Raw genomic sequence first — 57,671 nt, 5'->3', positions numbered from 1 at the left:
ATACCGGAGAGACAGATGAGCAAGCCCATGAACCCTGACGAGGAATACGAGTTCTACGCCCGCCCTGAAAACCAGCAACCGCAGGGACCGGGACGCCGACGGCTCACCGCCACCGTCCCCGTCCGCTTCCCGCCCGAACTGCTGGAGCAGGTACGCGCCGCCGCGGCGGCGGATGACCGCTCCGTCTCATCATGGATTCGCCGCGCTGTAGAACACGAACTGCGCCACTCGGCGCGAACTGTCACGGACCGACAAACCTACTGAAGCACTGAATGTCGGTGTCCTGTGCGATCCTTTTCGGTTCGCCCCTAAACGAGCGGAGCAATCCGTAAGCGAATGCGATGATGGCCTGATTTGGGGAGGAGGACTGGGTGACGAATTTCGACTTCGTCCGCGCCATCAACTGGCCCGGCATCCACACCGACTGCGCACGCGCGGAAAGCTATGCCACCAGTGACCCGCGCTCATCCTGCGTATACAGTCGGCGTGCGGTCGAGCACCTCGTCCGTCATCTGTATGACGTGCTGGCCCTGCCGATCCCGTACAAAGATGACCTTGCCGCGCGAATCAACGACGCCGCTTTCCGCGCGAAGACTGGCCAAGGGATTGCCCAGAAACTCAATCTGATTCGCAAACTGGGTAACACGGCAGTCCACGAGCAACGACCGATCCCGCAAAAAGCCGCACTGGACGCACTAAGAGAATTGCATCACGTCGTCGTGTGGGCGGCGTTCCACTATTCGACCAATCCCAAAGCGGTTCCGCTCAAGGCACCATTCGACCCGCGCCTGGCAGCCAAGGCGGCTCCTCTGACTCGCGAGGAGGTTGCCAAGCTCGCCGCAAAATTCAAGGCGCAGGACGAAGCGCACGCCAAAGCGCTGGCCGAGAGAGACGAACTTGCCGCCGCACAAGACGCCGAGATCGCCAAGCTGCGTGAAGAAATCAAGAAAGCCCAGGCAGCCAACCAGCAAGTCGACGACCGCGACTACTCGGAAGCCGAAACCCGCGACCGGTTCATCGACGTTCTACTCGCTGAGGCGGGTTGGCCACTTGCCGACCCAAAAGACCGCGAATTCGAAGTCACCGGGATGCCGAACAACGAGGGCATCGGCTACGTCGACTATGTCCTTTGGGGAACCGACGGTCTTCCGCTCGCGGTGGTCGAAGCGAAGCGGACAAAGAAGAGCCCCGAGGTGGGTCAGCAACAGGCCAAGGTGTACGCGGACTGCCTGGAAGCGACGACAGGCCGACGGCCAGTGATCTTCTACACCAACGGTTATGAACATTGGCTGTGGGACGACGCCGGCGGCTATCCGCCGCGGCAGGCGCAAGGCTTCTACACGCGCGACGAGCTAGAACTGATGATCCACCGCCGTCATGCCCGGCTTGCGCTCACCGATGCCCCGATTGACTCGAGCATCGTCGAACGGCACTACCAACATCGAGCTATTCGCGCGATCGACGAAGCACTCTCCCGAAAGCAGCGAGAAGCTTTGCTGGTCATGGCGACCGGCGCAGGCAAGACCCGCACGGTGATCGCGCTGGTGAAGCAGTTGATGGAAGCGAACTGGGTCAAGCGGGTCCTGTTTCTCGCGGACCGGACCGCGCTGGTCAATCAGGCCGTCAACGCATTCAAGAGGCACTACCCATCCGCCACCGCCGTGAACTTAGTGACCGAAAAGATCACGGACGGAAGGGTTTACGTCTCGACCTACCCAACGATGGTGAATCTCATCAACGAGACCGATGACGGTCTACGGAAGTTCGGCCCTGGCTATTTCGATCTGGTGGTCATCGACGAAGCGCACCGGTCGGTGTACCACAAATACCGGGCAATCTTCGAGTGGTTCGACTCGCTACTCGTGGGCCTCACCGCCACACCCAAAGATGAAGTCGACCACAACACCTACCGGCTCTTCCACCTGGAAGACGGCGTCCCCACCGACGCCTACAGCCTCGATGAAGCCGTCCTCGAAGGCTTTCTCGTTCCACCGGTCGGGGTGTCCGTCGGCACAAAGTTTCTGCGCCAGGGCATCCGCTACGACGACCTGAGCGAAGAGGAAAAGGACGAATGGGACTCGCTGGACTGGGGCGAGGACGGCGAAGTGCCCGATGCCGTGTCGTCAGAGGAGCTCAACAAATTCCTGTTCAACGAAGACACGGTCGACAAGGTCCTAGCCACTCTGATGGAAAAGGGCTACAAAGTCGCCGATGGTGATCGGCTGGGCAAGACCATTGTGTTCGCCAAGAACCAGGAACACGCCGAGTTTTTCCAGCAGCGGTTCGATGTCCAATATCCCGAACATGCAGGCCATTTCGCGCGGACCATCACGCATAGCATGAGTTATGCCCAAAACTTGATCGACGATTTCTCGATTTCCGACAAAGCCCCGCACATCGCGATCTCGGTCGACATGCTCGATACGGGTATCGATATACCCGAGGTCGTAAACCTGGTGTTCTTCAAGCTGGTTCGCTCCAAAAGTAAGTTCTGGCAGATGATAGGCCGTGGAACTCGCCTGTGTCCCAACCTCTTCGGGCCGGGACAGGACAAGAAGAACTTCTATGTCTTCGACTTTTGCGGCAATCTCGAATATTTCAGTCAGGACCTGCCCGGCTCGGAAGGCTCAATGCAGAAGTCATTGAATCAGCGGCTCTTCGAAACCCGACTGGGCCTGATTACAGCACTAGATTCAGCTGTGCCGCAAGAAGAGTCGGAACCGCCGCAAGGAAAAGGTGTTGAATCGGAGCGCGGCCTGCGCGTCGACACCGCATGGACACTGCACCGGATCGTCGTCGGCATGAACCCGGACAACTTCCTGGTGCGGCCTTACCGGCGGTGGGTCGAGCAATACACCCAGTGGCCCGCCTGGTCGTCGCTGACCACTGAAGCGGCCGGCGACATCGCCGAACATTTAGCGCCGCTGCCGTCGGCCGGCACCGACGACGATGAGGACGCCAAGCGTTTCGACCTGCTGATCCTTCGGCGGCAGCTTGCACAGCTGGATGGCGATGCAGTGTCCGCCGAGCGACTCCGCGAGCATGTCCAGGCCATTGCTACCGGGCTGCTCAACCAGACCAGAATCCCGTCCGTCGCCGAACAGCAGACGCTTCTCGACGAGGTGGCCGGGGACGAATGGTGGGTCGATGTCACTCTGCCGATGCTCGAACTTGCGCGCGTAAGACTGCGCAGTCTGCTGAAGTTTTTGGAGAAGACCCGAAAAGCCGCCGTTTACACCGACTTTGAAGACGAGCTGAGCGAAGCTGTCTTGGTGGATCTGCCGGGTGTCATGCCCGGAACCAACTGGGAACGCTTCAACGCCAAAGCCGCGGCGTACCTTAGACAACACGAGGACCACGTCGCCTTGCAACGGCTCCGCCGAAACAAACCACTCACCCCCGACGACCTGCTGGCTTTAGAGCAGATGCTTATCGAGAGCGGTGTTGGCGAACCAGCCGACATCGCCCAGGCGAAAGAGCGAGCCCATGGCCTTGGTTTACTCATCCGGTCGCTGGTGGGCCTCGACCGGCAGGCCGCGATCGAGGCCTTCGGTAGCTACCTGGATGGAACGAAGTTCACTGTCGAGCAGATCAGGTTCGTCAACCTCATCATCGAGGAACTGATCGAAAACGGGGTGGTCGACCCGGCACGTCTGTATGAGTCGCCCTACACCGACCATGCGCCCACGGGACCTGATGCACTCTTTCCGGATGCACACGTGATGGGCATTGTCGACGTCCTTCGCACCGTGAAGGCCAACGCCGCCCCAACAAGCGTCATAGCGTAGGCCGCTTGAGTCGCTCATTGCTGGACTAGCTACAACCTGGCCGCGGTAGTTTGCAGCATCGTGGCAGTCGACATCCCCATACGTCAGGTGCTGGTCGTACGATCGGTTCGATGAAAAGCTCTTCTGAGTTAGTGGCGGTCGATCTGACCGAGAGGGAACGCGAGTTCATTCAGCAAGCCTTGGAGCAGTGGGGAGGGGCAGCATCTGGCGCACCCTTTCCGTTCCAAGTGCTGGGGTTGTCAACGTGGGATGAGTTCGGTGAACTCACCCTTCGCCTTCAGCGTGCCGTGGAAAATGCTGAGCCGCTGACCAACCTGGACTGGGCGCGAATGTTGTTTCTGACTGAAATCACTTGGGCCAGCGGCCTTGTCGGGGCGGGTCTGGACTTTGCGATCGTTACCGGGTTCTGCGACACCGAGGCTATGAACCTACTGCGCGGCCTGCAGCGGCATCGCAAAATCGGCGGCTACGAGCGCGCCAAGCTGTTATTCCCAAATGGTGGGAGAACCCGTACCGCCGAGGAAATCGAGCAAATCGAACGGTGGGGGGAAGAAATGCGTCGCGAGCAGCAGGGGCGACAGACCCTCCGAGAGGGTAATCGGCTCGGACGAACAGCACATTGTCGACGTCGTGCGCTGCGTGAAAGCCAACGCCCTCCCGGCAAGCGTCACAGCCAAAGTCCCCTTTAGAGCCCCGCCGGGCGGGTCCCGATCACCCCGCTTGCCGCGAGGCGCGCGAGTTCGTCCTCAGCCAGCCCACATCTATCGCGCAATATCTCTTCATTGTGCTGGCCCAGCGTCGGCGGGGCCCGCAGCAGCCACTCGCGCTGGCCGGCAAGCAACGCGAACGGCGGTGTGGGATACAGGTTGGGACCGGTCCGCGGGTGATGCAGCGATTCGAAGAATCCGCGCTCGCGCAGTTGCGGATTGTCCGTCACCAACGACGGCGACACCACTGGGGCCGCCGGAATGCCGGCTTCGGCCAGCCGTTCCACCGTCGGCGCCAGCGACTGCTCGGCAAACCAATCCCGCAGCGCGGCGTCGATCTCGTCAGTGCGCTCCAAGCGTGCGGCGGCCGTCGCCAATCCTTCGTCGCACCAGGACGGTCGACCCATCACCTCAACCAACGCCCGCCACTGCCGGTCACAGACCACGCTGACCGCGATCCAATCGTCGTCCCCGGCGCACCGATAGATGTTCTGCAGCGCTCCGCCGTGGCCGCGGTTGCCACGCCGGCGCAGGGTCGTACCGAACACCTCGGTTTCGATCGGTTGTATCGCCGTGGTGTTCAACACCGCTTCCACCATCGGCAACTCGACCTGCTGGCCCGATCCGGTGCGTTCGGCGAAGTTCAGCGCGGCCAGCACCGAGAAGGCGGCATGCACGCCTGCCAGCGGATCACAGGCACCGCGCGGGGTCACCGGTGGCGTCTCTGGCAACCCGGTCACCCAGGTCAAGCCGCCGATCTGCTCCATGGTGGGCGCGAATCCCACTCGCTCGCGCCACGGCCCATCCAGACCAAAAGCCGGCATCCGGGCGACGACGAGTTTGGGGTTTATCTCCAGCAGTACGTCGGCGGTGAGCCCGAAGTGGTCCATCACTCGCGGGGAGAAGTTCTCGATGACGACATCGGCGTCGGCGGCCATCGCAAGGAACAACCGCCGCCCCTCGTCGGAGCCCAAATCCAGTGTGACCGAACGCTTGTTGGTGTTCATCGCATGGAACACCCAGCCGTACTCCCACCAGTCGTCGACATCGGTGCGCATGCCACCGGAGTACCGGATGCCGTCGGGGCGCTGAATCGACTCCACCTTCACGACGTCGGCGCCGAACGCCGCCAAAAGATGAGTGGCCGCCGGCCCGGCCCAGAATGCGGTCAGATCGACGACGCGAACACCGTGCAGCGGCAACCCGAGTGGTGACGATTGACCGGTGAGTTCTTGTTTTTGCCAAGATGATTCGTCACCGCCCGCACCCAAAGCGGGCGTAGCGCCCACCGGTGCGGGCGCACACTGCGACATCAGCCACGGCGGACGCGGCTGGTGAAACCCGGCCGGGTTGTCGACGAACACCCCGCGTTCGATCGCATAGTCCGTGCCCCGAATGGTGGCACCATTGCCCAGCGCGGCGATCGGCAACCGGAACAGCTGCCCCAACTCGACGATCTCCTGCACGGTCCGTTCGGCCATCCAGGGACCGATCAATTCGCGGATGAGATCGCGGTATTCCCAGCGGCCGATCTGAAAGCGCAGCTGCGGAATCTCCTCTAGCTGCGGGCATTCGACCATCGCAGCGAAGTCCAGCCACTGCTGACCGGTGACCATCGTGATGCCGACGTAGCCGTCCTTGGCAGGTACGATCGAGGGCACTTCCAGGGTGCGCCGCACCGGACCCACCTGCAGCAGCTGGGAATGCAGCCATTCACTGCTCTGCATCAAGGCCATGGCCTCGAGCATGGACAGGTCGAGGTGCTCACCCGGGCCGCCGTGCTCGACGCGACGACGCACGGCCAGCGCGCCGAACGCGGCGAAGACGCCGCCCATGTACTCCCCCAGGCTGCCGCCGATCGAAATGGGCGGGCCGGCGGGGTCGCCGCGAAAGCCGGGCGACCCGGCCCAGGCTTGAAGGGTGAACTCGGTGGCGGCGCGTTCGGCGTACGGGCCGGCCCAGCCGAAATCGGAAATCGTGACAATGACCGCCTGCCCGGCGTCGGCTGACAATCGCTGCGGGTCGATGCCAAGGGCCGCCGCCTGCGACCGACTGGCGGTGACAATCACGATGTCGGCCGCGGCGAGTTCGGCTAGATACCGTTCGGAATTCGGCGTCAGAACCAGGCTGCGCTTGCCGGCATTCAGATAGCTGAACAACGGCGACGCCGCGCCGTCCACCGGAGAGCATGTCGCCGTGTACCGCCGCAACGAATCCCCTTGCGGCGGTTCGATTTTGCGGACCTGCGCACCAGCGTCCACCAGCAGCTTCCCGCAGTAGCTGCCGGCAATGCGATCACTGATCTCGACAACCCGCAATTCGCCAAGCGGTGTCGGCCGATTCCCGGCCTCGCGACTCACGCGGCTATTTATACCATTACTGCTAAAATAGCTAAGCCAGCAAGCACGTGAGCCCTGCGAGGATCGGATGACCGCCCTGGGAATTGGACCCGACGCCCGCCGCCGACTGTCGGCGCCGAGGATTGCCGAAATCGTAGCCGACGAGCTGCGCCGCCAGATCATCGATGGCGAACTCGCCGACGGCGACCTGCTGCCCCGCCAGGAAGTACTCGTCGAGCAGTTCAACGTCAGCCTGGTCTCGCTGCGAGAAGCACTGCGGATCTTGGAGACCGAGGGGCTGGTGTCGGTGCGCCGGGGCAACCGCGGCGGAGCGGTCGTGCATGCACCGGCGAAGACCAGCGCCGCTTACATGCTGGGCCTGCTGTTGCAAAGCGAATCCGTCGCGGTCGCCGACCTCGGCATGGCATTACAAGAACTCGAACCCGCCTGCGCCGCACTTGCCGCCCAGCGACCCGACCGCGCGGACACCCTGGTGCCCGAGCTCAAACAAGTCAACGACGCCATGGCCGAAAACCTGGACGACGGGAGGCTTTTCACCGAGATCGGCCGCCAATTCCACGATCTCATCGTTCGCGGCTGCGGCAACCACACCATTATCGCCGTCGTCGGCAGCCTGGAAACGCTGTGGACCAGCCACGAACAACAGTGGGCCGACGAGAGTGCCGCACGCGGCACCTACCCGTCACTGACCAAGCGCCGCGCCGTACTCAACACCCACACCAAGCTGGCCGAGACGATCGCCGAAGGCGACGTCGACCGGGCCCGCCGCATCGCGGGCCGCCACCTCGCCGACACCCAGACCTACGTGTTGTCCGGCCGCCCCGAACAACGCATCCATGCGCTTTCCCCGCAGGCGTTGTCACGCACGCGGGATATGCGGCGCCACTAAATCCGGTGAGAACCGCACTGGTCACCGGTGGCAGCGGTGGGATCGGAAAAGCCTGCGCGGGTGAGCTGTGCGAGCGCGGCTACGAAGTGATCCTCGTGGCGCGACGCGAAGCGCCGCTGCGCGCGGCGGCCGCGGAGATCGGCGCTCGCCACATCGTGGCCGACGCATCCGATCCGACCGGATTCGCCACCGCAATAAGCGAACTCGCTACGGTCGATCTCGTCGTGCACGCGGCCGGCACACTCGGTGGAACGTATGCCCGCAAGCAGACATTTGAGCAGTGGCGCACCATCATGTCGGCCAACCTGGATTCCTGCTTCGTGGTGACGTCGGCGGTGCTGCCCAAGATGCGGGCGGGCTCGCGACTGGTGTTCATCTCGTCCTCGGCGGCCCACGAACCGATGATGGCCCGCACGGCATACTCCGCATCCAAAGCCGGCATGAACGCCTTTGCCCGGGCGCTGGCCCTTGAAGTCGACCGCGACGGCATCGCCGTTCACCTGGTGACGCCGGGGCCGGTGGAAACCGAGATGCTGCAGGACGTTCCGTTCGAGATGTATGCGATTCAGGTATCCGACATCGCCGCGGCGGTCGCCTGGCTGGACACTGTGGACTCATCGGTGGACCTGCCGGAAATCCGCTTGAGTGCGGTACAGCGCGGCCCGTACGCCCGCGCGCCCGTCGTACCCACCGAGGCTCGCCGGCGCGCTACGGCGAAGGAAACTCCTTGATGACCGACTCCCCGAATTCGGCCAGTGATTCGGGGACCGCGAAATCGGCGAACCACACGTAGAAACGCTCGACCCGCTGCGCCGCCAAACCCGCGAAATACTCGCGGAGCTCAGCGGCGTCGCCGCAAACCAGGCCCGGTCCCAGGTGACCGAATCGCCGGGTGCTGACTTCGCGGACGGCGGCGGGATCACTGCCGGACCGGATGAACCCCACCATCTGCTGGACCGAGATCCGGGCTCCTCCGGCAGCCGGCGCCAGCCGGGGCAACCTGTCGATGTGGTTCGACTGTAGGTTCCACCAATCCGCGTATTTTGCAACGAGTTCCATCATGCGGCGGCCGCTGCCGCCGAGAATCAGCGGTATCGGATGGGCCGGCTTGGGAGATTGGGCCCGCTCACCATCAGACCAGTACTGCCTGAGCAGACCCAGGTGCCGATCGAGTTGCCGTACGCGGGCCACCGGATCTTGGTCACCGACATCGAATCTGGCGAATTCGGCTGGCCACGACCCCGAGCCCAGACCGAGCTCGAATCTGCCGTCGGAGGCCGCCGCGAGAGTGACCGCTTGCTTGGCCAGCACTGCCGGGTGCCGGAACGCATCGCAGAGCACCAAGTGACCGATCTTCAACCGCTGCGTCTTGGCCGCCACCCAGGTGGCGATGCCCATTGCCTCCCAGATGTTTTCAGCCGGTTGCCCAGGCGCCTCGAGGTGATCGATGAACGCTATTCCGTCGAACCCACTGGCTTCGGCATGCCGGGCCCGTTCGGCGATATCGGCCACCGGCAACCGCACCTGCGGCAGAAACAGAAACCACTCGGCCATGCGCCCACCTATGCGTGTGTTCGACTCGATCGGACCTGGATCGCTAGTTTACTATTTTTGCTATGTTAGAGGTCTTATGGATGTCGGCCTGACTTCGGAGCAGCTGACGCTGCGCGACACCGCGCGCGACATCCTGCGCACCGAATGTCCACCGGAGGTGGTGCGCCAAGCGCTCATCGACCCCGAGCGGTGGCGCGCCCTCTGGAAGACCGTCGTCGACCACGGGTGGACTGAGCTGGCAGCACCCGACTGCGATTTCGGGCCGGGTGACCTCGCGGTGGTCCTCGAGGAATGCGGCGCGGCTCTGGCGCCCATCCCCTTGCTCAGCAGCGTCGGCCTGGCCGCAGGCCTCTTGCATGCCTGCGGCGACGTGTGCCAAGAAGTCCTCGCCGGTATCGCCGACGGCGTCGTCGCGACCCTGGCGGTGCACTCCCCCGGTCGGCGACTCCCCGGCGCCCCGATGACTCTTCAGCGCGGGCGCCTGAGCGGACGTGCGGTCGCGGTTACGAATGCGACCCGCGCCGAACTCATCGTCACGCTGGCCGCCACCGACGACGGCGTGCTGGCCGCGGTGGTGCGCAGTGGCGAAGGAGTGACCGTCCAGGCGGGCGAGTCGACCGACCCCGCACAGCCCGTCGCCGACGTCGAGATCGACGCCGAACCGGTGGCCACCGCGCCCGTCGAACTCGAATCCGCATTGACCACACCGCTGATCGCCGCAGCCGCCGATCTGGTCGGCGTGGCGAGCGGCGCGTTGCAGCGCTCCGTCGAGCACGCCAAGACGCGTCAGCAATTCGGCAAGCCGATCGGCGCATTCCAGGGAATCAAACATGCACTGGCCGACAACTACGTCAGCCTCGAACGCGCCCGCAGCCTCACCTACGCGGCGGCGGCCAATCCCACGTGGACTGCCGCCGCGATGGCCAAGGCCGCGGCCGGCGACGCCGCTACCACCTGCGCACGCACCGCTGTGCAGGTGCACGGCGCGCTCGGGCAGACCTGGGAACACGACATTCACCTTTACGTCCGGCGTGCTTGGCAGAGCGCGGCGATGCTTGGCGACAGCCGCGCCCTCTATCATCGACTGGGCCGCCGCTTTGCCGGAGGAGCGATATGACGGCACCTGCCGAGGAATTCGGCACCTGGTTGACGGAGTTTCTGCCCGACGACTACTACCAGCGATATCGCCAATACCGTTGGGACATCTCGCTGCGACGGGCCTACCAAAGGGCAGCCTTCGAAGCCGGCTGGCTACAGCCCACCTGGCCACGCGAGCATGGCGGACGGTCGCTGGGTTTGCGCGACGCTATGCAAGTTCGTCTGGAAGCAGCCATGCGTTCGGCGCCCAAGTTGCCCAACATCGCCGGTCCCAACGTCGCTGCCGCGGGGATCCGCCAGTTCGGCACCGCGGCGCAGATCGAGCGCCTCCTGGTACCGCTGTTGCGGGGCGACGAATGGTGGGCGCTGGGCATGTCCGAGCCGGAAGCGGGTTCCGATTTCGCCGGGCTGCGCACCCGCGCCAAGCGCGACGGCCCCGTGTTCCGCGTCAGCGGACACAAGATCTGGACCACCCAGGCACACGAATCACGTTGGTGCACACTATATGTGCGCACCGATCCAGACGCGCCCAAGCACCGCGGCATCTCCTGCCTCATCCTCGACCTGCACTCACCCGGGGTGCGCATCGAACCCATCCGGATGGCATCGATCTCCGACGAGACATTCTGCGAGGTCTTCCTCGACGAGGTGGAGATCCCCGTGGACAACCTGTTGGGTCCACTCAACGGCGGCTGGAACGTCGCCTTGTCGTCGCTACACCACGAGCGCCAAATGATTTGGATCATGAACTGGGTGGAGATCAAGCGGGGGCTCGATTCGCTGCACGAGAACGTCGACGAAACCATTTGCGGTGAGCTCGGCCGCTTGCTCAGCGACGCCGAAGCGTTGCGGGCCACCGGCTACCGTGCCCTGAGCAACGAACTCGCCGGGCGGCCCAGTCCGGAAGCCGACATCATGAAGCTGCTCGGATCGGTTACCCTGCAACGTGTTTGGGAGCTTAGGGCGGCTGCGGCCGGCCCGAAATCCAGTGCGGACCCGGACCTGCTCTTCGAACGCCAGGACGCGCTGGCCGCCACCATCTACGGCGGCACCTCCGAAGTCCAGCGCAACATCATCGCCGAGCGGGTGCTCGGGCTGCCAAAGGGATGACGACGATGGATTACGGCCTCGGCGACGACGCAGCTGAACTGCGAACACACCTGCGGCAGTTGATATCCGACCACATTCCCGCCGGCTTCCTGGGTGCCTGCACGAGCGATCCGCGAGACCTTGCCGCCACCGAGTCCTTCTGTAAGCTGCTGGCCGCCGAGGATCTGCTGGCTCTGGCCTGGCCGAAAGAACATGGCGGCGGCGGAGGTTCGGTCTGGCAGCAGACGGTACTGCGCGAAGAGATGTGGGCTCATCACGAGCCGCGTGGCCCGCAGTACATGGGGATCAACTGGGTCGGGCCGGCCCTGATGCGCTACGGGACGGCCGAGCAGAAGGCCCGGCACCTGTCGGCCATCGCCTCCGGTGAAGTGATCTGGTGCCAGGGATTCTCCGAACCAGAAGCAGGCACCGACCTCGCTTCGTTACGCACCCGCGCAGTGCCGGAGGGTCCAGATGGCCAGGCGTGGCGCATCACCGGCCAGAAGGTGTGGACGTCCTACGCACAGATGGCGTCCTGGTGTGTGCTCGCGGCATGCACTCACCCGGACGCGCCAAAGCCCAAGCGGCTCACCCTTTTTCTCATCCCCATGGACCGGCCCGGGTTCACCGTCCGGCCGATCCCGTCAATGCTTGGACCACATCACCTCAACGAGATGTTCCTGGACGGGGTGCAGGCCTTTCCCAGCGACGTGCTAGGTGAGCCCGGCGACGGCTGGCGGGTGATGCGCGAAGCGCTGGCTTTCGAGCGCGTCGGTATCGCGCGTTACGCACGCTGTGAATCGCTACTGGACCGGATGCGCAGCCAGCTCGGCGACGACTGGGACCGGCTACCGGAAACGCTTCGCGCCCGTTGGGTGCGAGCGCTCGTCGACTTACGGGTGGCCAGACTGCTGGCCTATCGTGCCGTGTCGCTGCAGGACGATCCGTCGGCCGGCACGGCCGCCAGCGCGGCCCGCATCGCGACCACCACTTGTGATCAGCAGGTGGCCGAGCTGCTCTTCGACGTGCTCGGTCCGACGGCGCTGGACAGCGGTTCGTCGGCCGCGCTGCATGGGGCGATCGAAGACCACTGGCGTTACGCCCAGGCCGCCACCGTGGCGTCGGGCACCATCGAAGTGCAGCGAATGCTGGTGGCACGCGACGTCTTGGGAGAACAACGACGGTGAATACCGCACTACCGCAAGATATTACCGACTTCGCCGCCGTCGCGGCCAAGCGGTTGGGCCGGCTGGGCGGTCCGCAGGCGGCGCTGCGGGCCGAAACCGACAGCGCCATCCGGGATTCGGCGCGCGAAGCGCTGCGCGAGGTGGGTGCCTTCGAGCTCGACGTCCGCTTCCGCGGGGACGACACCCTGGCCGCGGCGGTGCTCTGTCAGGCCGCCGGCGCGACGGCTCTGCCCTATCCGCTGGTCGAGGAGCTGCTGGCCATCGACGGAGCCCGACTGGCGTTGGTGAACCCCGACGCGCCGCGCATCGACCACGGCGACCTGTCCGGCAGTTGGATCGCCGCAGACCTCGACGGCAACCGCTACCAGCCGCGGCTGACATCGCGAACCAACGCCAAATTGGGGCCATTCTTGGTGCCGGCAACGTTGGGCGCACCCGACGGAACCGTGCCGGCCGCCGACGTTAATCTTCATCTCGTGCTGGGATCATGGCGGATTCTGGGAGCGGTTCAGCAGTTGCTGCAAATCGTGACCGCGCACGTGCGCGCCAGGATTCAGTTCGGCAAGCCGCTCGCCGATTTCCAAACCGTCAGGTTCGCCGTCGCCGATGCTTCCGTCGCCGTGCGCGGACTGCACGAACTCGCCAAGTACACCCTGTGCCGGCCGGAAACGGTGCCATTGCAGATTCGCTCCGCGGACGCACTTGTGTTGCGGCTCAAGGCCGCCGATACGGCGCGCCAGGTGCTACGCACCTCGCATCAGTTGCTCGGCGCGCTCGGTTTCTGCGACGAGTCCGACGTCAGCGTCCTCGACCGCCACACCCAACCGCTGATCCGGTTGCCGCTGGGCAGCGAAGCACTGGCGTTGCGCCTGATACCCGACGTCGCCGACGGTTCGCTGGAGACGCTGTTCTCGTGAGCACCCAACCCATCACATCCGGGGCAACCCCGAATCCACTCGAGGACGGAATCCCGTTCGGAACCAAACTCCAGCAACTCGCTGAAGAAAAGCGGAACGACCCGGCCGTTACCGTTATCGGGCTGGACGGCACCGCGCAGACACTGACCTTCGGCGACCTCGACGCACACGCCAACCAGTGGGGCCGAGCCCTGGCCGCGTGCGGCGCTCAAGCGGGTTCCCTTGTCGCGCTTGCCATACCGAATTCACAGCATCTCGTGCTGGCCACGCTCGGTTGCTGGAAGATCGGCGCTGTGCCCATTCCGATGCATTGGGATCTGCCCGAATGGGAGCGCGAGCGGGTGCGCGCGGTGATCGACCCCGCCGTGGTGGTCGACGAACAGAGCCGCTGGGAACTAGACGCCCGCGCCGCCGCCGAGTCCGAAAGCGCACTACCCGAAGCTATTTCGCCGACCGCCAACGGCATCTGCAGCAGCGGATCAACCGGTGTGCCCAAGGTGATTCTCAATCTGGCGCCATCGCTGTGGATACCCCAGCAGGGCGAGCCATTCCTGTCGAACTGGACACCGATCGCCCAGCCCCAAACCATCATGGTGCCTGCACCGATGTATCACACCAACGGCTTCGCCACCTTCCTCATGCTATTGGGCGGCGACCATCTTGTCATACTCGAAAAGTTCGACGCCACACTGGTTTTAGACGTGGTCGAACGCTTCCGCATCACCAACTTCACTGCCACACCGACCATGCTGGCGCGAATCGCCGCCCGCCCCGACGTTCGTCAGCGGGACCTATCCAGCATTGTCTTCATCTTGCAAGGTGCGGCCGTGATGCCGCCATCGCTGCTGCACACCTGGTTCGAGTTGCTCAGCCCGGAGCAGATCGTGACCGCCTACGGGATGACCGAGAACCTCGGCCTCACCGCATTGCGCGGCGACGAGTGGCTGACTCATCCGGGCAGCGTGGGCCGCGGCTTCCGGGACACCGAGATCCGGATTCTGGACGCCGAAAAAAGGCCGCTCGGTCCCGGCGAACACGGCGACGTCTACCTGCGTGCGCCGATGAGCGCGGGATACCGCTATCTAGGGGGCGCGCCGCCACTTCCCTGCACCGAGGACGGGTTTCGCTCAGCGGGCGACATCGGCCACCTGGACGAGGACGGCTACCTCTATATCGTCGACCGCCGCGCCGACATGATCATCACCGGCGGCGCCAATGTCTTTCCGGCAGAAGTGGAGTCGGCGCTGGCCGGGCATCCAGGTATAGCCGACGTCGTGGTCATCGGTCTGTCCGATCCGCACTGGGGCCGACGGGTGCACGCGGTGGTGCAACCCGCCGAAACGCTGACCGAACAACAGGTGATCGACTACGCCAAGAGCCGACTGGCCCCCTACAAGGTGCCCAAGACCGTCGAGTTCGTCGACGCCATACCGCGCACCGCGGCCACCAAAGTGAACCGCTCTGCGATGATCGCCGCGCGGGGCGGGTGATCGCGTCAGAGTCACTCTCTCGACCGCAGCCACAATAGTGCTTCACCGGCCACATCTTGCAGAGCCGTCAATAAGGGCAGATCGGTACAAAACGCCCGACATTTTCGACAAGATGCCCATCTGCACGCAGATTCACTTCGGCTACGGTTTTGCTCACGATGAGGATAAGTCCAACTGCACTTCGCAATCGACACGGAGGTTCCCAAGAATGACCGAATCAACACCCCGCCGCGATGTTGTCAACTCGACTTGCGTGGGTGACACCACTACGGCAGGCCGGCTCATCATCACTACCTACTCAACCGAAATGCTTGCTGCGGACGGTGCATTCGGGTGTGGATTGTGCAATATGTAGCAATGACGGCAGAGCCTAATGACCGCCTTGGTGCTTAGCGAACGACTCAAGAAGGCATTGGCGTTCGACGCACCGTATGTCATCGACCGGCTGATTAAAGATCGCGTCGCGGACACTCCTGCCTTGGCCGGAGAGTTGTTCAGTGAAGTGAAAAAGTTCTTCGTGTTATGCGAGATCACTGACGACGTGAGCCTTCCAATGTACTCGGCAATGGTCGACCAAGCCTGGCACACCTTTATCCTGTTCACCGCCGAATACACCGCCTATAGCCACCATTACTTCGGCAGATACCTCAACCACGTACCCGCCGGTGGCAACGTCGTCGATAGGCGCCGGGTGGGCACGTTCAGCGAATTCCGGGAACGCTACGAGGCGTTGCATGGCACGCCAATGCCGCGCATCTGGTACGACAGCAATAGCATCAGCCCGGCGCGACGGGTAATCAACGCCCAAGCGGGGCAACTGACTGTCAACCGCATGGGCCGCACCGTCGAACTCGTCGATAGCGCCGGCTCAGTGGTCTTGTCTACCAACGGCATTGCCCGACCCGCCTTGCACTTCGTAGCGCAGACCAGCGATTTCTACGTGCGCGAGTTACCCGGAAACCTCACCGACGACGAGAAGATCGGACTCGCCCAGGCCCTTACCCAATCGCGCGTCCTGCGCGTCGCCCCCTAACCGGTGTAGCTCCGCGATATCTTCGCAACGCGCGGTAACCTCATTCTCAAAGCGTGCTGACGACGCCCCGAAAGAGGAGACCGCCCATGGCAGGCACCTGCGATGAAGCCGAAGTGACGCGCGCCGACCGCTTCATCAAAACAGCGGTGGAAATACTGGGCGAAACGGGACGTACCGATTTCACGGTGCAAGAGGTTGTCGCGCGCTCGAAAACCTCCCTGCGCGCGTTCTATCAACACTTCACCAGCAAGGACGAATTGCTGCTGGCGCTGTTCGACCGGACCATGGCCCGAACGGCAAAAATGTGGCGCGCCGAAACCCGCGGACTCGACAGCACAGCCGCACTCAAACTTGTCATCGACCGCATCAGCGCGCAGCCGGAATCCACCACACAGGACAGCCTCAATCGGGCACTGAGCCTTTACAACCAGCACCTCGCCGAGACCCGGCCCCGCGAATACGCCAGAGTGCTCTCGCCGCTGCATCAGTTGATCCGCGACATCGTCGGCCAAGGCATCACAGAGGGCGTCTTCCGCCCCGGACTCGACGTCGGGGCCGCGGCAGCCATCGTCATGCAGACCGTGATCGGTGCGCTCCGATTACATTGGCTGGGAACGGAATTGACCGGTAGTCCGATCGACTCCGGCCAGCTGTATGACTTTTGCAGCCGAGCCCTGGGCATTCGCGATTCCGACGACGAGCCGGTCCCGCCGTCACTGTCCGAGCTCTTCGGCCAACTCGGCATGCGGCCGGGCATCCATGACGGCGAGTTCGCGATGACGATGCCGGTCAGCCCGCAGGTGGTCAACACTTCCGGCGCGCTGCAGGGCGGCTTGATCGCCACGCTCATCGACGTGGCCGGGGGCCAATTCGGGTTGGAATATCTGCAGCCCGGCACCACCATGACGACCGCCGATCTGTTCGTCCGCTACTTGCGGCCAATCCGGCAGGGCTCGGCGCTCGCGATACCGCGGATGCTGCGGGCGGGCCGGCGGGCGATGGTAATGCAGGTCGACATTTACGGTGACGGTGGCGAGGAACTCGCCGCGACGGCAACGGTGAACTTCGCAATCATCAATGGAACGACGCCGACGGCGGGGCTCCGCGCCGACCGATAAAGTGGTAACGTCATTACCGCACTCAGAGATCAACACTTCTGCAGGAGATCGCCATGCCGTCTCGCGAGCTTCCCTTTCCGGTGTTCGACGCCGACAACCACATGTACGAGCCGCAGGAAGCGCTGACCAAGTATCTGCCCGAGAAGCGCAAGAACGTCATCGACTACGTGCAGGTGCGCGGTCGCACCAAGATCGTGGTGCGCGGCCACATCAGCGAATACATCCCCAACCCGACCTTCGAAAAGGTCGCCAGGCCCGGGGCCCAGGAGGACTACTTCCGCCACGGCGCACAGGGCAAGACCTACCGCGAGATCCTGGGCGAGCCGATGAAGGCCATCCCCGCGTTCCGCGAACCGGGTGCGCGCCTCGAGGTCATGGACGAGCTCGGTATCGACTACGCCCTGATGTTCCCGACCCTGGCCAGCCTCGTCGAGGAGCGGATGAAAGACGACCCGGAGATGACCCACGACGTCATCCACGCGCTCAACCAGTGGATGCACGAGCAGTGGTCGTTCAACTACAAGGACCGCATCTTCGCCACTCCGGTCATCACGTTGCCCATCGTCGAGCGCGCGCTGGAAGAGCTGGAGTGGTGCCTGGAGCGGGGCGCCCGCACCGTGCTGGTCCGCCCGGCACCGGTACCGGGCTACAAAGGCAGCCGGTCGTTCGGCCTTGAGGAGTTCGACCCGTTCTGGCAGGCCTGCATCAACGCCGAGTTGCCGGTCTCGATGCATGCCTCGGACAGTGGCTACTCGGAGTTCGCAAACGTGTGGGAGCCCGGTGACGAGTTCCTGCCGTTCAAGCCGACCGCCTTCCGCAGCTTCGCGATGGGCCACCGGCCGATCCTGGACGCGATGGGTGCGCTGGTGTGCCATGGCGCGTTGTCGCGCAACCCCGAGCTGCGGATCCTGTCGATCGAAAACGGCGCCGACTGGGTGCCGGATCTGTTCAAGGGACTCAAGGGCGTCTACAAGAAGATGCCCCAGTCGTTCAGCGAAGATCCGGTCGAGGCGTTCAAACGCTGCGTCTACATCACCCCGTTCTGGGAGGACCGGTTCACCGAGATCGTCAAGATGGTCGGCACCGACCGGGTCCTGTTCGGCTCCGACTGGCCGCATCCCGAAGGTCTCAAAGACCCCATCTCCTTCGTCGACGAGCTGACCGACTTCGGGGAGGCGGACGTCGCCAAGATTATGGGCGGCAACTTGATGAAGTTGATGAAGGTTTCTCAGCCGGTCAAGAAGCCAGTCAAGAAGCCGGTGTCGGCCTGATCGCCGGGGCGACTGAGCCGAAAGAGCCGGCACCGGAACGCGAAATCTATAGATCTCCTATAGACGCGCCCGGGCCCGGCTTGCTATACAAAAGGCGGCCATTTGTCGTCCGGGGGGTCCGGCGCGGCCTATTGGGGGGACACCATGAAATTGGCTCCAGCAGAGTCATCGACTACGACGGTGATGTTGAGTACGCGGCTGACAACCCAGCTTGGTCAGCCACAGAGCACCCTGAGGGCGATCACGCAGCGCAACGGTTCGGCGGTGGTCATCCGCGCGGGCGGCGAGATCGATGCCTCTAACGAGCAAAACTGGCGAAGCCTCCTCACCGAGGCGGCGGCAGTGGCCGCAGCGCCCGGTCCACTCGTCGTAGACCTCAACGGTCTGGAGTTCATGGGTTGTTGCGCATTCGCCGTCCTGGCCGACGAAGCCGACCGGTGCCGGCACCGTGGCATCGAATTACGGCTGGGCAGCCGCGACCCGGGCATAGCCCGGATCATTGCGGCATGCGGGTTCACCGGCGTGCTGCCGCTGCATCCGACCACGGAATCTGCGCTGTCCGTGGCGTAGCTCGCCGGGCTAAGCCCGCTCGAGGACCGTTCGAGAGCAAATTTTGGTGCGTCCGGCCAGTGGCCCGCGTTGATAATCTGTTTGTAGTTGCTTGACGAAATTCGTCATGCATCCGACTTGTCTGATTATCGGTCCGTAGGAGGGACGGCCAAATGGCTGCCGAGATGGACTGGGACAAATCAGTCGGTGCCGCCGAGGACGTACGACGCATCTTCGAAAACATTCCCGCGATCGTGGTCGGGCTAGAGGGCCCTGAGCACCGCTTCATCGCGGTGAATGCGGCCTTTCGGGCGTTCAATCCCGTAGTCAACACCGTCGGCAAGACAGCCAAGGAGGTCTATCCGACACTGGAAAGCCAGCAGATCTACCAGATGTTCGACCGGGTTTATCAAACCGGCGAACCGCAATCCGGATCCGAATGGCGACTTCAGGCCGATTACGACGGTTCGGGAATGGAGGAGCGCTTTTTCGACTTCGTGGTCACCCCGCGGCGGCGAGCGGACGGGTCGATCGAGGGAGTACAGCTCGTCTTCGATGACGTGACCGCACGGGTGAAGGCCCGGCTGGCAGCCGAGGCGCGGGTGGAGGAAATCTCCGAGCGTTACCGCAACGTGCGCGACTCGGCCACCGTGATGCAACAGGCGCTGCTGGCCCCCTCGGTACCCGTGCTTCCCGCCGCCGACATCGCCGCGGAGTATCTCGTCGCCGCTCAGGACACCGCGGCGGGCGGCGACTGGTTCGACGCCATAGCCCTCGGTGAGCGGCTGGTGCTGATCGTGGGAGACGTCGTGGGTCACGGCGTGGAGGCCGCGGCGGTGATGTCGCAGTTGCGCACCGCGGTGCGGATGCAGATCTCGGCAGGCCAAACGATCACCGAAGCACTCGAAGCCGTGGATGCCTTCCACGAGCAGGTGCCCGGGTCCAGGTCGGCCACCATCTGCGTCGGCTCCCTCGACTTCGGGACCGGCGAATTCCAGTACTGCACCGCCGGGCACCCACCGCCGTTGGTGGTGACGTCCGACGCCAAGGCACGCTATGTGGAACCCTCCGGCGGCGGACCACTTGGCAGCGGTACCGGATTCCCGGTGCGCACCGAACTGCTCGACATCGGCGACGCGATACTGCTCTACACCGACGGCCTGATCGAACGCCCGGGCCGGCCGTTGGTAGCCAGCACCGCAGAATTCGCCGACACCGCCGCCCACATCGTCCGCGGCGGCGGTTTCGTCATGGACTCCCCCGGCCGCCCGATCGATCGAATCTGCTCAGAAACACTCGAACTGCTGCTTCGCTCCACCGGCTACAACGACGACGTCACACTGCTTGCGGCACAGCGCAAAACGCCGTCACCGCCGCTGCACATCACGGCCGACGCGACCATCCACGCCGCACGCGCGATTCGGGCCCGGCTGCGGGAATGGCTGGTCGAAGTCGGCGCCGACTCCGCCGACATCTCGGATGTCGTGCACGCGATCTCCGAATTCGTGGAGAACGCGGTCGAACATGGTTATGCCACAGAGGTTTCCGACGGGATCATCGTCGAAGCGGCGCTGTCCGGGGATGGCGAACTGCACGCGTCGGTCTCCGATCAGGGCCAATGGAAAGACCACCGGGAGGGTGAGCAGGGGCGCGGACGCGGATTGGCCATGGCCGAGGCGCTGGTGACCGAGGCGCACATCATCCACGGCACCAGCGGGACGACCGCCACACTTACGCATCGTTTGTCGCGACCGGCGCAATTCATCACCGACACGGCGGTGGGCCGCGGAACGTACGAGCAGGCGATCGACAACGAATTCGTTTCCCTGGTCACCGATGCCGGCCGCATCATCGTTCGCGGCGACGTCGATTCACACACCGCACCCACGCTGGACCGGCAGATCGCCGTCGAAAGCCGTTCCGGGATAGCATCTTTGACGATCGATCTCAGCGCTGTCACCCATCTGGGTTCGGCCGGGGTGAGCGCGCTGGCCGCCGCACGAAACAGGGCACACAAACACGGCGGTGACTGTGTCCTGGTGGCGCCTCCCGGCAGTCCGGCGCACCACGTGCTGTCCCTGGTCCAGATACCCGTCGTCAGCGGCGACACCGAAGACATCTTCGCCGAAGGCTAAGACCGCGCCAAACGCTGGCCGCCATGCCCGGGGCGACCGTGGTGCTGATATCGCCTACCCCTCCGGCGACCCCTCGAGGTCTTTGACCACCGCATCGAACACCTCGATGAGGACCTTGGCCTGACGATCATCGACGTGCCGGGTGAATAACCGCTGCACCGTCCGCACATGCGGTGACCAGGCCTCCTCCAGCGCAGCGCGTCCTTCGGCGGTCAGCTTGACCAGCGTCGCGCGGCGATTGGTGGGATCCGGGTTACGCGTGACATGACCGGCGCGTTCGAGATTGTCGACGACCCGGGTGATACCGCTTGCGCTGTAAACCAACGCCGCCGCCAGATCCTTCATGTACAGGGTCTGTCCCGGTGCTCTGGACAGCTGCACCAATGCGTCGAGGGTGAGCAAGCTCATGCCGTGCGCGGCGCGCAGTTCGGCGTCCAGGGCGCGCTCGAGCAACGCATGCGAGTGAACATAGAGCTCCCAGGCCTGTTCCTGCTGGCGTCCCAGCTTGGTGAGACGAACGCCGCGCCAGCTCTCCCCCGCACTGTGTTGGTTCACAGCAAAATGGTAGCCCAGCTTACAGTTGCCAGTGCAACAATATGCGCAAATACACTATTCATACCAAACCGTGTTCTATGCGTATCGTTGCCGAGAGGAAGAAGCACATGCCGCGGTCAGCAGGAAAACGGGCGGCACGGCCGTCCACGAGATCCTGATCTGCTGAAGTTCCAAGCCACAATGGATTTCGGTTTACTGCGCGAACTCCGCAGCTTCAACCGCCCGTGCCGGGTGCTGATGGTCAATCAACTCGGCACCAGCTTGGGCTTCTACTTGCTGATGCCGTACCTGTCCACTTATCTGGGTGGTCAGCTGGGTCTCGCCGCGTGGGCGGTCGGCCTGGTATTGGGCATGCGCAACCTGAGCCAGCAGGGCATGTTCTTCCTGGGCGGAACACTCGCCGACCGGATCGGCTGCAAACCCGTGATCATCACCGGCTGCCTGCTGCACGCCGGCGCGTTTGCGTTGCTGGCGCTGGCCAAGTCTCTGCCCACGCTGTTGATCGCATCTGCGGTAACCGGTTTTGCCGGAGCCCTGTTGAATCCAGCGCTGCGCGCCTACCTGGCCATCGAGGCCGGGGACCGGCGAATCGACGCGTTCGCCACCTTGAACATCTTCAACCGCACCGGAACCTTTTTCGGCCCGCTGCTGGGGCTGGTGTTGCTGAACTTGGATTTTCGGCTATCCGCGCTGGTAGCTTCGATCGTCTTCGCCCTACTCGGCGTGGCACTGATGTCGATGCTGCCGCGCCACCGGATCGATGCGATCCATGAAGGGTCCGGGCCGACGTCGATCTTCGCCGATTGGTCGTCGGTCGCCCGCAACTGGCCGTTCCTGCGGTTTGCTGCGGTCATGCTCGGCGCCTATGTGCTGTCGTCCCAGATCTACTTCGCGCTGCCGCTGCACGCCTCGGCCGTGGCGCCGCAGTTCAAATCGGTGCTGGTCGCGGCGGTTTTCGGGACCTCGGGCCTGGTGGCAATCACCTGTCAGCTACGCATCACCCGGTGGTTCTCCGCGCGATGGGAACCGAGAGAGAGCCTGCTCATCGGGGTGATGTTGCTGACGGCATCGTTTGTGCCGCTGTCGATCATCCCCGATGCACATCGGCTGGGCACGCCCGCGGCCGTTCTGGCCTTCCTCGCGTCGGTTGCCCTGCTGGCGATCGCGTCGGCGGTGATATTCCCCGTCGAGATGGACATGGTGGTATCGCTGTCCCGCGGCCGACTGGTGGCCACATATTACGGCTTCTACAACACCATCATCGGGCTCGGAATGCTGGCCGGCTATTTCGCGGTCGGCGGGCTGGAGGAAATAGCCCGCTACCTGAACAACGACGAAATCGTTTGGGGTGCATTGACTTTCGTAGGGATCATCACGGCCATGGGGTTGTACCTGCAGGACCGGGCGGTCAGCGCGCCTGCCCGTGCCGTACCTGATTGAACGGGACCCCGCGGTCGGCGGTGTATTCGCGCGGGAAGTTCAGCACCCGCTCACCGATGACATTGCGCGCCATTTCGGTGGTACCGCCACCAATGGCGACCGATTGCCGGGACAGATAGCGGAATCCGGTCTGCAAGCCGTCTCCGTATTGTCCGACGACGCCGGCGGACCCCGCGATCGACAGCGCGGTGTCGACCTCCAGCGTCACGGTCTCGGCGTGGAACAGCCTGATGAGCGTCCCGGCCGCCGGCGGCAGCGCACCGTCGCGGACGCTGCGATAGACATGGTCGATCAGCTGCTCGGCGACCGCACGGTGCACCAGTGCCCGCCCGGCCATCTCCTTGACGCGCTCGTTGTCGGCCTGGCCGGTCTTGGCCGCCAGACCGGCGTAGTCGACCGGGATGGTGTGGCCGCCCTCGCTGCCGCTGCCGCTGGCGAACTCCGAGCCCTGGCCCACCGCGCGGCGTTCGTGGTACAGCTGCCGCGATGCCACCGCCCAGCCGGCATTCACTTCACCGACCACCGCGTCGTCGCCGACGTCCACCCCGTCCAGGAACTCCTCGCAGAACTCGGCGGAACCGTTGACCTGGGTGATGCGCCGCAACGTGATTCCCGGGTGGGCGATGGGCACCAGGAACATGGTGAGCCCGTCGTGCTTGGGCACGTCCCAATCGGTGCGGGCCAGACACAGTCCGTAGTCAGCGGCAAATGCGCTGGTGCTCCACGTCTTTGCGCCGTTGATCACCCATCGGTCGCCTTGACGTTCGGCTCGCGTGATGACGCCCGCCAGATCGGATCCGCCGCTGGGCTCGGACAACAACTGCACCAGTACCTCGTCGCCGCGCAGCGCGGCCCAGATGTGCTGTTTCTTCTGCGCTTCGCTACCGGTGTCGAGCAGCGTGGCACAGCAGATGGTGAAAGTCGGCGTGTTGAGGATCAACGGCATCTCGTAGCTGAACGAGGCCTCGTCAAAGGCGCGCTGGTATTCGTAGTCCAGTCCCAGCCCCCCGTACTCGCGTGGGAAGCAGATTCCGGCGAATCCGCCTGCGTATAGCCGCTTTTGCAGTTCCCGGGCGCGTTGCCAGGAGCGCTCGTCGTCTCGGGGCGCAGCCGGCGGGGATGCCGGGTCGATGCGAGGCATGTTGTCTGCCAGCCATACTCGGGCCCGGTCGGCGAATTCAGCAACCGATTCCGCAGATGGCACCGAGGTCATTGGGACAGCGCCCTTTCCGCCTCGTACACCCGCAGGTTGTGCTCCTCGGGTGTGCCGAACATGGAGCGGTACAACGTAACCCGTCTCAGGTATAGGTGCAGATCGTGTTCCCAGGTGACGCCGATGCCGCCGTGCATCTGCACGCAGCCCTGGACGATCCGGCCGGCCAGCTCGCCGACATAGGACTTGGCGATGCTGGCCGACCTGCCGGCCGAGGTCGCTCGGGCCGCAATATCGGCGACCGCAGCGGCCGTGGTGGCACGGCAGGCTTCGAGCCACATCTTCATATCCGCGAACCCGTGCTTGAGCGCCTGATACGAGGCCAGCGGGCGGCCGAAGGTGTGCCGGTCGAGAGCCCACTGAACGGTGAAGTCGAACACGGTCTGCAGAATGCCGACCACCTCGGCGCACTGCAGCACCTGGGCGAGCTGGCTTTGGCGCTCGATCAGTGCGGCGGTCTCCCCGGCGTGGCCGACGGCCGCGGACCTGGCCACGACCACACCGTCGAAATCGACCCGCGCGTATTGCTTGACCAGGTCCACCGACTGCAGCGCGGCGATCCGCACTCCCGGCGCCTGGGCCGGGACCAGGAACTGCCGAACATCGTCACCGCATCGGGCCACGACCAGCAGCACCGCGCTCTGCGCGCCGGCTTCCACGCGGTCTTTGCTGCCGTCCAGCCGGTAGCCGGCCTCGGTCGCGGTGGCGGTGACCGTCGGAGTCAGCGGCTCCCAGCCCCGTCCGGGTTCGGCGACCGCCCAGGACGCCACTGTTTCACCCGATATCAGCGCTGCGATCAGGTCGGCGTGCGCCTGCGGCTCACCGCAGTCCACCAGCCCCGCGAGCACCGTGCTGACCGGATAGAGCGGACCGGGCGCCACCGTCTTGCCGAGCTGTTCGGCGACTAGGGCCAGGTCGGCAACGCCGTTGCCAGTCACGCTGCCGCCGCCCAACTCCTCCGGCACCAGCAGACCCGTCCACCCGAGCTCAGCGGCCCGCCGCCACCACACAGGGTCAAAGGACTTACCCGCCGAATGCAGTTCGCGGACGTACCGCAGTGGCGCTTCTTTGAGGAGAAATGCTTGGGTAGTTGAGGTAAAGAGTATCTTTTCGGGAGAGTCGACAGCGGTCATCCGCCTAATCGGTCCTTATCGGAGGTCGGTGGCGACTCTGATGTTAGCAATGGGCGATACCGTAAGAGATACCGGAGTTCAGTCGATAATGATGTTGACGAGCTGTAACTGCAATGGCTGAGACAACCGAACCGCCGACGGATTCGGTGAGTTCAGAGGCCGACGCACTGGCGTTGGCCGAAGAAGCCGAAGCTGAAGCCGCCGAAGCCGAAGCGCTCGCCGCCGCCGCCCGCGCCAAGGCGCGCGCGGCCCGCCTACGCCGGGCGGCGCTGACCGGCGAAGCCATTGATGAGGACGAAGATTACTTCGGCGAGTATTACGACGAGTACGACGAAGACTACGAATCCGAAGAAGCCGAAGAAGCCGAAGAGTCCGCACCGGGCTCCTGGCGCGACCGGTTGCCCAGCTGGCTGCCACTGCCCGGGCTGGCGATGGTTGCCAAGATAGCCGCGATCCTGGTCATCTGCGGCTTTGCCGGGTTCAGCGGATACATCGTCTGGAAGCATCAGGAAGCCAACGAACACCAGCAGCGCGCCGCGGCATTCGCCGCCGGGGCCAAGCAGGGCGTCATCAATATGACCTCCCTCGACTTCAATAAGGCCAAGGAAGACGTCCAGCGGGTAATCGACAGCTCGACCGGCGAGTTCCGCGACGACTTTCAGGCGCGAGCCGCCGATTTCACCAAAGTCGTCGAGCAGTCCAAGGTAGTCACCGAAGGTACGGTGAACGCGACGGCCGTGGAATCCATGGATGAACATTCCGCTTTGGTATTGGTTTCGGCGACCTCGCGCGTCACCAATTCCGCGGGTGCCAAGGACGAACCGCGTGCCTGGCGGCTCAGGGTGACCGTGACCGAAGAGGCCGGGCAATACAAGATGTCGAAAGTTGAGTTCGTACCGTGACCGATGAAGTGCGCGACCCCGAGGCCACTGAAGCCTTGACGATCGACGCAGACCCCGAAGCCGACGACTCGGCGGCCGAGGAATCCGACGAGCAGGTTTCCGAGGAGAAGACCCGCAAGCTGCGCCGCTTCTTGCGACGCGACTTATTGCGCGTGCAAGTCAATGTGCGACCCGTCCCGGTGCTGCTGATTCTGCTCGTGCTGATCTCCGGCGGCGTGACGGCGTGGTTGTACGTCAAGCAGTACCAGCCCGATCAACAGACCGACCCCAGTGTCGCGCGCGCGGCCATCAATGCGGCGTCCGACGGGACGGTCGCGTTGTTGTCGTACTCTCCCGACACTCTGGACAAGGACTTCGCCACCGCCAAATCACATCTGTCCGGCGACTTCTTGTCCTACTACGACCAATTCACCCAGCAGATCGTGGCACCGGCGGCAAAACAGAAGTCGTTGAAGACCACGGCTCACGTGATGCGTGCCGCGATTTCGGAATTGCATCCCAATTCGGCCGTCGTGCTGGTCTTCGTCGACCAGAACACCACGAGCAAGGACAGCCCCGATCCGTCGATGGCGGCCAGCAGCGTGCTGGTGAACCTCGCTCTGGTCGACGGCAAATGGTTGATCACCAAGTTCACGCCGGTTTAGCGCTACATCGCCAACGTACGACGCAGCGTCTGGGCGTGCCAGGCCCGGTTCTCCTGGGAGACAGCCCAATTCGGGACAGCCGATTGGCGTAGTCGATCACTTCGTCGCGGCACGGGTCGATCTCCGGGTTCTCGGGCGCCAACTCCACGCAGCGTGCGTGGTCGGTGTCCAGGTTCCCGGTAGCAAAGCCACCGCCGTGTGCGTAATCAGCAGCGGCGCAGGCGAATTGGCGGTGTCGGTTGCCGCGGCCCGCTCGGCGGCGAGCCGGTCAGCATGATCGCGTTCGGCGGCCAGCGTCTCGGCTCGGAATTCGGCGATACCCAGACTTCCAGCACCACGAAATCACCGCCTTGTCGACCGGCTTCGTTGCTATTTATATTATGATAGCGATATTCCAGGCGGTACGAACCTGCCTTTCCCGCTTGCCCAGGAGGAGCGCTGATGACGCTGCGCACCGACCACACCGACCCCGAGGGCCAGGCCGTAACCCTCGACTTCACCGGCGAGACCAGCCCCTACCCGTTCTTCGAACACATGCGGCGCACCGACCCGGTCTGGCACGGCGGCCTGTCCGACCAGTCGCAGATGCCCGAGGAGCTCAAGCCCAACGACGAGTGGGTGCTGTTCGGCTATGACGGCGTATTTCAGGCTTTTCGCGACGACCGGATCTTCACGTCGGCCAACTACGACAAGACCATCGGGCTGGTGATGGGACACACCATCTTGGCGATGGGCGGCAGGGAGCATCACGATCACCGCAACCTGGTGGCAAAGGCGTTTCGCGCCACCGCGCTGGAGCGCTGGGAGCCATCGGTGATCGGGCCGGTGTGCGATCAGCTCGTCGATGAGATCAAGGACCACGGCGCGGCCGACCTCGTCAAGGCGGTGACGTTCGAATTCCCCACCCGAATCATCGCCACGCTGCTGGGGCTTCCCGAAGAGGATCTCGACCTGTTCCGCCGCCTCTCTCTGGATCTCATCTCCATCCCGACCGACATCATGGCGGGCCTGAACGCGGCCGCCGAGTTGCACGGTTACTTCCTCAATCAGGTCGAGCAGCGGCGCCGCAAGCTCACCGACGACATCATCGGCGACCTGGTCGGCGCTGAGATCGAGGGCGAGAAGCTGACCGACGAGGCCATCATCGCCTTCCTGCGACTCTTGCTACCGGCCGGCTTGGAAACGACATATCGTTCGTCGGGCAATCTGCTGTATCTCTTGCTGACTCACCCCGACCAGCTGTCGATGGTCTATCACGATCGGTCGTTGATTCCGGGCGCGATCGAAGAGGGTCTGCGCTTTGAAACCCCACTCACCATGGTCATGCGAACCACCACCGAAGACGTCGAAATAGGCGGCAAGACAATCCCGGCCGACGCCCAGATCGACATGTGTATGGGCTCGGCCAATCGCGACGACAGCCGATGGACCGACCCCAACACCTTCAACATCCAGCGCCCGCGCCAGGCGCACATCGCATTCGCCGGCGGCATCCACATGTGCCTTGGCATGCACCTGGCCCGACTGGAAACGCGGGTGATGCTGAACAGTCTGTTCGACCGCGTCAAAAACCTGGCGTTCGTTCCCGACGACGGAACCGGCGTGGAGTCCAAGATCGTCGGGCTCACCTTCCGGTCACCGAACAAGCTTCCGGTCACCTTCGTACCTGCCGCATGAGGAGCCGGGCGGCCATCCTGCACGACGTCGGCGGGCCGTGGTCCATCGAGGAATTCGAGCTCGATCCGCCCCGCACCGGCGAAGTCCTGGTCGAGATGGCGGCCGCCGGCCTCTGCCACACCGACGACCACATCCTCACCGGTGACATGTCGGTACCCAACGAGGTGATGCGATCGCTGGGCCGCACACCCATGTTCCCCACGATCGGCGGACACGAAGGCTCGGCAACCGTCCGTGAAATCGGCCCCGGCGTAACGGATTTCGCGGTCGGCGACCACGTGGTGATGTCGTTCGTCGCCGTGTGCGGACAGTGCCGGTGGTGTGCGAGCGGCATGGAGTACATCTGCGACGCGGGCATGGGCACGATGACCCCGGGGATGCCCACCGACGGCACCTTCCGTCATCACACCGCCGACGGCCGCCCGCTCGGGCATCTGGCCAAGATCGGCGCATTCGCCGAACACACTGTCGTATCGGCGAATTCACTCGTCAAGATCGAGCCCAGCCTGCCCCTGGCGCCCAGCGCATTGCTGTCCTGTGCCATTCCCACCGGTTACGGCTCGGTCGCCCATCGCGCCGGCATGCGCGCCGGCGATACGGTCGTCGTCGTCGGCGCCGGCGGAATCGGCACGGGCGCCATTCAGGGCGCCCGAATCAACGGAGCCGCGCAGATCGTCGCGGTCGACCCGGTGGAATTCAAGCAGAAATCGGCGCGGATATTCGGCGCAACCCACAGCGCCGCAACGCTTTCCGAGGCACTTGACCTGGTGCGCGACTTGACCTACGGGGTCATGGCCGACGCCGTGGTGGTCTCACCGTCGCTGATTACCGCCGCCGACGTCGGCGACGCGCTGAAGCTCACCCGCAAGGGCGGGACTTGTGTGCTCACCGGCATGACCGCACAAACGACCCGCTCCGTCAAGGTCGATCTACAGGACTTCATCCTGATGAATAAGACCCTGGCGGGGACCATATTCGGGTCATGCAACGCCAGGGCCGACATCGCCCGGCTGGCCAGGCTCTACCAGACCGGCCAGCTGCAGCTCGACGAGATGATCACCAGGCGTTATCGCCTCGACGACATCAACGATGCTTACCGCGACTTGCACAACGGCGAAATCGTCCGGGGCATCATCGAATTCGCCGTCGACTAGCTTTCTTTGGCCCGTTGCTTCTGTTCGTGTATTTCGCGCAGTTTCTTGAGCCTCATCAGCTTCTCGACTTGGCCGTACGCATCGATGGGGCTGTGTAGGGACAGGCCGCCGTCGGCGTGCAGCACTTGTCCGGTCACCCAAGACATTTCGAGTACACCCACGATTGCCTCGGCGACGTCGCTGGGCTCCCCCAGACGACGCAGGGCGGTTCGCTTGGACATGCCCTCGACCCAGGCGGGCCATTTCTCGGCGTCGGGCAGCATCGGGGTTCGAGTGACACCGGGGCCGACGGCGTTGACGCGAATGCCATGGACACCCCACTCCGCAGCCGCGACCTTCACCAGCATGTCCAGGCCGGCCTTCGATACGCAGTAGGCGCCCATATCCCGGTCTGCGATGCTGCCGCTGATGCTGGAGACCGCGACAATGGAGCCCGGCACGTCGGCGTCGATCATGGCTTGGGCGGCCGCGCGGAGCGTCAACCAAGTGCCGGTGAGATTGACCGCCAGGACCCGTTCCCATTCCGCGGGTGGCAATGCCAGCAGCAGACCGGACGACCCGATCCCGGCGGAGGTCACCACCCGGGTAGGTACTCCGTGCTGCCGCACGGTCTGTTCCATCGCCGCGGACACCGCGTCGGGATCGCTGACATCGCAATCGATATCGGCACCGGCGAGGTCCCAGGCGACAACGTCATGACCCGCGTTGCGCAACTGAGTGACGACTTCTCGTCCAATACCGGAAGCACCACCGGTGACCAATGCCGTCTCGGCGCTCACGCCTTCGCTCATGCCTTAGGGCCGACCGACTCGACCAGACCAACAGTTAGCACAGTTAGCGATCGTAGTCGGTGGCCTGGACAGCTGACCCGCCGGTGCAGCTAACTACGTCAGTTGCGGGCCCGGCACATCGTGCTGACCTGATCGGCAAGGTGTGAAAAGGCTCGCGCCGTCGCCAACTCCTGACCGGTCTTACTCGTCAGACAATCGGCTGGATGACGGTATGCCACGCCTAGTCCGGCAAAATGTGCGCCGCCCCATTCCAACTCGACCTTTGCAAATGTCCTTCCGTGGTGCTCGTCGATAGCGAGCGTGACCAGTGGATGTATGACGGACTGCCGATGACTGTTCTGATGCATGGGCCGGTCTCCGAATCATGCTGCGGACTAGGTCAATTTCGAGCTTCATGAATTCCGACGGCCTGCCCTAGGGCCATTAGTCCTTATCGGCAACGCCGATTGGCACATTCGGCACGCTTCGGTGACCCCACGACGGCTACAGGTGCCCGAACTGTCCGATTTTGGCCATAGTGCGGTCCCACAACTCGCTCGTAAGCCGGGCATCGTAGGCCGCACGGTTGGCTTTGGCGATCCTGTGTCTCGAGTAGTACTCCCCCGAGGTCCAATCGACACCTGGCGTGCCCGATGCCAGCCAAATCAGCTGTTCAGCACCCTGCTCGGCAGTGGCGGTGAACCGCGCGGTCACCGGTACGCGGTACTTCATGAAATTAAGAAAGCGGGACCCCGACGCTTCGCCGAAGTTGGAGTTGACATAGCCGGGATGAAACGTCGCGGCCGACAAGCCGCGGGCGTGGTATCGGCGATGCAGTTCCGTGGTGAACATGACGATAGCCAGTTTGGTGAGGGCATAGGCAATGCTGGGCCGACGTCGAGCCGTGTTCTCCAGATCGTTGATGCCGACCCGGACGAGCAGCTGCTGCGACGAACTTGTTGTATTGACGACGACGGCGCGAGAATCGATCAATAGATCCAGCAACTGCGCGGTAAGTAGAAACGGCGCCAAGTAGTTGACCTGATACGTCTTCTCATAGCCATCGGCCGTCAGCTGAGTTTGACTGCACATGCCGCCCGCATTGTTTGCCAATACGTCGATGCGCGGATACCCCGAACGGATTTTGTCGGCTAATGCTCGCACTTGGGACAGCTCGGCGAAGTCTGCCACGAAATGGTCCGCACCCAACTCGGCGGCCACTGATTTGGTCTTGCTCTCCGAGCGGCCCACCACCACGACATTGTGTCCATTGCGGCTGAGCTGACGTGCGGCCGCCGCACCGATTCCGTCACTGGCACCGGTGATGACAATCGTCTTCTGCGTCACGGGCATCCTCGTGGGGTTTCTGCTCACCTGAACGAATATCGCACCGGCAGGTGCTTGAGGCCACCTACGAACGTGGTGGCGACGAATTGCGGATCACCGTTGAGCTCAATGGTTCTCAGCCGCGGCAGCAGCTCGGTGAAGAAGCTGCTGACTTCCATGCGGGCCAGGGCGGCACCCATACAGAAGTGCACGCCGTAGCCGAAGGCCAGATGCTTGTTGGGCTCGCGCCCGACGTCGAACCGGAACGGGTCGTCGAAGACATCTTCGTCGCGGTTGGCCGACACATACGACAACAGCACGGATTCGCCTGCGGCTATGGGTATTCCACGCACCTCGGCGTCGTTGGCCGCGGTGCGCATGAAGTGCTTGACCGGGGTGACCCAGCGGATCATTTCCTCGGTCGCCAGCGCCATCAGGCCCGGATCGTCGCGCAGCCGCCCGAGCTGGTCGGGGTTCTCCAGCAGCGCGAGCAGGCCACCGGAAATGGTGGCGCTGGTGGTGTCGTGGCCGGCGGTCGCGACGATCAGGTAGTAGGATACCGTTTCGATATCCGACAGCGGCTCGCCGTCGATGCGCGCGTTGGCGATCGCGGAGGCCAGATCCTCGGTAGGCCGCTCGCGCCGCGAGGCGGTCACACCATTGAAGTAGCCGAACATATCCAGCAGCGCCGGCAACTGGTCTTCGTTGGTGGTGCCTCGCTTGAATTCGCTGTCGTCGCTGCCGAATAACTCTTGGGTCAGCTTGAGCATGCGGGGAAAGTCGGCTTCCGGCAAGCCGAGCAGCGACATGATGACGTACAGCGGGAAGTTGACCGCGACCTGCTGCACGAAGTCGCACTCCGGCCCCACAGCCATCATCTTGTCGACGTAGCTCCTGGCCAGTTCGTCGATGCGAACTTTGAGCGCGCGCATGGCTTTTGGGCGAAACCAGTCCGAGCCGATCGCGCGGACAACCCGGTGCTGCGGGTCGTCGAGGTGGATCAGTGTGCGCACGCCCGCGGCGGCCTGCAGCTCATCACCCTCCACCGTCGCCAGGACCGGGCGAGGCCAATTGGTGAACACCATGTTCTCGCGCTCGATGTCCATAATGTCGGCGTGCTTGGTGATCGCCCAAAACGGCCGGTAATTCGGCACTTCCACCCACGACACCGGCGCGATGGCGCGCAGATGTGTCAGGGCGGCATGCAACCGCGGCTCGTCGGTATAGGCCAGCGGATCCGCAAGCAGCTTGGCGGCCTCATCCACGGTGGGCGCGCTCATTGACGAAACTCCTTCAGTGCGGCGCTAATACAGTCTTGCGAAGCGGCATAGAAGATCGGCAGCACGCGATCGACCACTCCCTCACAACGAGCGCGCAACGCGTGACCGATTTCCTCGACCGGTCCCACGACGGCGAAAGCCGCCAGCATCTCGTCGTCGATCAGCGAACCCATGGCGTCCCACTCACCTTGCTTGGACAGGCGATGCAATTCGCTGTGCAGGTCGCCCCAGCCGTGCAGGTCAAGAACCCTGCGGTACGCCGGCGTCGATCCGTAGAAGGCGATCTGTTTGCGCGTGGCGGTGATCGCGGCGGTCAGATCCTCGTCGTTTTCGCCGGTGGCCACCATCACTTCGGCCGACACTTCGAGATCGCTGCGATCACGACCGGAGCGCTGCAGCCCCTGCAACAGCAGCGGCATGGTCACCTCGGTGAGATACCGCTTGGAGACCATCGGATGCCCGAGGTGGCCGTCGGCGATCTCGCCGCACATCTCGGTCATCGCTGCACCGACGGCGGCCAGGAAGATCTTCGGCGGGCAGTACTGGTGCGGTTCGGGAGTGAACATCGGGGTCATGATCTTGTGGGTGTAGAACTCGCCCTCGAAGCTCAGCCGGCCGCCGTCGCGCCAGGCGGACCAGATGGCATGCAGCGCGGCGACGAACTCGCGCATGCGACGCGCCGGATGGCTCCAGGGCATGCTGAATCGCTTCTCGATATGAGCCTGGATCTGAGTCCCCAGCCCCAGGATGAACCGGCCCTCGGAGTACGCCTGCAAGTCCCAGCCCAGGTTGGCGACGATCATCGGGTTGCGCGCGAATGCCACCGCGATATTGGTGCCCAGGTCGATTCGCGACGTGTGCTCGGCGGCCAACAACAGCGGCAGAAACGGGTCGTGACTGGTTTCGGCCGTCCAGCCCCCGTCATACCCGCGTTCTTCCAGAATGCTGGCCGACTGCGCCGCCCGTGTGAGTTGATTGGAGATGCCACCGTCGATCTTGAAGCGGGCGGCACTACCCATGCGGGTGACTTTACAGTAAGCAATCCAGTATGTAGGACAGATGCATGACGAAAGCCGAGGACTGGGAGGCGACGCTCGGGGATCTCGACCGTCGCCGCCAGCAGGCGCGGGCCATGGGCGGGCCGGAACGGCTGGACAAGCACCGCGGCAAGGGCAAGCTCGATGCTCGGGCACGCGTGCAACGACTTCTCGACGCGGGTACTTTCCGCGAATTCGGCACGCTGGTCGGTGGTGAGATCCCCGCCGACGCGATCGTCACCGGCTCCGGCAGCATCAACGGCGTGCCGGTGCTGGTGGGCGCCGAGGACTTCACCACGGTGGCGGGAACCATCGCGCCGGGCAGCAATTCCAAGCGCTACCGAATCGCCGAGCTGGCGTTGCGCGACCGGATCCCATTGGTGATGCTGCTCGAGGGTGCCGGGTTCCGGCCTACCGGAGTGCATTACGGGCGAGCCCCGACCGACCTGCTTGCTCAGGCTCGATGCTCGGGCCGGGTTCCGACGGTCACCGCGGTGCTGGGCGCATCGGCGGGACACGGTGCCCTGGTGGCCCCGGTCTGTGACTTCAGCATTATGAGCGATCAGGGCGCGATCTTCACGGCCGGGCCGCCGGTCGTCAAAGAGTCTACGGGAGAAGACATTTCGAAGGAGGATCTGGGCGGTCCGGATGTCGCTCTGGCAAGCGGCGTGATCCACAACGTCGGCGAGGACGACGAAGCCGTGCTCGACGCCATCCGGCGCTATCTTTCGTACTTTCCGCCAAGCGCGTGGTCCTACCCACCGTCGCTGACGCCTGACGAGACGTCGAAACCCCGGCCGACACCGGAGCTACTGAACATCGTCTCCCGGGACAACCGCCGCGTCTACGACATGCGCGCGGTCCTCGACGTGGTGTTGGACCGGCCCGATTGGTTCGAAGTTCAGCCGGCTTTCGGCAAGGCGATCATCTGCGCGCTGGCTCACCTCGGCGGACATCCGGTGGCCGTCGTCGCCAACCAGCCCAAGGTGCTGGCCGGGTCCATCGACGCCGATGCCGCCGACAAGGCGGCGCACTTCATCATGGTGGCCGACTCCTTCCACCTCCCGCTCGTCTTCCTGGCCGACAATCCCGGCATGCTCCCGGGCAGCCGGTCCGAGCGCCAAGGCGTGTTGCGCAGCGGCGCAAGGATGTTCGCCGCGCAGACGGCGGCGACCACCCTGAAGCTGCACCTGACGCTGCGCAAGGCCTATGGTTTCGGCTCCATGGTGATGTCACTGATCAGCTTCGACTCCCAGGTGGCCACCTTCGCCTATCCAGGCGCAACGATGGGCGCTATGGGGGCCGGTGCGCTCAGCCGCGCCTCGCACGCCGACGAGGATCTTTCTGCCAAGCTGCGCAATGCCGAACTGCAGGCGTCGTATCGATCGGCCGAGCACATGGGTTTCGATGAACTCATCGATCCCCGCGAGACGCGTGATGCGCTGCTGGCCGCGCTGCAGCGAGGTCTTTACAGCCGGCAGGGCGCCCCGGAGCCGGTCACTCGCACGCTGATCATGCCCTGACGTTTTGTCGCCTCAACATGCAAATTCAATGATTGGTCAACGTTTACCGAAGGTCTGCCCAACACCATTGCCCTATCAATAACGCATTGGCCGCGACCAGCGGCGGCGCTCTGGCCCTTCGTCACGTCCGGAGTCGCCTGGGCAGCGACGTAGGAAGTGTTGAGCATGACCGCAATGAGGCAGTTATCCAGCTCCCCCCGCAGATACGCGACGCGCAACTTCGCGGTGAATTTCGGCACCCACGTCGAGGTCGTCGAGTCCGGTCCCAGCATTGCCGCCCGGCTACTCACGGCCGCGTCGCGACTGATGGTCAGGCCGATTCTGACGGTGGGCAGCTACGCTCCCCTGCTGCCCTGGCCGTGGGGCCTCATCGACGCCGCGTCCCGAATCCGCCGGGTTCCCGCGGGCGCCGCCGAGGCCACGATCGCGTTGCCCAATGCCACCGCACAGTTGGTCCGCGCTCCCGGGGTGCTGCCGGCGGACGGCACCCGACGGGTGGTGCTCTTCCTGCATGGCGGCTCGTTCTTGTTCGGCGGGGCGAATTCGCATAGCCGAATGGTCAATGCGCTGTCGACATTCGCCGACTCGCCTCTTCTGGTGGTCAACTATCGGCTGATGCCCAAACACACGATCGGGATGGCCATCGACGATTGCCACGACGCCTACCAGTGGCTGCGGCTGCAGGGATATCAGCCGGACCAGGTCGTCCTGGCGGGGGATTCCGCCGGCGGCTATCTCGCGCTTGCGCTGGCACAGCGGCTGCGGAACATGGACGAAACACCGGCTGCGCTGGTGGCCATCTCCCCACTCATCCAGCTGGGACACACACCCAAGCAATCGCATCCCAACATGAAGACCGACGCGATATTCTCGGCCAAGTCGTTCGATGCCTTCGCGGCGCTGCTGGCCAGCGTGGCCGCCAAGCACCAAGTCGACGACTCACCCGAAGCGCCCTATGAGCCGCTCGACCATATCGAAGCCGGGCTGCCCAGGACACTAATCCACGTCTCGGGCTCCGAGGTGCTGCTGCACGACGCACAATTGGCCGCGGCCAAACTGGCTGCGGCCGGTGTGCCGACGGAGTTGCGGGTCTGGCCCGGTCAGATTCACGACTTTCAGGCCATCACGCCGATGGTGCCCGAGGCGACCCGCTCCTTGCGCCAGATCGGGGAGTACATCCGCGAGGCCACCGGCTAGCGTTGGCCGGCCCGGTAGGCGGCGACGACGGGTTCCAGCTCATCCGGGGTGGCGCCGTGCATGATCACCGCGTCCGCGCCCAAGTCGAATTCCTTGCGGATGCGGTCCACACATTGCCGGGCTGACCCGGTGGCCGAGGGTTCCAGCCATTCGTCGGGGATCAACGTCGCGATGTGCTCGATCTGCTCCGCGGTGGCCTTGTGATCGATCCCGCCGGCGACCGACGTCACCACTTGATCCGCGCGGAACCGTTGCAGCACAGCGGGATCCCAGTTGTTGGTTTTGACAAGTAGATCGCCGTACCCCTGCAGGTAAGTGGCCAGCCGGGCGACCGTCTTCTTCAGCCGCAGCTGCTCGGGAAGGTGGTCGCCGACCGTCGCAAAGCACGACCACACCCGCACGCTGTCCGGGTCTCGCCCCGCCTCCTCCGCCGCCGCCTTGACCGTTCTGACGCAGCGCTGCAAGGTTTCCGGGGTGAAGTAGGTGTGCAGTATGACGTCGTCGAACGCGCGGCCGCCGAGCTTCAACGTGTTGGGACCGAAGGCCACCAGCGCTAGGCGAATGTCTTCGTTGAAGTCGCGATCGAGAAACAGGATGGGGTACTTGCCCATTGGTCCGTCGTGGTTGAAGATCACCTCGCCGTGCCAGAGCCGGCGCATGACCTGCGCCCAGTCTTCCATCTGCGCGGTCGTCACTGCCGGGATGCCGAATGCGCCATAGATCGCGGCGATGCCACGGCCGATGCCGAGCGTGAACCGCCCGCCGGAGAGCCGGTGCATGGTGGTGGCCCAAGAACCGGTGATCAGCGGATGGCGTGTGTTGTGATTGGTCGCGGCGGTGGCGATCTGCATGGTGCTGGTGACGGCACACGCCGCCCCGACGAGCGAGGACGCTTCCTTGACATTCCAGCGCTCCGAGATGAACGCGGTGCCGAGACCCAGTTCCTCGCCGCGGCGCGCCTCGTCCATCAAGGTGGCCGGGCCCTCTCCCGCGGCACCGGCCAGTAGGTAGTAGCCCAACTCATCGAGCACGCGATCGCTAATCACTTCCAAACCCCTTGCTGATAGCCGCAGTTCCTATTCGTGCGCAGCTTCCGCGGCAACCATGCGCAGGAATCGCTCGGAGACCCGCTGGACGCGCCGGGGGACGACATGACCGACATGGCTGCCGTCATACCAGTACAGTTGCCCATCCCAGCGTTCTTGCAGCGCAATTGCCAGACCGCCGATGCGATGACGGCGTATCGCACGTATCCGCAACGGTGCCGGCTCCGTATGCGCGCCAGCGATGCCCAGCGCCGACAACTCCTCGCCCGCAGCGGTGCAGCCGTCGAGTGGCCGCAGCTCGGTTGGCAGGTTGGTGCCGAGTAGCGAAAAGCCGCTCAGCACAAGCTCGTCCAGCAAAACTTCACCGAACTGGCGGACGCCGCGCGCGGAGTGCGGCACCCACCCGGTCGACTGATTCACACCGGACACGGTTCGCGGCACGACCAATGCCACTTCGCGGGCGACATCCAGCGCGCGCGTCGTCGTCGACATGTCTATCACCGAGACCAACTTGATGCCGGCGTTGCGTTAGCCATATCGCTCCTTGTCGCAGCCTGGACAACCTCGGTCCGACTGCTGAAATCAATACTGTAACCCACCTAGTATCGCTCTGGCCAGGAGCCGCCCACCGCATCGACAACGATGGATAGCTCGCGCCAAAGACGGCACAGACGGCCGGCGATCCCGATGAACAACTAGGGCCACTGACGATGGGACACCGCGCGCGGAGGCGCCTTCTGTGACGGGTACCACGTAGGCGTACCCGTTATACCGGGGTAGGGTATAGACACACAGGGCCGGACCTATCGATTGTCCCGGCTCAATCCGCGCCATCAGCGTTCGAGTGCGACGCACCCGCTGAGATGCGTGAACAGATAAACAAAGGATATAGGAGCAATTCCAGGCATGAAGGCGGCGAATTACGCGACGTTGGTTTCGATCCGGCGACATCGCACCGTCAAGCCGAATTCGGCCCCGCCCCAGTCGCTCTCGTGGGATCCGGTGTACACAGTTTTGACAAAGCGGATCCCTCCCAGCACATCACCAGGAAGCCAAGGCTCATGAGGTTGCCTAGGTCGGTCCGCAAGGCCGTGGTGCCGTCAGACGATTTGCCCATCACGCGCCCGGTGCTCTTCGCATTCCTTACGATCACGAATCTGCTCGGCATCGGTTTGGTGCTGCTGTTTGTCACTGTGGCCATTCCGGCGCCCAATGTGTTTGCGCCGCGCGTCGCGTGGATCTCCGAGGAGGTCGCTCCAGTCTATGTCGTAGCGGCCATCGCGCTGGGCTGGTTGTGGATGACCAGACGTATTCTTGGCGGATTGCGTTGGAAGACAGGAGATCAGCCACTCACTGCGGCGGACCAACGTAACGCCTTCCTGGCGCCGTGGCGCTTGGCCCTGGTTCCGGTGATCTTGTGGATGATGGGCGCCTGTCTGTTCGCGGCGCTCTTCGGCAGCGTGAGCTATAGCTACGTCCCGAAATTGGTCTTCGGTATCAGCTTCAGCGGCATGATCTTGTCGGCCAGCTGTTACTTCTTCGCCGAGTTGATGCTTAGGCCCGCGGCAGCGGTGGCGCTTGAGGCGGGCCGGCCAACGCGGCGCTTCGCTCCCGGTGTGATGGGCCGATCCACGGTGTCCTGGTTGTTGGGTTCCGGAGGCCCGTTGATCGCAATCGTTGCGGCCGTGTTGTTTACGTTATCGCAAACCCAGATGACCGTCACCGAACAGGGCCTGATCGTGTTGCTGCTCGGAGTGGCGGCGTTCGTCTTCGGGTTGGTGTCGAACCTCATCGCCGCGTGGCTGACCGCGACATCGGTCCGGGTCGTCAGTTTGGCACTGCAACGGGTCGAAGCCGGCGACTTGGATTGCCGGCTCGAGGTTTTCGACGGCTCTGAGGTTGGCGAGCTGCAGCGTGGGTTCAACGCGATGGTAGAAGGACTGCGGCAACGGGAGCGCGTCCGCGACTTGTTCGGCCGGCATGTCGGACGCGACGTCGCCGCGGCTGCCGAACAGCAGCAGGCTGAACTCGGCGGCGAGGAACGCCATGTGGCAATACTTTTCGTCGACATCATCGGTTCCACCCGCTTGGTCACATCCAAACCGCCGGCCGAGGTTGTGGGTCTGCTCAACCGACTCTTCACTGCGATCGTCGAGGAGGTCAACAGCCGGCAAGGCCTGATAAACAAGTTCCAGGGCGACGGAACTCTGGTGGTTTTCGGGGCTCCGGTGCGGGCAGCTTCACCCGAATCCGACGCGCTGGAAACCGCACGGGCGATCGCACAACGGCTAGCCGCCGAGGTGCCCGAATGCCAGGTCGGCATCGGCGTAGCCGCCGGAACGGTATTGGCGGGCAACGTCGGTGCTTACGAACGGTTCGAATACACGGTCATCGGCGAGCCAGTCAACGTAGCTGCCCGGCTGTGCGAGCTGGCGAAAGCTGACCCGCACCACATCCTCGCGTCGGCCGAAGCGGTACAGGCAAGTGCTCCACGCGAGAGGCTCTTCTGGGAGGTGGCCAAGCAAGCAGTGCTGCGCGGCCTAGACCGACCCAGACAACTCGCCCGGCCGCGGGCAGCGACGCACGAGTGGCTGGCGACGTTGTCCCAGTCCAATGGCGAGATATGCCCGAATGACCAGCCGGCTTGCCTCTCACGCAGCAACAGACCACACCAGATATCGACGTAAGGAAGACGCCAATGGGGTCAGGGACCGAGCTCTGCGATAAAACCACCAACACCATTTCCGGGCTGTTGGCCTCCCTCGGCGGTGGGATACCAGATAGTGGCGATATCTTTGGCTCCAGCTCATCGCTGTTCAAGCAGATCAGCGACAAGATGGGTCTGGCCATTCCCGGCACCAACTGGATCGGCGATGCAGCTGACGCCTACCTGAAGCAGAACATCGGTCAGCAGCTGCGCACCAAGGCGCTTGGCGATATCGACCGCTTGACCGGGAATCTTGTCTCAAATCAGGCCAAGTACATCTCGGACACCCGCAAGGTCCTGTCTGCCATGCACAAGACGGTCAGCGCAGTCCGCAAGGCTTGCAAGAAGGCCGAGAAGATACCCATCGTTGGCAAGGCCGTGTCGCTGGCGCTCGCAGTACCAGCATGCGGGACCGCGATGTCTGTGGTCGGAGGCGCTCTGCTCTACCTGACGCTCATGACGATGCACAACACGACGAACCTCAAAGGGTTGCTCGGCCGGCTCCTCGAGATGACGATGACCCTACCGACATTCCCTGGCCTGCCCAGTCTTCCAATCCCGGGCTTACCGGAAATCTCCTGGCCACCCAAGCTGCCCGAGATACCCATCCCCGGTCTTCCGAATATCCCCGGACTGCCCGAATTCACCTGGCCGCCGGCTCCTGGTAGACCGGACTTCAACTTGCCGATCCCGGGCCTGCCGGAATTCCAGTGGCCGTCTATCCCGGGCCTTCCCGAGTTCAACTGGCCGACCTTCCCGTCGCCCATCCCGGGCTTCCCGAACCTGCCGGGCCTGCCGACCATTCCAGACTTCTTTCCCGGCCTGCCTGGTTTGGCGAACTTGCTTCCGGGGGTGGGCAACTTGGGCAAGTTGCCCACGTGGATTGATTTGGCGGTATTGCCTGATTTCCTAGGTGACTTCACCGGGCTACCGAGTCTGAATTTCAGCGAGCTGCTCGGCTTTGCTCAACTGCCCGCCGTGGGTGAGCTCACCGCAACCATGCAACAGCTGAGCCAACTCCCGTCGGCAAATGGTTTGCAGGGCAATATAACCGGCATGATCAGCGGGCAAACAAACCAGATCGTCTCGATGGCCCAGCAAGGCGGTCAACAGCGCGGCCCCATGGTCGACGACATCAGGAACTACGACGAAACTGGCGGCGCCGCCGGGACAGGCGGTGTCGAGCGGGCACCGGTCGATACCGAGGGCGACAAGGGCCGGGCGGAACGGCGAGTCCTCGACTAAATGGCCGCTAAGGCGGCCCGGTGAAGCGATATTGGGCACGAATTACGGTGCGCGGCCGGCACTCCCGCGGTGCGATCAATCAGGTTGCCGGCCTGCTGAGTTTTTCCAGCCCGGCCTGATAGGCATAGAGGCTATGGCGCCATAGCGGATCGATCGAACCGCCGCTGTCAACGCAAATTGGGTTGCCGACGTGTATGTATGGCCATGGGGGTACGTATGGCACAAGGTCGAGGAAGTTCACTACTCGAAAGCAGCTTTGGATGACATTGTTGAAGGCTTTGGCGAAGTCACCCATCCCGGCTGTCGGCCCGGCAAAGGTAGTGATACCGAGTTGAATCGGCTGCATATTCAGGAAGATATCGGGAGCAGCGAGCACCGCGAGGGCTGCGCCAAGACTGTGTCCGATGACCAGCAACCGGTCGCATCCTAGACAAGCGGCCGAAATGTTCTTGACCAGACTCTCGCGGACAAGCTGGTAGACCGTCTGGAAGCCAGAGTGTACCCACCCGAACTTGGGCAGCTCGACGTACGGCTCCGGGATTGCGCCGAGATCCGTTATTACGTCGTCAAAGGTAACCGTGCCACGAAATGCCACAAAGGCAGTTCGCGTAGTCGCGTTGCGCCCCATCATCCCGAATATTGAGGCGTTGAACGCAATTGCCGTTACTTCGGGATGACGCTCGGCCGTTTTGGAACCAGCGCCAACGTCGACTTTGATCACTGCTGTCTGAACGTATCCCGGCGGCAGGGGCACCGTATTGCAATCCGCTACCGCGTAGGCGGCCAGAGCCAGCGGAAGAGTCACCTCAAGAGCGAACTTGGGATCGAAACCCGATTCACGTTCTGGACCAACCGCGCTGGCCGTGCCGATGACCGGACCAGCCCACGGGGCGAGGACTCCAATACTGCCGGCCAAAGCCGCACCTGTCAGAAAATCCCGACGCGCCACTACTCCGGACGTTTTGCCGAACACTGCTGCCGCCTCTCTGTAATCCATTGGCAGACAAACGGTATCGAGATACACCATCGTCGCAGTCACCCGTTGCACGTCTGTCTCCATGCTGCAACCGCATCGATTCGTGATGAGACACATTCCGAATGCGGACCCGACACGTTTGAAACCCATTGCAGCGCAATAGGTACCGGCAATACTGGCAGGACGCCGGCGAGGCCGGCCTTTGGTGAGAATGAGCCTTCCAGCAGATCGGCGACTATACTTCAGTCAGACGGAACATCAAACGTGTTCCGCTATAACCACTCCCGCGTCTAGCACCCACGATGCTCATCGCTTTATGCCGACAGTTCGACAACTCCGGATTGCCGCCCCCGTCGACGCACACCCTGAGCCGGCACAACCGTACCAGAACGTCACCGGCCAAGCGCGCATGCCCCGGCGAGCTCAATTGCCGCAGAACCGCTGCGGATGTTCCCGCAGCGGTTCTCCGATAGGCCCCTGTCTGGTGACTAGCCTTGTCAGGCACCCCATTTCGCGGCTTCGGCCTGGTCACGAGCCATCATTGCCATGGTATTGGACTCGTGCGTGCTAGCCATCGAGTGGTAGGCCCGCACCAGGTCTTCCTGAGCCTGGTTCCATTGCGTCTGCCAGCCTTGATACGTCATACCGGTATCACCCTGCCAGGCGTTGGACAGGGCAGCCTGTTCGCTCGCGATATCGGCACCCAAGGTTTGCAACGTGCCGGCATAGCCCGACATGTTCCCGGCATGCGCCATCATCGCCGGATAGTTGTACATAATCTGCGACATCACAGGTCCTTTCGCTATTTGCTGCCGGGGAATCTCAGAAGCCGGTGTAGCTGGATGCGGCGGCCGCATCAGCAGCGACATAGGTTCCCGCTGCCTCGCCCAGGTTCGCTTGAGCGACATCCAACAGGCTATTGACCTTGGCCGCCGCCGCGACAAATCGGGCGTGCGCGCTCTGGAATGCCGCCGCGGCTTCTCCTTGGTGAAACGCCTGCGCCGACATCGCCGCCTGCTCAGCCTCACCGATGGTGTGGCGCATCAACCCGGCTTTGTCGGCAAATGCCGACTGCGAAGCGACCAATTGCGGAATGTGTGCATCCAATAAGCTCACAAGGACTCCCTTTCCAGTTTTGGAATGTTGGAATTTCGGTTTACGCAAGTGGCTACCGTCACGCCATTACGCTCACCAACTGCCTGTCGATCGTCGTTCCGATCACGTCCGCGTCCCAACTAGCTGGCAGCATCGGAACCCGCGGACCACTGCCAAACCCATCGGCGCCATCCAGTGTGGCTAGGCCCGCGGGCGCACCGACAGGTTTGTTGCCGATCGTTCCGGCGAACCCGAAGACGCCGGCACCCCTATCGGAGCCCAATGTCACCGCTGGAGTTGCCAACTGCGTTGCCGGCGAACACTTTTTATCGGCGGTAACTTGGAGACCTTCGCCCTTGTTCGGCGTCATTGACTTGCTGACGGGCGCCGTTGTCGTCTCGGCTGCCGTCTTCGGGGTGGTCGTCTCGCCGGCGTCCGCAAGTTCTTCGTCCCGGCGCGACTGAAAGTCGCCGCCCCCGGCCACGCCCAGCGGCACGGCGATCGGAACGGCGATCGCCGCGCCGATTCCGGCGGCCACGACCCCGCCCATGACGAGACCCGCTCCCACCACGCCCACCACTCCCGCTAGCGCCAAAACCAACACAATGTTGTCCAGCAGGACCGCCAGCAGCGTAATCAGTGCTTCCCCGAGAAAGTTGACTAGGACCCCAAGAGCCTCAAACAACAACGCGCCCAACGTGAACAATGCCTCAGCAAGCAGAATGACCGTCACGTACAGCACCTCGTACACGACCAGAGCCACCTCGTACAACGCACTGAGCACCTGCGAAAGCACGGCCAGTAGTGCCGCCAACCAGGATGGCGGGAAGGGCGGTATCGGTGGTATTCCGCCAGCCTCACCGATCCCGGCTTTAAGCAGTACCGGCGGCGGAGTGCTGCGCGGCGCCGACGACAGCGCTACCGCCGTCGCTGCCTCATAGACACTCATCGTGGTTGCGGCCTGGATCCACATCCGCACATAGTCGGCCTCGTTGAGCGCGATTGGGATGCTATTAATCCCAAAGAAGTTCGTCGCCGACAATACCGCGTGGATAGCATGATTGGCGGCCAACTCCGGTGGCGTCGGCATGGTCGCCAGCGCAGTGACATACGCCGCCGCGGTGGCCTCATGCGCGGCCGCCACGTGAGCGTATTCCGCGCTGGTCTTGGCCAGCCACGCAACAAAAGGCGCGTGCGCCCCGACATAGCTCTCGGCGCTCGGCCCCTGCCATGCCACGCTCTGCACCACATCGAGCTGCACTGTGAGATCCGCTGCAGCCGAGGCATATTGAGCGCTCAGCGCTGCCCACGAACCAGCGGCCGCCATTAGCGAACCCGGGCCAGGGCCGGCCAGCGCCGCGGCGTGGACCTCTGGGGGAATGCCCATCCAGAAGGTGACCGTCACCATCAACCTCCCGAGACGAGGTATGCCGACGCCGCAGCCGCGTCCCCGGCGAGATAGCTGACACCGCATTCACCGACACCAAGCCCAGCACGACCGAGTTCCTCGACGGCTTCCGCCGCGACAGCACCATGCTCTGCGCCCAGAGCGCTGAATCCGGCCGCACTGGCCAGTGATACCGGGTCGGCCGCCGGTGGAATCACCGCCGTGATCACCGGCATCGCGCTGGCGTGTGCACCCGCAAGTTGCGCGGTCAACGCTTCCACCGCCGCGCTGGCCGCGGCCAAACCTTCCGGAACGACTCGCAAAGTCACGCACTGCCTCCCTCGAGATCTGAACAGATACTCCAGCTGACCTTCGGCCAACAATGGGTTGAATGGTTGAAATATCCCGTGCAACAGAGATATCGAGGTACTGGCGATGCTGCACGGGAGCGGTCGGATCAATTCGATCAGTACCCGCTAGAACCGAGCGAGGGCCAAATCGGCCAAATCAATCCGGCAAGGCGAGGCAACATGCCCGCGCCACCAGCCCGCCGTGTGTCCGCGGTGCCAAACGTCACGCCGAATGCAATAGCTGAGACAAAGTGCAACACGATTACCAGCGGCACACCGGCACCAGATGAGCTGAAATTGCGCACTTCGGCAACGCCGTACAGCAAGATCACATTGGGTTTGTCCTACAAGTGGGGGACACCGTAGACCCCCATCCGTGGGAGTCAAAGTTCCTCTCCCCTGTTATACGCCATGGGGGTATACTCGATTACGTTGCGAATTGCTAAGCAGCCTCGCAGCCAAGAGGTTTCGCCCGACTGCCATGAATTCTCGACGAAGGTCCGACGGTGAGGGCAGCGTCGAAGTGGCATCGGGCGTTGATCTCAGCGGGGGCCCGGCACCCGACACTGACGGGCCCCCGCTGACCCCAACAAGTGACGCATCCGGGGAACGACGGAATGTGGCGCACGCTTGAATCCAGTTGCGTGCGCACACCGGGCATTTCGAACCGTGCCGCACGGGGGCGACCCGACTGGCTCCCCAAGCAAGATAGGAGCGATAGATGTACCAGCTCACCCAAGACCGCATCGCCGACCTATCGACGTCGCTGGAAGGGCCGTCCGCACGCACTCGAGAGCTGATTCGCGAAGGCGCCCGAATCGCGCTCAATCCCCGGCAAGAGTGGCTCGATCATCTCGACCGCGCCACAGTGGGCAAGGACGCGACAATCGCCGACGATCCCGTCCTCGCTGAGGCGGTTCGTCGCGCCAGCCGCGCCAACCTGCTGCACTGGGCGGCGGCCAATGTGCGCGAACCCGGTGCACCGGTGCCGGCTAATCTCGGCCCCGAGCCGCTAGCTCTGGCGAGGGATCTGGTGCGCCGCGGCCTGGATTCGATCGCGCTGGAGCTCTACCGCATCGGCCAGGACGTCGCCTGGCAGTATTGGATCGAAATCGCTTTCGAGCTCTGCGCCGATCCAGCCGAGCTGCGCGAACTGCTCGTCGTTTCGTCCCGTTCCATCAGCCAATTCATCGGCGCGACGCTGGCCGGCATTGCCGCACAGGTGAAACTGGAACACCACGAGTTGGCACGTGGCACTCATGCTGCGCGGCGCGAGATCGCGGAGCTGATCCTCAAGGGCGCACCCATTGGTCAAGATCGGGCCGAGGCACGACTGGGCTACTCCTTGGACCGACCCCACACGGCCGCCATCCTGTGGAGCGATGACTTCGAGGGCGACCACATCTACCTCGACCGCGCCGCCGACGCATTCAGTCAGGCCGTTGGATCGACATCCCGCGTCACTGTGGCCGCTACCGCGGCCACCCGTTGGGTATGGGTAGCCGATGCCACCGACCTGCGCGCCGACACCATCTCGCGGGCGCTGAAGTGCGCGCCCGGTGCGCGCATCGCCATCGGGCCCACGGCGCACGGAATCGAGGGCTTCCGGCGCAGCCATCTCGATGCACTAGTCACCCAACGCATGGTGACACGACTCCAATCGGGACAGCGGGTAGCTTTCTTCAACGACATTCAGTTGGTGGATCTGATCACCCAAAACACCGACAGTGCAGACAGATTCATCAAGAGCACGCTCGGAGACTTCGAGTCAGCCAGCCCGGAACTGCGCGCAACGCTGTTGGCATACATCGACCAACAATGCAACGTATCCCGTACCGCCAAACTTCTTTTCAGCCACCGCAATACGCTATTGCGCCGACTCGAGTCCGCTGAACGGATGCTCCCTCGTCCGCTCTCACAGAACTACATCCGGGTAGCCGTTGCACTCGAAGCGCTACAGTGGCGCGGCAATCGCCGCGACCCGGCATGATCATCGGCTGTCCAGCGGGCCGGCCCGCCGCCGAGGTCATAACCGCGCCGCCGACGACGGATGGTCCGGTAATAGTACAGATACGCCATAGCGGGTACGACTCCGAAGGTGGCGACGATCAAGGTAATCGAGAAGTAGTTGGCGCTGCCCTGCGGCGTCAAGAGGACGGTCCGGTAATCGAAGGACACGAACAGCGCAATCGAGATCACGACCGCGGTTATGGGTAACACCATATCGGTGTAGGGGTTTCGTTTCGCTGCGGCGCGGTCTGCGGTTCGGTTGCGCGCCAGGGCGATGAGTGCGATTGGGACGACGATGAATTGGATGAATCGGGCGATCACGGCTAAACCGGTCAGGTTCACGCTGTCGAACCGAAGCGCCAGCGGGAAGGCGAGCGCCAACCCCGCAGTGATTCCGAAGGCGACCGTGGGAACTCCGAACCGGTTTTTCCTCGACAAGCGGCTCGGCAGCGTCCCGGAATCCGAAAGCGCGGTCCAGAGCCTGGGCGCCCCGAACGACGCGGCCACGTTAATACCGAACATCGACACCAGGGCTCCTAGGACGACGATCGTTCGGAACGCATCGTTTCCGATGGCCGCGGCCAGTCTTACCGTGTCGTTGGAGTCGACGACTCTGTTGGACCCCAGCACCATCGCCACGACCACCGCGAGAACGTAGACAGCACCGACTACCACGATCGTTAGCGGTATGGCTCTGGGCAGGGTTCGATCCGGCTGGTCCATCTCTTCGGCGGCATTGGCGATCGATTCGAAACCAGTGAAGGCATACAAGGCGACGATCGTGGCCAGGATCAGCCCTGCCGCAGCACCGTGCCCGAGCTCGATATACCCAAACAATGCGTACGGCACAGGATGGTAGATGCCCCCCGAACCCGACACACCGTAATTGTTGACGTGCGTGGTGACAACGATCCAAACCCCACCAACGATGAAGACCAATAGCGCGAACACCTTTGCCACTGTTGACGTTCCGTTGGCCCACTTGATTGCCCGGTTGCCGAACATGTTGATGGCCAACAGCACTGCGACGAAGATGAGAAACGTCAACGTCTTCACACTGAAGATCTCGGTATCTTGTGCCCAAGCTTGCTGGGGAAAAGCCGTTGCCAGCAGCGTCGAGACAAACAACGACGCCAGCACTCCCCACGCGATGGCTGCCACGATCGCATGCGTGACACCGACATATATGCCGATCCGCTGGCCGAAAGCGGCGCTGGTGTAGGCATAGGATGCGCCATTGGTTTTGACGTATCGAGCTGCCGTCGCGAACACCATCGCCATGACACCCGCGAAGGCGCCGGCCAAGATGTAGGCAATGGGCGCCAATGGTCCAGCGAGCTTGACCACTGCGCCGGGAGTCAGGAAGATGCCAGCGCCAAGTATCGAATTGACCCCGAGCATCGTGACGCTCCAGAAACCGAGCTTGCTAATGGGACGAGCTCCTTTCCACGTATCGCCAAGCCCCACCGACACCCCCGCCTAAGCAATACTTTCAGCGCAAGTAAGCACCACCCGGACACCAATCACCAGCGTTAAAGGCAACCAAAGCTCATAAGAATCTGAGACAGACTGTCCCGCCAGCAGCTCCTCGAACCGCAGCTTCCACCCGAAAGGACCCACGCCACCACAGAGCTATTGGCTCTCGCCCTGCGGGCTGACACCTGATTCCGCGGAGGTCGACAGCGCGGTGCTGGGCCACCAAATCCGGTTGCCTATGATCGCCATTGCCGCGGGGACCAGGATGTTGCGGACGATGGTGATGTCGATCAATAGCCCTGCGCCGATGGTGAATCCGATTTGCAACAGCTGCACGACGCTGCCACTCATGAGTGCGAACATCGTGAGCGCGAAGACCAATCCTGCGGTGGTGATGACGCTACCGGTCTTGCCGAACCCGCGAATGATGCCTCTTACCATGCCATCTCGGGATTCGTCGCGGATGCGGGAAGCGAATAGCATGCTGTAGTCCGCACATACCGCGATCAACGCCATGAAGGCCACCGGCAGCACGGAGAACTCCAGGTCGATGCCGATGATGTGTTGCCATACCAGCACACTCAGACCAGCCGCCGCGGCAAACGACAGGCAAACCATTGCCACCAGCAGGACCGGAGCCAGCACGCTGCGCAGCAGGATCATCAGGACCAACAGCACACCCAGTATCGCGGCGAATCCAAATAGGGCGAAGTCGCGACGCATTTGGTCGCCCATGTCGTCCAGGATCGAAGCGATACCCGTCGTCTCAAATCGCGCATCGCGTAGATCTGTTCCGGCGGCGGCACGTTGTGCGGTAGCGGCCAGCTGCCGTGCGGTATCTCGGGCTTCGGCGTCATACGGATTGGCCTTCCACACCACGACCATCCGTGCGGTCTTACCATCGCGCGAGAACAGCAGTTGTTCTCCGGCCTTGAAAGTCGGATCGGAAAAGCCTTGTGGGGGCAGGTAGAAGCCGCGCCCAGCCCCGGTCGAGGTGTGGGTGCTCAGACCATCGAGGTAACTGGAAGCCTGCTGCAGGCCCTGGTCCAGGCGACCGGTCATGTCGACGACCATGTCGACGCCCGTCTTGACTTGGCTAAGGCCAGTGACCAGCTGCGACATTCCTCCCGATAGTTTTTCGGCGCCCTGGGCGAGCTGATTCAGTTTCTCGCTGAGCTGCGCCTGCGGTTGGCCACCTACTTGGGCAGTCAAAGACTGCAGTTGTTCGAGCAGGATTTTGAGCGACGGCAGCGAGGCGCGGACCCGGTCGATGGCATCCTGCGGCACCGCCGCAGTGGCATGCAGAATGCCAAGTGCCCGGCTCACCGCTCCGTTGGTGATTTCGTCTAAGTCAGCCAGATCGCCCCGGCCGCGCATGCACAGCGGATTGCCCAAGCATTCAGCGGTTACCTCCGGCGCCAGCATGGGGCCCAGCGTCGCATTCGCCGTACCGATGGCCGCCGCAGCGAGATCGTTGTTGCTTAAGGCATCGAGAACACGGTCGACCAGACGCAGCGAAGAGGTCAAATCGGCGATGGCTACCGGCACCGTGCTACGCCCATCGGTGACCGTGGCCAAAGCAGAGCTGGCGGCGCCATAGCTGCTCAACATCTTGTGCGCCAGCAGCACCACCTCCTGGACTCCGGAAACAAGCTGAGGTAATTGCGAATTCGCCGCCTGCGCGCCGTTGAGCAATTGAGTTGCGCCTAGACCCAGCCGCGTCAGATCCGGGGTGGACTCACCGATGCGCCGGGACGCATCACCGAGGCGATCACCCACGACGCCGGCTTGGTAGCCGACGGCGGTCTGCTCTGCCGGCTTGCCGAACGGACGGGTGATGGACCGCACGGATGCCACATCGGGAAGCCGGGCCACACTTGCGGCGATGACCTCCAGCGCGGCCAGGTCGTCTGTGTTGCGCATATCGTGGTCCGACCTGATGATCAGATATTCCGGCGCGGCTTCGTTCAAACCCCAGTGCGCAAGCACCTTTTCATGGCCGACACTGCTCTCGGTACGGCGCAGCTGCATCGAATTCTCGTCGAAGTTGATCTTGAGCGTCGTCAGCATCAGAGCCAGCGCCAGCAGCACCACCAGCGACACGGCGGTCAAAGCTCCTGAGCGCCGGATGATTTTGGCTCCGAGGCGACGCCATCGCATCTCGTTGAGCTGACGGGGCTCACCGTAGCCCCGCCGCCCCGCAATCGAGAGCAGTGCGTACGGCAGCGTCACAGATACCGCCAGGGTGATCGCGACGGCGATGGCCACCGGCGGTCCCACCGCGCGGAACATGCCGATCTTGGTGAGCATCATCGCCGAGAAGGCGACCGCGATCGTCACCGCAGACGCGATCAGAACGCCCGAAATACGCTGCCCCGCACGGGCAAGTGCCTCCGGCACGGCGAGACCTTCGCGGCGTCCTTCGTGATAGCTGGCGAGGATGAAAATCGCATAGTCCGTTCCCACTCCCAGCACCATCGCCGTCATGAGCGCGATCGTGAAATTGGATACCGTCATCACTTCGGTCATGCCGAGCAACGAAACGACGCAACGGGCCACCCCCAGCGAAACGCCCACCGTGACCAACGGGATCATGGCCAGCACAACCGACCGGTACACCAACAGCAAGAGCCCCGCGATCAGCACCACCGATACCGCGGTAATGACAAGGAGTGAGCGGTCTATCGCGCCGAAAAGATCTGCCAGTGTCGGCGCGAAACCGCTGTAGTAGACGTGCAGGCCCGTTGGTTTCGGCAGCGACTCGATCAACCGGCGGATATCGACGACATTCTTGCGTGCCTCCGACGATCCGATCTGGCCCGCACCCGCCACGACCACGTTGACCGCCTTACCGTCGGGACTGACGGCAATGTTGCGCAACTTGTCGTTGGAAAACGTGTCGAGAACGTATGCCACATCGGCCTTGTCGGCTCGCAACGCCTCGATGAGCCGGCCCGTAAACGCTTTGTCGGCATCATTGAGCCCGGCCTCGTCGACAACAACCACACTGCCCACCGCAGAGGATGCCGGCACGCCGAAATCTGCCGACATCTGCCGAAGCGTTTGTGCCGCCGGCAGATGTGCCGGCATGAACGGCGAGGAATCCTCGCCTACCGTCACCTCCAGCTGCGGCACGGAGACATTGAGCACGCCCAGCAAAAGGACCCAACCGGCAACTACCAGCCAGGCATGCTTGGCCACGAAGCCGGCGATCATCGAGAACAGTTTGCTTTCACCATGTTTGGCCGGCGAAGCGAGCGCTCGCAGGCAGCGCCGCACTACGCCGGCGCGCCGTTGCCAGCGCGGCTCAACGCGAAGCATGGCAATATCTCCGGGCACAGTGGTGGCCAAAACCCGTTAAACCGTCGGGAATAACCGCGGAAGCGCTATTGAGCTCGACACTGCCTCTCGTATCGGCGATGGACAGTCGATGTGTTAGGGGTGAAGTAGACATCCTTGAACCTTGTTGTGTACCTGGGTTATTAGTCGAGTGCGCTCATGCGCTCATGCGCTCGTGGCGCGTCGAATGTACTGCCCTATCTGACGTAATGAGCGAGTAGCTTCGGGCACCAGCGGGGCCGCCAGCTGGAAGACATGAACCTGGCCGGGCCACACCCGCACCTCGGTACGTATGCCGGCCGCCGCAAGCTTGCTCGCGGCCAACTGAGCGTCACAGAGCAGGACCTCCGAGCCAGACACGTGCACAAGCATTGGCGGCAAACCCGATTCGATCTGATCCAGCGGCTCGTAGACTTCTTCGCGCCGGCCATCGGTGCGGCGCTTGGTAGCAGCCTCGGTCACCCACTCCTCCAGCGCATCGAATGCCTTCGCTGGAAAGACCGCATCTGTCTCGATGTTGGGGTGCGACTGCTTCGGGCCCTTGGCCAGCTGCAATAGCGGAGAGATGGCCACTAGCGCCGCGGGCCTCTCACCGCTATCCCGTAACCGCTGGGCCAGGGTGAGCGCGAGATAACCACCCGCCGAATCCCCGGCCACTACGATTTGGTCCGGTTCATACCCGTGGGCTCGCAACCACTGGTAAGCGTCGTGACAATCATCAACGGCCATGCCGATCGAATGCTTTGGGATCTTGCGGTAATTGACCACCAGCACTGGTGCGCCGGCGAACGCCGAGAGCGCTATGGCGATTCTTCTGTGCGTGTTCGTCCCGCACGCCAGAAAGGCGCCACCGTGTAGGTAGAGCACCGCCCGCTGGTCCCCCTCGGCGGACGAAACCCCGGTTGCGCAAACCATTTCTGCGGTCGTGTTCGGCAAAGATATCGGGGTGCGCTCGGCTCCTCGGCCAACAGGCAGCAAGCCGCACGCGACGTCCAGCAGACTCCATGGCAGGGGTAGCCGCGGAAAGTGACCGACCATCGCCACCAGTGGCCTGAGCGCCATCCGCGAGGTCAAAGCCACCAACTGTCCGGCAATACTCGGCCCTGTCTCGACAATCTCGACAAAGTCCCCCTCGCTGGACACAGGTCCGCACGCCTCCAATGCGTGTGTGAGCGAAATCCCACTGGGACATGCAACCTCAGCGGCCGCGCTCGACGTGTAAGTGAATGCGGTCATGGCAGGTGCAATTCACGTCGATCGGTGATTAGTTTGATCGATTCGCAGATCAACAGCATCAGGACACACACCTAACCATTGACAATGGAAGCGGGAACGTACGTCGGCATCGACGCGAGGGAAATGGCCGCGACAGCGGCTCTGAACTGAGTCTACCGAAATTACGACTTGATTAATGACGTGGCGAGTGTAAGTTAACTGCGACGTTTCCTGTGGTTATCTGTGTACATTCGAGTCGTCACTCGGCAGAGCCTATCCGCCTGTACACGATATTTACGCGGCAAGCGATAGCAATGCACAAGTGTACATCGATTTTTGGCAGCCGAACTTTCGAGACCGAAAAAAATTGAGCAGGCCGACGGCAGGCGCTCGAAACATCGAGCTGCTGGTACCGCAAGGCGCCGGTGTTGACGTGCATAGCCGCGGGCTATGCACGCCCATCCTGCGGTTCGCGCAGTGGTGGCAGCACGGACGCCAGCAATCCGGGCGCAATGACTTTCACGACGGGAATGCAAGCATCGGCGAAATTGCAAGCGGCGGCAATGGGTTCAGTACCGGTTTCTGTTGCTACGGCGGTCGCCGCAGAACTAAGGAGATCTAGCAGCGAATCCTGCGTTGGAACATCCCAGGATATCGGCCACGCCTGAGGCAGTTGCCACCGTGTGGGGCACAGCGGCGCGTAGGTGTGCAGTTTGGCGAATCGGTGATATATGAGAGGCGGCAAATCTTCACGGGCTCCGCTGATGGCGGTCAGGCGCGATTGTGCCGCTTCGGTGATAGCCCTGGATAACGCGACATTTGGGTCGTGATGCAATCCGCTTCCGCTAAACGACACTTCCGTCATCGGTGAAATGAGGTCGACGGCGAAGCAGTAAAACCCGTTCCAGTTGTCGATGCGGGTAATTCGGATTTGGCTGCCGCTTCGAACAATCGTCTCGGCCAGCTCGGCGCAGGATGAGCTTTCGATATCTTCGAGCGGCACCTGGAACATCGTGAGGCCCGGCTCACCGGCGGCCAGACTGTGCCGCTCCATGATCTCGTAAAGCCCGTGCAGCGCGGCCTCGTAATAGCTGTTACCGGAGGCCAACCCGGTTGAGTCCGCCGAGAACATCGGCGGATCCCATGCGTCTTTCACCGCCAAATTCATGACGACGGCTTGGTGCGGCGCCCAGGTTCGGCGTCCCGTCAGCATGGTGGTAGCGGTCATCCAGTCGAGCTTGACGGCCGGGTGGTACAGGCTGTCTTGGGGTCGGCGCAACAGCGCCGGGTCGTACGTGAGACCGGGTAGCAAATCCGAGGCGCGCACCGACCACAGTTCGGGGCTCACATTTTCGGCGTGCCAGTTTTCCAGCGATTCCATTACCGCCGACACTTGGGCGGCACAGTGGGTGACGCCCTTACCCTGGCTTACGGACAATGTCATGGAGCCGGGTCGAACCGCCTGAACCGTGGGGATACCGATATCGTCCAGCCAGGTCAAGTCGGCGACGCGAGTGATTCCGGCCAGGTCGAGCACGGGTTGTACTGCGCGCCATGTCATTTCGGGCGAAATAATGCGGTGCGTGCCAGTGCGGTAGTCGATTGTCGCAGGGTTGGCCGCACCCAGGTCGCGGTTGGGCCAGTGCGACCAATCCGGGCCGGACAACATACCGGTACTGAGGCCGCACGTTTCGGGCATTCATCACCTTCGTCATTACATATTGCGTCTGCCAGCCGCTGCCGACGGGAATATCGCATCCTCGCCTAACCACATTCCCGCCAGCAGATGGCAGGAACCATTCACTCAGGAAGATTGTCACAAACAAACATCGCCGACACGACCAGCGCGTACGTCGATTCGCTTTCGGTAAACAGCATTTCGTGGCTCATGACCTCACCCCCTTTCCTCCCATTGCCGGTATATGTGACGGGCAGCCTAAAACGACGTGACACCTTTTGCGGGTCTGCATCGATCGCGAAATTTGCGGAATCGCAGTGCACAACGGCTGGTGCGGCGGCCGAACCAACCCCTGCCCCGCTCGTTTGAAGCAGCTGCAATGAGCGCCCCTATCAGCAGGTCTTGGTGTGTAGGCAAAGAACCGCACCTTTCTCGACGTGGCCCCAGAAGAAGCAAAGCAGCACCTATCGGTGACTGCTAGGTCAAATCGGCCCAGACTGCGGTGCAAAACGGGCAGAAATGTACACCGCAGCGCCCGTCACATCGCCGCATGGATAAAGCCGCCCACCGCGGACATAAACCGGGAACGTTCACTGCGTCCGGCCGTACTCACTTGCCAACATGGTTTACAACGGCTATTTAGAATGTCGCAGCACTTCGAATGCGGACAGGAAATCCGATGGCACTGAGCAGGCGGCGCTTCATGGTGAAGGGGGTCGGAGTCGTGGCGACGACAGCGTTCGGTGCGACGGCGTGCCAGTCGCCAAATGCGCAGACCCTGCGGGTCGGTGCGGCATTTCCCGATCCGCCGTTCAACGGGATGCCCGGGGGCGGCGGTATCGATGTCGATCTGATGGCCGAGATCGCGAAAGCCGTTGACATGCAAGCAAAATTCATCTCCTATACCGGCACCGATTTCAACGGAATCTTCGACGCGCTCAACGGCGGTGAGTATGACTGCGTCGCCGCGGGGACCACGGTGACACCCGAACGCGAGAAGCAGGTGGCGTTCGCCGCGCCGTATCTGGTGTCCGGCCAATCGCTGGCCGTTGATACGGCTCGGCTGCCATACGTTAAGTGCATCGACGATCTGGACGGGCTCACTGTCGGCGTGCAGCAGGGCAATACCAGCCAGCCGATAGCCAATCGGCTTGTCGCTGCGGGCAAGGCCGCGCGTGTCCGCGTCTACGACTATGGCTCCATCCGTAGCGCGCTGAAGGATCTCACCACCGGCGCCTGCGACGTGTTCATGAAATTGGCACCGGTGCTCACGGAGCTGGTCAAGCAGGTGCCCGGGGTGGATGTAGTCCAGAGGACAGGCATCTCGGTTGAGAAGATCGCGATCGCGGTGCCCAACGCAGACCCGGATCGACTCGAACGGATCAACACTGCGCAGTCCGCTCTCGAGCAAGACGGGACCATGGAACGGATACGGTTGAAATGGCTCGGCAATCCCAATCTTGATCAGAGCCAGGCCGAGCACTGACCGCCCACGCGGGTGCGACGCGAACATTTTGCCTACATGGTGTGCGGCCGGGGTCGGGCCGGCCAACGATTTATCGCATCTGGTCACCATGATGGGGCAGATTGGCCCTTCACCGCCGCACGATTGTTCACGATTGTATCTGGGTGCGTATTGCTCTGCTTCACAACATGTTTCCGGCCCCGGGCTGAGGAGGCCATGGCGCTGCCGCACAACATGCCCAGTACTCGTCGAGTTGGGTCCTTGCGCGCTGTCCTGCCGAAGGTTTGGCGGCCGGTCGACAATTTCGGTGAGCAGGCACTGTTCTTCGGTGAAACTGTGCGCTACGTCCCCAACGCAATCACGCGGTACCGCAAGGAGACTGTTCGGCTCATCGCCGAGATGACCCTGGGCTCGGGGACGCTGGTGATGATCGGCGGCTCCGTCGGGGTTGTGGCATTGCTGACCCTGGCCGGGGGCGGCATCCTTGCGGTGCAAGGCTATTCGTCGCTGGGCAACGTCGGCGTCCAGGCCCTGACCGGCTTCCTGTCGGCATTCCTCAACGTCCGGGTGATCGCGCCGGTGAACGCGGGCATCGCGCTGGCGGCCACCATCGGCGCCGGTGCCACCGCGCAACTGGGCGCCATGC

49 protein-coding genes and 2 pseudogenes (1 of these 51 running past the window's edge) are annotated in these 57,671 nt (G+C 63.3%); 28 read left to right on the top strand and 23 right to left on the bottom strand.

The window, feature by feature from the left end:
* The 4 genes from BST12_RS32880 to BST12_RS18040 all read left to right on the top strand — a co-directional run.
* Positions 1–19, top strand: the 3' portion of a protein-coding gene (locus BST12_RS32880; protein ID WP_083114505.1) for a hypothetical protein. It extends 239 nt beyond the left edge of the window; 19 of the gene's 258 nt are visible here — the last part of the coding sequence; the start codon falls outside the window, past its left edge; it ends in the stop codon at positions 17–19.
* Positions 16–264 carry a YlcI/YnfO family protein gene (locus BST12_RS18050; protein ID WP_083114496.1) on the top strand — a complete coding sequence of 83 codons (249 nt, stop codon included), beginning with the start codon at positions 16–18 and terminating at the stop codon, positions 262–264. Before BST12_RS32880 ends, BST12_RS18050 begins: the two co-directional genes overlap by 4 nt.
* Before the next feature lie 107 nt (positions 265–371).
* Entirely contained in the window at positions 372–3,788 is a 3,417-nt protein-coding gene (locus BST12_RS18045; RefSeq protein ID WP_083114495.1) for a DEAD/DEAH box helicase family protein, read from the top strand.
* Between the two features lie 110 nt (positions 3,789–3,898).
* On the top strand, positions 3,899–4,477 hold the full coding sequence (locus tag BST12_RS18040) for a hypothetical protein (RefSeq protein WP_245850414.1): 579 nt from the start codon (positions 3,899–3,901) through the stop codon (positions 4,475–4,477).
* Here BST12_RS18040 and BST12_RS18035 read toward each other — a convergent pair.
* Positions 4,474–6,855 (bottom strand): CaiB/BaiF CoA-transferase family protein, encoded by a 2,382-nt coding sequence (locus BST12_RS18035; protein ID WP_245850412.1) that lies wholly within the window; start codon positions 6,853–6,855, stop codon positions 4,474–4,476. The two genes, BST12_RS18040 and BST12_RS18035, sit on opposite strands and share 4 nt — an antisense overlap.
* Positions 6,856–6,922: 67 nt before the next feature.
* Between BST12_RS18035 and BST12_RS18030 the strand changes: the two genes are divergently transcribed.
* Positions 6,923–7,744, top strand: coding sequence for a FadR/GntR family transcriptional regulator (locus tag BST12_RS18030; protein ID WP_083114504.1), 822 nt, complete (start codon positions 6,923–6,925; stop codon positions 7,742–7,744).
* A 5-nt stretch (positions 7,745–7,749) separates the two neighbouring features.
* Positions 7,750–8,475, top strand: coding sequence for an SDR family oxidoreductase (locus BST12_RS18025; RefSeq protein WP_083114493.1), 726 nt, complete (start codon positions 7,750–7,752; stop codon positions 8,473–8,475).
* On the opposite strand, the gene BST12_RS18020 is transcribed toward BST12_RS18025, so the two are convergent.
* Positions 8,453–9,298, bottom strand: coding sequence for an LLM class flavin-dependent oxidoreductase (locus BST12_RS18020; protein ID WP_083114492.1), 846 nt, complete (start codon positions 9,296–9,298; stop codon positions 8,453–8,455). The two genes, BST12_RS18025 and BST12_RS18020, sit on opposite strands and share 23 nt — an antisense overlap.
* Positions 9,299–9,374: 76 nt before the next feature.
* Between BST12_RS18020 and BST12_RS18015 the strand changes: the two genes are divergently transcribed.
* From BST12_RS18015 to BST12_RS17970, 10 genes are all read left to right on the top strand, one after another.
* Positions 9,375–10,415, top strand: coding sequence for an acyl-CoA dehydrogenase family protein (locus tag BST12_RS18015; protein ID WP_083114491.1), 1,041 nt, complete (start codon positions 9,375–9,377; stop codon positions 10,413–10,415).
* The gene (locus BST12_RS18010; protein WP_083114490.1) at positions 10,412–11,506 is read left to right on the top strand and encodes an acyl-CoA dehydrogenase family protein; all 1,095 of its coding nucleotides are present in this window, start codon (positions 10,412–10,414) and stop codon (positions 11,504–11,506) included. Before BST12_RS18015 ends, BST12_RS18010 begins: the two co-directional genes overlap by 4 nt.
* On the top strand, positions 11,503–12,672 hold the full coding sequence (locus BST12_RS18005) for an acyl-CoA dehydrogenase family protein (protein WP_211281296.1): 1,170 nt from the start codon (positions 11,503–11,505) through the stop codon (positions 12,670–12,672). The genes BST12_RS18010 and BST12_RS18005 overlap by 4 nt, the downstream gene beginning before the upstream one ends.
* A complete protein-coding gene (locus tag BST12_RS18000; protein ID WP_083114489.1) occupies positions 12,669–13,589 on the top strand; it encodes an acyl-CoA dehydrogenase family protein in 921 nt (306 codons plus the stop codon). Before BST12_RS18005 ends, BST12_RS18000 begins: the two co-directional genes overlap by 4 nt.
* On the top strand, positions 13,586–15,079 hold the full coding sequence (locus BST12_RS17995; RefSeq protein WP_083114488.1) for a class I adenylate-forming enzyme family protein: 1,494 nt from the start codon (positions 13,586–13,588) through the stop codon (positions 15,077–15,079). Before BST12_RS18000 ends, BST12_RS17995 begins: the two co-directional genes overlap by 4 nt.
* 373 nt (positions 15,080–15,452) lie before the next feature.
* Positions 15,453–16,112 (top strand): glycine-rich domain-containing protein, encoded by a 660-nt coding sequence (locus BST12_RS17990; RefSeq protein WP_083114487.1) that lies wholly within the window; start codon positions 15,453–15,455, stop codon positions 16,110–16,112.
* 86 nt (positions 16,113–16,198) lie between these two features.
* On the top strand, positions 16,199–17,230 hold the full coding sequence (locus BST12_RS17985) for a hotdog fold thioesterase (protein ID WP_083114486.1): 1,032 nt from the start codon (positions 16,199–16,201) through the stop codon (positions 17,228–17,230).
* A 53-nt stretch (positions 17,231–17,283) separates the two neighbouring features.
* The gene (locus BST12_RS17980) at positions 17,284–18,501 is read left to right on the top strand and encodes an amidohydrolase family protein (protein ID WP_083114485.1); all 1,218 of its coding nucleotides are present in this window, start codon (positions 17,284–17,286) and stop codon (positions 18,499–18,501) included.
* Positions 18,502–18,645: 144 nt separating this feature from the next.
* Positions 18,646–19,071, top strand: a complete 426-nt coding sequence (locus tag BST12_RS17975) for an anti-sigma factor antagonist (protein WP_139801751.1) — start codon at positions 18,646–18,648, stop codon at positions 19,069–19,071.
* A gap of 152 nt (positions 19,072–19,223) precedes the next feature.
* Positions 19,224–21,185, top strand: a complete 1,962-nt coding sequence (locus BST12_RS17970) for a SpoIIE family protein phosphatase (protein WP_083114483.1) — start codon at positions 19,224–19,226, stop codon at positions 21,183–21,185.
* A gap of 54 nt (positions 21,186–21,239) precedes the next feature.
* On the opposite strand, the gene BST12_RS17965 is transcribed toward BST12_RS17970, so the two are convergent.
* Positions 21,240–21,740 (bottom strand): MarR family winged helix-turn-helix transcriptional regulator, encoded by a 501-nt coding sequence (locus BST12_RS17965; RefSeq protein ID WP_245850411.1) that lies wholly within the window; start codon positions 21,738–21,740, stop codon positions 21,240–21,242.
* A gap of 180 nt (positions 21,741–21,920) precedes the next feature.
* On the opposite strand from BST12_RS17965, the gene BST12_RS17960 reads away from it, so the two are divergent.
* On the top strand, positions 21,921–23,180 hold the full coding sequence (locus BST12_RS17960) for an MFS transporter (protein WP_083114482.1): 1,260 nt from the start codon (positions 21,921–21,923) through the stop codon (positions 23,178–23,180).
* On the opposite strand, the gene BST12_RS17955 is transcribed toward BST12_RS17960, so the two are convergent.
* Complete coding sequence (locus BST12_RS17955) at positions 23,149–24,393, bottom strand: acyl-CoA dehydrogenase family protein (RefSeq protein WP_083114481.1); 1,245 nt, start codon at positions 24,391–24,393, stop codon at positions 23,149–23,151. The genes BST12_RS17960 and BST12_RS17955 overlap by 32 nt on opposite strands.
* On the bottom strand, positions 24,390–25,526 hold the full coding sequence (locus tag BST12_RS17950) for an acyl-CoA dehydrogenase family protein (protein WP_083114480.1): 1,137 nt from the start codon (positions 25,524–25,526) through the stop codon (positions 24,390–24,392). Before BST12_RS17950 ends, BST12_RS17955 begins: the two co-directional genes overlap by 4 nt.
* A gap of 113 nt (positions 25,527–25,639) precedes the next feature.
* Here BST12_RS17950 and BST12_RS17945 point away from each other — a divergent pair, with 113 nt between their 5' ends.
* Both BST12_RS17945 and BST12_RS17940 read left to right on the top strand, forming a co-directional pair.
* A complete protein-coding gene (locus BST12_RS17945) occupies positions 25,640–26,428 on the top strand; it encodes a hypothetical protein (protein WP_083114479.1) in 789 nt (262 codons plus the stop codon).
* Positions 26,425–27,072 carry a hypothetical protein gene (locus BST12_RS17940; protein WP_139801750.1) on the top strand — a complete coding sequence of 216 codons (648 nt, stop codon included), beginning with the start codon at positions 26,425–26,427 and terminating at the stop codon, positions 27,070–27,072. Before BST12_RS17945 ends, BST12_RS17940 begins: the two co-directional genes overlap by 4 nt.
* Before the next feature lie 136 nt (positions 27,073–27,208).
* Here the strand turns inward: BST12_RS17940 and BST12_RS34920 are convergent.
* Positions 27,209–27,396, bottom strand: a pseudogene (locus BST12_RS34920) (alpha/beta hydrolase); the annotation flags it as partial.
* Between the two features lie 117 nt (positions 27,397–27,513).
* Here BST12_RS34920 and BST12_RS17930 point away from each other — a divergent pair.
* Complete coding sequence (locus tag BST12_RS17930) at positions 27,514–28,749, top strand: cytochrome P450 (protein ID WP_083114478.1); 1,236 nt, start codon at positions 27,514–27,516, stop codon at positions 28,747–28,749.
* Complete coding sequence (locus BST12_RS17925; RefSeq protein ID WP_083114477.1) at positions 28,746–29,903, top strand: Zn-dependent alcohol dehydrogenase; 1,158 nt, start codon at positions 28,746–28,748, stop codon at positions 29,901–29,903. The genes BST12_RS17930 and BST12_RS17925 overlap by 4 nt, the downstream gene beginning before the upstream one ends.
* Here the strand turns inward: BST12_RS17925 and BST12_RS17920 are convergent.
* The 5 genes from BST12_RS17920 to BST12_RS17900 all read right to left on the bottom strand — a co-directional run bounded on the left by BST12_RS17920 (position 29,900) and on the right by BST12_RS17900 (position 34,298).
* Positions 29,900–30,694 (bottom strand): SDR family NAD(P)-dependent oxidoreductase, encoded by a 795-nt coding sequence (locus BST12_RS17920; RefSeq protein ID WP_083114476.1) that lies wholly within the window; start codon positions 30,692–30,694, stop codon positions 29,900–29,902. The genes BST12_RS17925 and BST12_RS17920 overlap by 4 nt on opposite strands.
* 98 nt (positions 30,695–30,792) lie before the next feature.
* The gene (locus tag BST12_RS34915; protein ID WP_083114475.1) at positions 30,793–31,041 is read right to left on the bottom strand and encodes a dsRBD fold-containing protein; all 249 of its coding nucleotides are present in this window, start codon (positions 31,039–31,041) and stop codon (positions 30,793–30,795) included.
* 136 nt (positions 31,042–31,177) lie between these two features.
* Positions 31,178–32,020 (bottom strand): SDR family NAD(P)-dependent oxidoreductase, encoded by an 843-nt coding sequence (locus tag BST12_RS17910; protein WP_083114500.1) that lies wholly within the window; start codon positions 32,018–32,020, stop codon positions 31,178–31,180.
* Positions 32,021–32,043: 23 nt separating this feature from the next.
* Positions 32,044–33,279: a cytochrome P450 gene (locus tag BST12_RS17905; RefSeq protein WP_083114474.1), complete on the bottom strand. Its 1,236-nt coding sequence runs from the start codon at positions 33,277–33,279 to the stop codon at positions 32,044–32,046.
* Positions 33,276–34,298, bottom strand: a complete 1,023-nt coding sequence (locus BST12_RS17900) for an LLM class F420-dependent oxidoreductase (protein WP_083114473.1) — start codon at positions 34,296–34,298, stop codon at positions 33,276–33,278. Before BST12_RS17900 ends, BST12_RS17905 begins: the two co-directional genes overlap by 4 nt.
* Positions 34,299–34,342: 44 nt before the next feature.
* Here BST12_RS17900 and BST12_RS17895 point away from each other — a divergent pair, with 44 nt between their 5' ends.
* Together BST12_RS17895 and BST12_RS17890 are read left to right on the top strand one after the other, a co-directional pair.
* Entirely contained in the window at positions 34,343–35,839 is a 1,497-nt protein-coding gene (locus tag BST12_RS17895) for an acyl-CoA carboxylase subunit beta (RefSeq protein WP_083114472.1), read from the top strand.
* A 165-nt stretch (positions 35,840–36,004) separates the two neighbouring features.
* Positions 36,005–37,036 (top strand): alpha/beta hydrolase fold domain-containing protein, encoded by a 1,032-nt coding sequence (locus BST12_RS17890; RefSeq protein ID WP_083114471.1) that lies wholly within the window; start codon positions 36,005–36,007, stop codon positions 37,034–37,036.
* On the opposite strand, the gene BST12_RS17885 is transcribed toward BST12_RS17890, so the two are convergent.
* Together BST12_RS17885 and BST12_RS17880 are read right to left on the bottom strand one after the other, a co-directional pair.
* On the bottom strand, positions 37,033–38,079 hold the full coding sequence (locus BST12_RS17885; protein WP_083114499.1) for a TIGR03857 family LLM class F420-dependent oxidoreductase: 1,047 nt from the start codon (positions 38,077–38,079) through the stop codon (positions 37,033–37,035). The genes BST12_RS17890 and BST12_RS17885 overlap by 4 nt on opposite strands.
* A gap of 174 nt (positions 38,080–38,253) precedes the next feature.
* A pseudogene (locus BST12_RS17880) lies at positions 38,254–38,574 on the bottom strand (alpha/beta hydrolase); the annotation flags it as partial.
* A 575-nt stretch (positions 38,575–39,149) separates the two neighbouring features.
* Between BST12_RS17880 and BST12_RS17875 the strand changes: the two are divergent.
* Both BST12_RS17875 and BST12_RS17870 read left to right on the top strand, forming a co-directional pair.
* Positions 39,150–40,769 carry an adenylate/guanylate cyclase domain-containing protein gene (locus tag BST12_RS17875; RefSeq protein WP_245850409.1) on the top strand — a complete coding sequence of 540 codons (1,620 nt, stop codon included), beginning with the start codon at positions 39,150–39,152 and terminating at the stop codon, positions 40,767–40,769.
* Positions 40,770–40,780: 11 nt separating this feature from the next.
* On the top strand, positions 40,781–42,034 hold the full coding sequence (locus BST12_RS17870) for an EspA/EspE family type VII secretion system effector (RefSeq protein WP_083114468.1): 1,254 nt from the start codon (positions 40,781–40,783) through the stop codon (positions 42,032–42,034).
* 79 nt (positions 42,035–42,113) lie between these two features.
* On the opposite strand, the gene BST12_RS17865 is transcribed toward BST12_RS17870, so the two are convergent.
* From BST12_RS17865 to BST12_RS17845, 5 genes are all read right to left on the bottom strand, one after another.
* Positions 42,114–43,094 (bottom strand): lipase family protein, encoded by a 981-nt coding sequence (locus tag BST12_RS17865; protein WP_245850408.1) that lies wholly within the window; start codon positions 43,092–43,094, stop codon positions 42,114–42,116.
* A gap of 413 nt (positions 43,095–43,507) precedes the next feature.
* Positions 43,508–43,798 carry a WXG100 family type VII secretion target gene (locus BST12_RS17860; RefSeq protein ID WP_083114467.1) on the bottom strand — a complete coding sequence of 97 codons (291 nt, stop codon included), beginning with the start codon at positions 43,796–43,798 and terminating at the stop codon, positions 43,508–43,510.
* 34 nt (positions 43,799–43,832) lie between these two features.
* Positions 43,833–44,126 carry a type VII secretion system protein EsxG gene (gene esxG, locus BST12_RS17855; RefSeq protein WP_083114466.1) on the bottom strand — a complete coding sequence of 98 codons (294 nt, stop codon included), beginning with the start codon at positions 44,124–44,126 and terminating at the stop codon, positions 43,833–43,835.
* 58 nt (positions 44,127–44,184) lie between these two features.
* Positions 44,185–45,510: a PPE family protein gene (locus tag BST12_RS17850; protein WP_170062146.1), complete on the bottom strand. Its 1,326-nt coding sequence runs from the start codon at positions 45,508–45,510 to the stop codon at positions 44,185–44,187.
* Between the two features lie 2 nt (positions 45,511–45,512).
* On the bottom strand, positions 45,513–45,821 hold the full coding sequence (locus tag BST12_RS17845; protein ID WP_083114464.1) for a PE family protein: 309 nt from the start codon (positions 45,819–45,821) through the stop codon (positions 45,513–45,515).
* Between the two features lie 742 nt (positions 45,822–46,563).
* Between BST12_RS17845 and BST12_RS17840 the strand changes: the two genes are divergently transcribed.
* Positions 46,564–47,832: an Rv1453 family transcriptional regulator gene (locus BST12_RS17840; RefSeq protein ID WP_083114463.1), complete on the top strand. Its 1,269-nt coding sequence runs from the start codon at positions 46,564–46,566 to the stop codon at positions 47,830–47,832.
* Here the strand turns inward: BST12_RS17840 and BST12_RS17835 are convergent.
* The 5 genes from BST12_RS17835 to BST12_RS32875 form a co-directional block, all read right to left on the bottom strand.
* On the bottom strand, positions 47,766–49,283 hold the full coding sequence (locus BST12_RS17835; RefSeq protein WP_308207411.1) for an APC family permease: 1,518 nt from the start codon (positions 49,281–49,283) through the stop codon (positions 47,766–47,768). The two genes, BST12_RS17840 and BST12_RS17835, sit on opposite strands and share 67 nt — an antisense overlap.
* Positions 49,284–49,484: 201 nt before the next feature.
* Positions 49,485–52,544, bottom strand: a complete 3,060-nt coding sequence (locus BST12_RS17830; protein WP_083114497.1) for an MMPL family transporter — start codon at positions 52,542–52,544, stop codon at positions 49,485–49,487.
* Between the two features lie 288 nt (positions 52,545–52,832).
* Positions 52,833–53,903 (bottom strand): alpha/beta hydrolase, encoded by a 1,071-nt coding sequence (locus BST12_RS17825; RefSeq protein ID WP_083114461.1) that lies wholly within the window; start codon positions 53,901–53,903, stop codon positions 52,833–52,835.
* A 427-nt stretch (positions 53,904–54,330) separates the two neighbouring features.
* The gene (locus BST12_RS17820) at positions 54,331–55,581 is read right to left on the bottom strand and encodes a YcaO-like family protein (protein WP_083114460.1); all 1,251 of its coding nucleotides are present in this window, start codon (positions 55,579–55,581) and stop codon (positions 54,331–54,333) included.
* Between the two features lie 101 nt (positions 55,582–55,682).
* Positions 55,683–55,940 carry a hypothetical protein gene (locus tag BST12_RS32875; RefSeq protein WP_211281295.1) on the bottom strand — a complete coding sequence of 86 codons (258 nt, stop codon included), beginning with the start codon at positions 55,938–55,940 and terminating at the stop codon, positions 55,683–55,685.
* 299 nt (positions 55,941–56,239) lie between these two features.
* Here BST12_RS32875 and BST12_RS17815 point away from each other — a divergent pair, with 299 nt between their 5' ends.
* Both BST12_RS17815 and BST12_RS17810 read left to right on the top strand, forming a co-directional pair.
* Positions 56,240–57,046, top strand: coding sequence for an ABC transporter substrate-binding protein (locus BST12_RS17815; protein ID WP_083114459.1), 807 nt, complete (start codon positions 56,240–56,242; stop codon positions 57,044–57,046).
* Positions 57,047–57,286: 240 nt separating this feature from the next.
* Positions 57,287–57,671, top strand: a 385-nt coding sequence (locus tag BST12_RS17810) for an ABC transporter permease (protein WP_245850404.1), incomplete at its 3' end; no start/stop codon positions are given.

Origin of the sequence: Mycobacterium angelicum, assembly GCF_002086155.1 — a bacterium.
GTDB classification, from domain to species: domain Bacteria; phylum Actinomycetota; class Actinomycetes; order Mycobacteriales; family Mycobacteriaceae; genus Mycobacterium; species Mycobacterium angelicum.
The sequence above is the reverse complement of the archived record's forward strand: the minus strand, read 5'-3'. Positions and strand labels throughout refer to the sequence as shown.

Coding starts and splice junctions, on each gene's coding strand:
- BST12_RS17895 (WP_083114472.1), top strand. CDS start 34,343: ATGACGAAAGCCGAGGACTGGGAGGCGACGCTCGGGGATCTCGACCGT.
- BST12_RS17945 (WP_083114479.1), top strand. CDS start 25,640: ATGGCTGAGACAACCGAACCGCCGACGGATTCGGTGAGTTCAGAGGCC.
- BST12_RS17900 (WP_083114473.1), bottom strand. CDS start 34,298: ATGGGTAGTGCCGCCCGCTTCAAGATCGACGGTGGCATCTCCAATCAA.
- BST12_RS34915 (WP_083114475.1), bottom strand. CDS start 31,041: ATGCATCAGAACAGTCATCGGCAGTCCGTCATACATCCACTGGTCACG.
- BST12_RS18020 (WP_083114492.1), bottom strand. CDS start 9,298: ATGGCCGAGTGGTTTCTGTTTCTGCCGCAGGTGCGGTTGCCGGTGGCC.
- BST12_RS17975 (WP_139801751.1), top strand. CDS start 18,646: ATGAAATTGGCTCCAGCAGAGTCATCGACTACGACGGTGATGTTGAGT.
- BST12_RS17955 (WP_083114481.1), bottom strand. CDS start 24,393: ATGACCTCGGTGCCATCTGCGGAATCGGTTGCTGAATTCGCCGACCGG.
- BST12_RS17985 (WP_083114486.1), top strand. CDS start 16,199: ATGGCAGGCACCTGCGATGAAGCCGAAGTGACGCGCGCCGACCGCTTC.
- BST12_RS17820 (WP_083114460.1), bottom strand. CDS start 55,581: ATGCCCGAAACGTGCGGCCTCAGTACCGGTATGTTGTCCGGCCCGGAT.
- BST12_RS17905 (WP_083114474.1), bottom strand. CDS start 33,279: ATGAGCGCGCCCACCGTGGATGAGGCCGCCAAGCTGCTTGCGGATCCG.
- BST12_RS17990 (WP_083114487.1), top strand. CDS start 15,453: ATGACCGCCTTGGTGCTTAGCGAACGACTCAAGAAGGCATTGGCGTTC.
- BST12_RS17825 (WP_083114461.1), bottom strand. CDS start 53,903: ATGACCGCATTCACTTACACGTCGAGCGCGGCCGCTGAGGTTGCATGT.
- BST12_RS17920 (WP_083114476.1), bottom strand. CDS start 30,694: ATGAGCGAAGGCGTGAGCGCCGAGACGGCATTGGTCACCGGTGGTGCT.
- BST12_RS18015 (WP_083114491.1), top strand. CDS start 9,375: ATGGATGTCGGCCTGACTTCGGAGCAGCTGACGCTGCGCGACACCGCG.
- BST12_RS18050 (WP_083114496.1), top strand. CDS start 16: ATGAGCAAGCCCATGAACCCTGACGAGGAATACGAGTTCTACGCCCGC.
- BST12_RS17925 (WP_083114477.1), top strand. CDS start 28,746: ATGAGGAGCCGGGCGGCCATCCTGCACGACGTCGGCGGGCCGTGGTCC.
- BST12_RS17950 (WP_083114480.1), bottom strand. CDS start 25,526: ATGACCGCTGTCGACTCTCCCGAAAAGATACTCTTTACCTCAACTACC.
- BST12_RS17840 (WP_083114463.1), top strand. CDS start 46,564: ATGTACCAGCTCACCCAAGACCGCATCGCCGACCTATCGACGTCGCTG.
- BST12_RS17970 (WP_083114483.1), top strand. CDS start 19,224: ATGGCTGCCGAGATGGACTGGGACAAATCAGTCGGTGCCGCCGAGGAC.
- BST12_RS17865 (WP_245850408.1), bottom strand. CDS start 43,094: ATGGAGACAGACGTGCAACGGGTGACTGCGACGATGGTGTATCTCGAT.
- BST12_RS17890 (WP_083114471.1), top strand. CDS start 36,005: ATGACCGCAATGAGGCAGTTATCCAGCTCCCCCCGCAGATACGCGACG.
- BST12_RS17930 (WP_083114478.1), top strand. CDS start 27,514: ATGACGCTGCGCACCGACCACACCGACCCCGAGGGCCAGGCCGTAACC.
- BST12_RS17860 (WP_083114467.1), bottom strand. CDS start 43,798: ATGTCGCAGATTATGTACAACTATCCGGCGATGATGGCGCATGCCGGG.
- BST12_RS17870 (WP_083114468.1), top strand. CDS start 40,781: ATGGGGTCAGGGACCGAGCTCTGCGATAAAACCACCAACACCATTTCC.
- BST12_RS18010 (WP_083114490.1), top strand. CDS start 10,412: ATGACGGCACCTGCCGAGGAATTCGGCACCTGGTTGACGGAGTTTCTG.
- BST12_RS17980 (WP_083114485.1), top strand. CDS start 17,284: ATGCCGTCTCGCGAGCTTCCCTTTCCGGTGTTCGACGCCGACAACCAC.
- BST12_RS18030 (WP_083114504.1), top strand. CDS start 6,923: ATGACCGCCCTGGGAATTGGACCCGACGCCCGCCGCCGACTGTCGGCG.
- BST12_RS18040 (WP_245850414.1), top strand. CDS start 3,899: ATGAAAAGCTCTTCTGAGTTAGTGGCGGTCGATCTGACCGAGAGGGAA.
- BST12_RS17960 (WP_083114482.1), top strand. CDS start 21,921: ATGGATTTCGGTTTACTGCGCGAACTCCGCAGCTTCAACCGCCCGTGC.
- BST12_RS18005 (WP_211281296.1), top strand. CDS start 11,503: ATGACGACGATGGATTACGGCCTCGGCGACGACGCAGCTGAACTGCGA.
- BST12_RS17815 (WP_083114459.1), top strand. CDS start 56,240: ATGGCACTGAGCAGGCGGCGCTTCATGGTGAAGGGGGTCGGAGTCGTG.
- BST12_RS17830 (WP_083114497.1), bottom strand. CDS start 52,544: ATGATCGCCGGCTTCGTGGCCAAGCATGCCTGGCTGGTAGTTGCCGGT.